The sequence below is a fragment of the Halomonas sp. G11 genome, from assembly GCF_001663515.1.
Taxonomy (GTDB): domain Bacteria; phylum Pseudomonadota; class Gammaproteobacteria; order Pseudomonadales; family Halomonadaceae; genus Vreelandella.
In genome coordinates, this window is the sequence record NZ_LYXG01000003.1 from 1 (window position 1) to 56962 (window position 56962).

Below are 56962 nucleotides of genomic sequence, written 5' to 3' on the forward strand. Positions count from 1 at the left end.
CTCATCGGCAAGCGCCCACATGAATTACCTGATCACATTATTAAAGAGCGTTTCGCTTTATAAAACTGGCCAACCGTTGAACTGCTTGGCCTCAGCGAGGAAGACGTATTCTACGTACTTCCTTGGGATTGTCAATGACTGATTGGCGAAAATCGAGGCGGCGTGACATGACACAGTAACCACGCTCGCTTGCCTAACCTGCTGACAAACCTGAGGTTTTACACCTCATCCACCGCTGGCAACGCTGGGCGTCCCCGGCAGCGGATGCGTACTTTACGGTGTTGCTGGCGGGTTGGCAAGAGGTTATGCGAAAAAGTTTTATGGCTAGACACTATCCGCCGTGAAAGCGCTTCGGCGACAGGCCAATTGGCGGTTACACTAGCGGCATTTACTTTATTGCCGAGGTCCGTGATGAGCCAGCGTCAGCATCTGTTAACTGTCGATTCATTAAATCGCGAACGCGTTGACCACTTACTGCGTGTCGCCACACGCATGGAGCCGATTGCCCAGCGTCGCCAGGTTACCCGTGTGTTGGAGGGGGCGGTTCTCGGCAACCTGTTTTTTGAGGCCAGTACGCGTACCCGCGTGAGCTTCAATGCCGCCTTTTGCCGGTTGGGCGGCAGCGTGTGCGACACCACCGGTTTCACCTTTTCATCGATGGCCAAGGGGGAGTCTTTATACGATACCAGCCGCGTAATGAGTGGTTACTGCGACGCCATTGTCATGCGCCACCCGGACCAGGGGTCTGTGGCAGAATTTGCTGCGGCAACAAATGTCCCTGTAATCAATGGCGGCGATGGCCCCGGTGAACACCCTAGCCAAGCGCTACTGGATATCTACACCATCGATAAAGAGTTTCAGCGCTTGGGTAAGTCTCTGGGCGGTGCTCACATTCTGCTCACCGGCGATTTAAAGTACGGCCGCACCGTGCACTCATTGATCAAGCTCTTGTCACTCTACGGACCGCTGCGCATTACCCTGGTATCGCCGCCGGGCCTTGAAATGCCTTCACAACTGGTAGACCTTGTTACCTCTCGTGGCCATCGTGTTGAACAGCGCAACTCGTTGGCCAGCGATTTCTCGGATTTGGATGTGGTGTACGCTACCCGGATTCAGAAGGAGCGCTTTACCGACGAGATGAACGAGAGTTTTCAGGGGCTTTCCAATGACTTTATGGTTAACCGCGACTTCCTGGATCAGCGCTGTAGCGACAACACCATCGTCATGCACCCGCTGCCCCGGGATAGCCGCCCGGGGGCAAATGACTTGAACGTGGATCTAAACGGCGACCCTCGGCTGGCCATCTTCCGCCAAACCGATAACGGCATTCCCATGCGCATGGCTATCTTCGCAACGCTGCTTGAGGTTGACGAACTGGTTGAAAAGGAAATGCGCCCCGTACGTTGGTTTGTCCCCGCCCAGACGGGAACGCTCGACCGTTAACCGCCGCTACCCTTAGTGGGATATGCGCCCACCGGGAAGCCCTTCCTGGTGGGCAAACCAGCCTTCCAGAATCAACACCGCGGCGATACCGTCGACACTCTCTTCACGGTAGTTGCCTCGGTGTCCCGCCGCACGGGCGATCTGTTTCGCTTCCTGGGTAGAGCCACGCTCGTCGACCATTTCGCAGGGTTTGCCGAAGCGGCCGTGAAGTCGGTTACCGAACTTGCGCGCGCGAAGACTCATGGCCGACTCGGTGCCATCCATATTGAGCGGCAAGCCCACCACAAACAGATCGGGTTGCCACTCCTCGACCAGGCGCGTCACCAGCTCCCAGTCGGGAATGCCGTCGCGGGCGGTGAGCGGCGCAAGCTCACGCGCACTGTTCAGAATCTCATTGCCGACAGCCACGCCGATGCGCCGGGTACCAAAATCAAACGCCAGCACAAGGCGCTGACCGCTTTCAGCCATTATGTTCAACCATCAGGCGTGACCTGCATCACGGGTCATCAGGTTAAGATCCACCCCGAGAATGCCTGCCGCCGCGGCGAGGCGTTCGGCGGGTGGCGTATCAAACAGTACCGATGCCTGGCCTTCCACCGTCAGCCAGGCGTTTTCTTTTAACTCTTCTTCAAGCTGCCCCACTTCCCAGCCGGCACACCCCAGGCAGACCAGAAACTGTTCAGGGCCTTCACCGTTCGCCAATGCCTGTAAGATATCCATCGACGTCGTGAGTGAAATGTTGTCCTCGACCTGAAGGCTGGAATCCCATGCCTGACTATCACCGGTATGGAGAATAAAGCCGCGGTCTTTATGCATCGGCCCGCCGTAATACACCGGCGAGTTGCGGTAGGGGCTTTGGTCGCCCCCTAGCTCCAATTGCTCGAAGAGCGCGTCGAGGGTGATCTCCAAGGGGCGGTTGGCAATCACACCCATGCAACCATTGTGATCATGATCGCACAGGTAGATAAGGCTTCCCGCAAAATTGGGATCGTCCTGGTGCGGCATCGCCATCAAAAAATGGTGCTTTAAACTTTGCATGCGTCTCCTGCGGCCCGCTGACAACATCAGCCAGCCTAAAAATCAGTAAATAGATCGCGACAGAGCGATAAAGAGCCGCTTACGCGGCAAGGCGGCGTTCTATGGCGTCCAGCAGCAATCCTGCGATATCCGTACCACGCTGATCGTCGATTTCGCGCACGCAGGTGGGGCTTGTCACGTTAATTTCGGTAATGTAATCGCCGATTACATCCAGGCCGACGAACATCAAGCCTTTTTCGCGGATCATGGGCTGTACTTGCTCAACAAGCCATTGGTCTCGCCGGGTCAGCTCACGACTCACGCCACGCCCACCGGCGGCCAGGTTGCCGCGCGTTTCCCCCGCTGAGGGAATGCGTGCCAGACCATAAGGTACCGGCTCGCCATCGACCAGCAAAATCCGCGTGTCGCCTTCCTTGATGGCGGGCAGATAGCGCTGTGCCATGATCTGGCGCTGGCCACGCAGGGTAAGCTGCTCGATCACGGCGCCGATATTGCGCCCTTCGGGACCAATGTGAAAGATACCGGTACCGCCCATGCCATCCAGCGGCTTGAAGATCACATCGCCATGCTCGGCGTGAAAGGCACGCAGCACATCGGCCCGGCTGGCCACCAGGGTCGGCGCGCAGCACTGCGGAAACTGCTGGGCAAACAGCTTTTCATTACACTGCAACAGGGCATCCGTTGGGTTGACAATCAACACGCCCTCTCGTTCAGCAAAGCCGAGCAGGTGAACCGCGTTGGTAAAATCCGCATCCACCGGCGGGTCTTTACGCATCAATACCGCGTCAAGCTCATTGAGCGGCCGGGCAGACGGTTCCCCCAGTTCATACCAATGCGCGGGGTCTCGATAAACCGTCAGCGGCCGCATGTGTGCGTATGCCTGCCCTGCATTCAAGAAAAGATCTTCCTGCTCCATGTAATGCAACGTATAGCCGCGGTCCTGGGCCGCCCATAGCATCGCCATGGTGGTGTCTTTCTTGTAAGCAATGTCGCTGATGGGATCCATCACGACACCAAGGTGCAATGTTGACTGACTCATCGGGGCACGATCCATCTATGAACATATAGGTGAGCAGTATGCCGCACTGCTTCTCAGGCTCCAACCGCGAGCCGTATTACTCGCTCAGCGCACCGGGCACCAGGCGTATGGCGTTAGGCTCAAGCGTAATCAGCTGTTGCTTGTAAAGTCGCCCAATCGCCTGCTTGTAAGCACTCTTGCTCACCCCCAGCCGCGCCTTGATATCATGAGCAGTACTTTTATCCCCCAGAGCCAGGTAGCCGCCGCTCTCGCGCAGCGCCTTGAGCACTTGGTCGCCTACTACATCCAAGCGGGCAGCGCCTGGCGGCAGCAGCGAAATATCCACGCGCCCGTCTTCTCGACGCTGCTTGACATACCCCGTTAACGACTGGCCACGCCTCAAAGGCTGGCTGATATCGTCCTGATAGATCAGCCCCCAGTAACGGTGATTGACGACGACTTTCATACCCAGATCGGTGCGGTCAGCTACTACAACATCTACTTGGTCACCGCTATCCAGCGCCCAGGCGTCGTCGGTTAAAAAACGATCCAAGCGCATGGTGGCCACGGGCCGCCCCTGGTCGTCGCTATACAGCATGACCAGCACGCGTTTGCCAGGGTCAGGACGAAAACGCTGCTCGCTGTAGGGCAGCAGCACATCCTTGGAGAGGCCCCAGCGCAAAAAAGCACCGGTATTGTTCACGGCGGTAACGGTTAAGTACGCCACTTCGCCCAGTTGAGCGGACGCATCGCTGGCGGGTCGGGGAGAAGAGTGAGGCTCACGAACCATGGGTGCCGTCCTTACAATAAATAGGCTTTCATTATGGGGGCTTGGTAACGTCAGGCAAAATGATAGGGATAAGGAGGGCTTACAAATCGCCGAAGTGATGCTGCAGAAGGGTTAACGCCACGAGCGGCGCCGTCTCCGTACGCAAAACCCGCGGGCCGAGTGTTAGCGGCGTAAAGGCAGCATTTTGGGCGGCATCAATATCACTCTCGCTCAAACCGCCTTCCGGGCCAATAAGCAGTGCAGCCGACGTGGGGCGGTCTTGGCGATCGAAGGCATGGCCAGTTGCAAGATGCAGCATTAAACGCAGCGGTTCCTGGCGCGCCTCAAGCCATACCTTTAGGGTGATGGGCGGATTGACCGGCGGCACGAACGCCCGCCCACTCTGCTCACAGGCGCTGGCCGCCACCGCCTGCCAATGAGCCAGCTTTTTGGCTTCCCGGTCGCCTTTAAGGCGCACGTCCCCGCGCTCGGTATACAGCGGAGTGATGGCCGATACACCAAGCTCGACGGCCTTCTGAATGGCATAATCCATCCGGTCGCCCTTGGAAATCGCCTGGCCCAGGTGCACGGCCAGCGGCGATTCGCCGTTACCCGGCCAGACAGCTTCAATACTCACCGTTGTCTGCTTGCGGCCTATATCGACAAGGCGCACACCCGCCTCCTCGCCATTGCCATCGAACAGCACCAGGGGCGAGCCTTCAACCAACCGCAGCACCCGTGTCACATGCCGCGCCGGGCCTTCCGGCAGCAGCACCTCATCGCCTGGGCGAAACACCCCGGGGACATAAAGGCGCGGCATTTTCCCATGCCGGGCGTACCAGTCGGCGGCCAACATCGCTTAGTGCGTGTTCGCTTCTGTCTGGTCAGCTTGCTGTTTCTCGCGTTGCTTACGCTGGGCGTACATCGCTTCGAAATTCACCGGCGCCAGCATCAGCGGCGGGAAGCCACCACGGTTGACCAGGTTATCCACGCATTCACGGGCATAGGGGAACAGCAGGTTCGGGCAGAAGGCGCCCAGGGTTTGATCCAGCTGGGCACCTTCGATGCCGGCAATACGGAACAGGCCAGCCTGCTCAACTTCCGCTAGAAAGGAGGTCGTGCCGGTTTCTTTATCATTAACCTGTGCCGTCACTTTAACGACCACTTCGTACTGGTCATCGGCAATCTTTGTGCTGCTGGTATTCAGGTCGAGATTGACCTTGGGCTTGAACGCGTCCTGAAACACCGACGGTGAATTGGGCGCTTCAAACGAAATATCTTTTACATAAATGCGTTGCAGCGAAAATTTGAGCTGCGGTTTGTCGTCGGCTTGCGCGCCAGCCTGCGGGGTGTTGTTATCTTCCGCCATGGGAGAACTCCTCGTTGTTGATGCAATAGTCAGTGCAATCGTTCATGCAATAAGTAACTGCGTACCTACGCTTACTTTTTAACCACTGGAAGGCCGTCAGCCTGCCACTGCGCCATGCCGCCTTTTAATTTAAAGGCGCGTTCAAAGCCTGCTTTGGCAAGCTTCGCCTGGGCTGCACCTGAGCCTTGCCCGTGTTTACACACCACAATGACCGGCTTGTCTTTCACTTTATTCAGCTCATTTATGCGGCTATCAAGGCTACTTTGGGGAATGTTGCGCGCACCCGCAATATGCCCCGTTTTGAAGTCTTTACTTTCCCGGATATCCACGACAACGGCGTCTTCACGGTTAATGAGCTGGGTTGCCTCGGTGGCCGTTAGCGCATTGGTTGACGCGCTGCGTGTTTCATACACAATCCACGCAATCAGCGCCAGCACAAACGCCCCCACCAATAGGGGATGATTCATTACAAATTCGAACAGCTGATCGATCATCGCGACACAGTCTCTTGGTCAATACGAAAAAAAGCGGCATTGCCACCGTTAAAACGCGACAAGTATACACGTCTGACGCCAGCGCGCGCAGGCCTGAGTCATGACGCTTAGCCACTGGCTGCGTTATGATGCCCCAAGCATGCGTTCGCCGCGACCCCGATTGGCTTTTCGTCGTCCGGTTTGCCACTCATCAGGAGAATTTTATGGACACTGCAAGCACTCCCCGCCCCGTCGCGTTAATTATTTTAGATGGCTACGGTCACAACCCCGACAGTGCGCACAATGCGGTGGCCGCCGCCAACACCCCGGTGATGGATAAACTCTGGGCCGACCGGCCGCATGCCTTTGTTCACACAGACGGGCGCCACGTGGGGCTACCTGATGGGCAAATGGGCAACTCCGAAGTGGGTCATATGAACCTGGGCGCCGGTCGCATTGTTTACCAGGACTTTACCCGTATCACCAAGGCGATTGAAGACGGCGCCCTGGACACCATTGACGTGCTGACCCGGCCCATCGACGAGGCAGTGGCCAATGGACGTCCCGTTCACCTGCTGGGGCTGCTCTCGCCCGGCGGCGTTCACAGTCACGAGGACCACTTTATCGCCATGGCCGAGTTGGCAGCGCGTCGCGGTGCCCAGCGTATCTATGTGCACGCCTTCCTGGACGGCCGGGACATGCCGCCGCAAAGCGCGCTAGGCTCCATAGAACGTGCCAACGCCCGCCTGGCTGAGTTGGTAGGGGCTGACAATGGCTTTGTTGCCTCGCTCATCGGTCGCTTTTACGCCATGGATCGCGACAACCGCTGGGAGCGTGTTGAGCAAGCCTACCGCCTGCTCACTGACGGCCACGCCGACTACCATGCCACCAGCGCCGAAACGGCCTTGCGTGATGCCTACGAGCGCGGTGAAACCGACGAATTTGTGGCGGCCAGCAGCATTCTGCTAAGCGATGGTTCCAACGACAAGGCGATCACGCTACAGGATGGCGACGCGGCGATTTTTCTTAACTTCCGCTCGGACCGCGCTCGCGAACTGACCCGCGCCTTTGTCGAGCCTGACTTCAACGGCTTCGAGCGACGTGTATGCCCCAAACTCGCCGGTGATGGGCTGGTCATGATGACCCAATATGCCGCCGATATACCCGCGCCAGCCGCCTTCCCACCCTCGGATTTAAACGACACCCTGGGGGAAGTGGTGGCCAAACGCGGCTTGAAACAGCTGCGCATTGCCGAAACTGAAAAATACCCCCACGTCACTTTCTTCTTTTCGGGCGGCAATGAGGCCGAATATGAAGGCGAAGAGCGCATTCTTGTCCCTTCACCGCGCGACGTGAAAACCTACGACGAAAAGCCCGAAATGAGCGCCGTCGAGATTACCGACAAGTTGGTTGAGGCCATTGATAGCGGCCGCTTTGACCTGATGGTATGCAACTACGCCAACGGCGACATGGTGGGCCACACCGGTGACTTTGACGCGGCGGTAAAAGCCATCGAAACCGTCGATACCTGTGCGGGACGCGTGGTGGAGGCCATTGAACGCGCGGGCGGGGCCTGCCTGATCACTGCCGACCACGGCAACGCCGAGCAGATGGTCCATCCCGAAACCGGGGCACCGCAAACCGCTCACACGACGTTTATGGTACCGCTGGTTTACGTTGGGGAACGCACAGGGACACTGGAGGATGGTCGGCTGTGTGACCTTGCCCCGACGCTTTTGCGCATGATGAATCAAGAGGTGCCTCAAGCGATGACCGGCCACCCATTGATCACCTTCGGTTAAGCCGCTTGATGCGACGACTTGTCAGTATAGCGGCTGGGGTAGCGCTGTTATACGCAACGCACAGCGCTGCCCAGCCCAGCGAAACCCAGGCGCGCCAGCAGTTGGATAACCTTGGCCAGGCGATCGAGGCGCTCTCCGAGCGCTTGAGCGAAACCGATGAAGCCCGCGAAGGGGCCAAACGCGAGCTGCGCGAGGTCGAAACCGCGCTTGCCGAGACCCACCAACGGCTTGATCAGTTGCAAAGCGAGCGCCGCCAGCTCAACGAGGAAACCGATCAGCTTCGCCAGCATCGCGACCGCCTCGAGGCTGACCGCGAAGCTCAGTCAGCCGCCCTCGGCCAACAGCTGGCAGCGCTTTATCGGCTGGGACCGACCCCCCAGCTCAAACTGCTGTTAAACCAGGGCGACCCAGCCGAACTTGACCGCATGCAGGCTTACTTGAATCGGCTGAGCGAGGCGCGTCAGCAGCGTATGGCCGAGATAGCCCGGCTGGATAGTGCGCTTGCCGACACCCAACAAGCCCTTGCCGAGCGCCAGGACCGACTGGCATCTCTGTCAGAAGAGCTGGAAGCCGAAAGCGCACGGCTCGCCGAACGCACCCAGGAACGTCGCGGCGTTGTGAACAACCTCGATGACCGCTATGGCAGTGAAGCCGCGCGTCTGGCCGAGCTGAATGAAGACCGCGAGCAGGCCGAACAGCGACTGCGCGAGATTCAGGCCGAACTGGCCCGCCTTGACGAGCCTACGCCGACGACCCATATTGCCCGTACCCAAGGGGATCTGCCCTGGCCGGTCCAGGGCGATATCACGGCGGCGTTTCAGCGCCGCGATGGGGTCCATTACAACGGCATTGTCATTCAGGCCACGGCAGGCACCTCGGTTAGCGCCGTGCACCCTGGTCGTGTGGTGTTTGCAGACTGGATGCGTGGGTTTGGCAATTTATTGATTATCGACCATGGTGATCAAATCATGACACTGTACGCCCACCTGCAGCAGTTCACCGCACGACCTGGCCAACGGATCGAGCGCGGCGACGAGATTGGCCGGGTTGGCAATAGCGGCGGTCAGCCACGCAGCGCGCTTTACTTTGAAGTTCGCAGCCGAGGGGAACCAATTAACCCGCAACGTTGGATTGCACGCCGCTGACGGGATAAGCTGGGTAATTCTTGTTGTCATTGGGGTAGCGGCGCGCGCTGCCCACCTATATCGTTTCGCGGAGTCTGCATGACGCTATCTGTTACCGAGAGATCGGCCCCTGCCAAACGCCTCTTGGCAACCCTGCTCCCTATCGCCTTACTTTCGGTCCCTTTGCCGCTGCTGGCTCAGCCCAGTAATGACAGCAACGGGACGGTTGATAGCGTCAGCGACGACCTGCCGCTTGAAGAAATTCAGACGTTCGCCGAGGTATTTGAACGCATCAAGCGCGCCTATGTGGAAGACGTCGAAGACCGCACCCTGCTGCGCAACGCCATGCGCGGCATGCTGAGCGAGCTGGACCCGCACTCTGCCTATCTGGATAAAGAAGAATATCAAAGCCTGCGCGAATCCACCGAAGGTGAATTCGGCGGCATCGGCATCGAAGTGGGTATGGAAAACGGTCAGCTCATGGTCATTACCCCGATCGACGACACCCCAGCCTCAGAGGCGGGGCTGATGTCCCGGGATATCATCATCAGTATCGATGGCACTCCCACCGAGGGCATGTCGCTGCAAGAGGCCGTGACCCTGATGCGTGGCGACCCCAATACGACGTTGGACATTTCCGTGCTGCGGGCAGGCGAAGAATCACCCCGTGAGTTCACCCTTACCCGCGAGATTATCCGCAGCGAAAGCGTCAAACACGAGTTGCTTGAAACCGGCTATGGCTATTTACGCATCAGCCAATTCCAGTCACGCACGCCGGAGCAGGCGAGGCAAGCCCTGGAGCGCATGTCACGTGAACAGCCGCTGGATGGCCTGGTGCTCGATTTACGTAATAACCCGGGCGGGGTTTTACAGGCCGCCGTTGGCGTGGCAGACCTGTTCCTGGATGAAGGGCTGATTGTCTACACCGAAGGCCGCATTCCCGACAACGAGCTATCATTCTCTGCCTCGGCTGATACACCAGCAGGGGATGTACCGCTTGTCGTGCTGATCAATGGCGGTAGCGCCTCCGCCGCGGAGATTGTCGCCGGTGCCCTTCAGGACCAGCGCCGTGGCGTGATCATGGGCACCGACAGTTTCGGCAAGGGGTCAGTGCAGCAGATCATGCCGCTGGGCAATGGTGAGGGGCTGAAGCTCACCACGGCGCTTTACTATACGCCGGAAGGCCGTTCCATTCAGGCCCAGGGCATCGAACCCGATGTTGATGTGGTTCGCGGGCGCCTGGAAGTCGCCGAAGGAAGGCGCGAAATCCGCGAAGCCGACCTGGAAGGCCATTTGCGCTCCCAACAGGCCCCGCGTGACCAGGAAGAAGTGTCACAGCGCCTGCGCGAGGATTACCAGTTGGGCGAAGCACTTAACCTGCTCAAAGCGCTGAACGTGGTCGACCGCCGCCGTCATTAACGGCACGACGTCGGCAGTCGGCCACGTTCACCGGTGGCTTGCCGCATCACGGCGCGCTTAAGCGGGGTGAGCCGGTGCAAGCCGCTCATGCCCAGGTTACGCACCAGCGTGAGCGCCGGATCATGGCTACCGAACAGGGTTTTAAAGCCTTTCATTAATGCCAGCATGGCGCGATTGTCACCGCGCCGACGGCGTGCATAGCGAGTCAAGGTGCTGAGCTCACCCCACGGCGCGCCCCGCCGCCAGGCCGAGGTGACCTCGTCGGCCAACACGGCGGCATCCATCAACCCAAGGTTGGCCCCCTGTCCTGCCAGGGGGTGAAGGCTATGGGCCGCATCGCCCACCAACGCAAAATGCGGCTGCACGTAATGCACTGCATGGCGTTGGACCAACGCAAATCGATGCGCCTGATCGCAGGCATTCACCGCCCCCATGCGCTCCCCCAGGGCGTTACCCAGGGCCTCACCCAAAGCCTCTCGGGAAAGCTGGCACAGCGCTTGGGCATGAGCAGGCGTGGTCGACCACACAATCGAGCAGTAGTGAGCGTCGCCCTCCACCGTCAGCGGCAAGAATGCCAACGGACATCCGTCGATAAACGCTTGCCGCGCGGTATCGCCATGGGGATGGTCGCAGCGCACCGTGGTGACCACGGCTTCCTGGCCCATCGCCTCGCTAACCACGTCGATGCCCGCCATATCGCGCAGGGCCGAACGCCCACCGTCCGCCGCGACGACCAACGGCGCATGCAGCGACTGGCCATTCGCCAGGCTCAGCCGACGTCCCGGCGTTGAAGCCTCCAGGGCGTCTACCGGCGTGCCGAAAAATGTGCTGACCCGGCCCTGGTCTTGAAGCTTTGCGTGCAGCGCCGATAACGTCACATCGTTCTCGACGATATGCCCCAATACGGACACGCCCGCCTCATCGGCGGAAAAGCGTATCTCGCCGCTACCCTCGGCGTCCCATACCTGCATATAGCGATAAGGGGTTACACGGGCATTCACCATTAATGGCCAGGCCCCGATATGGGTTAACAGGCGCTGCGAGACCGGAGTCAGGGCACTCACCCGGAGCGACGGCAGACGGCTCACCTCATACGACGGTGGCTGTGCCTGCGCTTCAACCAGTGCCACCCGCATTCCGGCGTCGGCCAATAGCCAGCTCAACGTCGAGCCCACCATGCCTGCGCCGACGACAATGGCGTCGAAGCCATTCTCCGCCGCTACACCTGACTCATTGGATGTCTGCATAACACGCCTCTTATTGGCCTTCTTTCCGTATAACCCTGGGTCCCTCAACGTTCCAGCCCCATCGCCCGGCGCGCCAGACCTTTACGTAATGGCCCGACGATATTGAGCCCCACCAGGCCGGCGGCTCTGGCATGGGGTAAAAAGGGTAAGTTCATGCCAAACAGGCGAATCAGCCCATCGCTGAACCGAATCACGTTGGTTCGGTCCTGCGCGCGTTGACGCTCGAACGCTTGAAGCGTGGCCATGTCACCCAATGGCCGCCTCGCCAACTCGCCTTGCTCAAGCGCCTCGACCAGGTCCATCACCCCACGCAGGGCCAGATTAAAGCCTTGACCGGCCACCGGGTGCAGCGCATGGGCCGCATTGCCCAGCACCGCCAGCCCAGGCCGAACCGGTTCTTCGGCAGTGATCAAGGCCAATGGATAGCTGTGGCGCTGGCCCACCTGAGTAAAGCGCCCGACCCTGTCGCCAAAGGCCGTTTGCAGCTGCGCCAGGAAGTCCCCGTCAGATAGATCCAGACGTGCTTGTTCATGCCCGGTGGTATGCGTCCAGATCAGCTCCATTGCCTGCCCTGGCAAGGGTAACAAAGCGATTGGACCGGCCTGGGTAAACCGCTCATAGGCCACGCCCCGGTGTGGCTGGCTGATGCCCACATGGGCAATCAACGCCGTTTGCTGATAGGCCTCACGACGACTGCCAATGCCAAGCTGTTCCTTTAAACCCGACCGCCCGCCGTCCGCCAGCACTGTCAGGGCAGCGTGGAGCCGACTGCCATCAGACAGCGTCAAGTCGTGCCCCTGGGGCGTCGGCGTGATGCTGTCGACCTTGGCGGGGCAGTGCCATTCAAGGGGTAGTGCATTCAGCCGCTGATGCAGCACCCTACCCATCCAGGCATTGGGAATCACGTGCCCCAGCGCATCGACACCAAGCTCATCGGCATTGAGCCGGGTTGCCCCCAGCCGTCCCCGTTCACTGATGTGAATGCGCTTGATGGGCGTTGCCTCGGATTGCATGGCCTCCCATACGCCCAGCTGACGGAAGCGCTGGGCCGAGCCTTCCGCAATGGCACTGGCACGGGCGTCGAAACTGGGCTGCCAGGCCTCATCGGGCGATTTGGGCGGTAACGGCGCCGCTTCGATAATGGCCACTTTCCAGCCGTAACGCTCGATCAGGGGGGCCAGAGCGCAGCCCAGACTGGCGCCGACTAATCCGCCCCCTACAATCACAATGTCATGGGTTACCGCTTGCCCAGACGCTTGCATTGACTCTCTCCCGCTGGTGACACAGGACCACGCTTATTGCGTAACGTAAATTACATAATGAACCGACACGACTTAATCAGACGCCATGAGTGCTTCAATATCGGCTACTCGTTTAGGGACCTGATCGGTCAGTACCTCATGCCCCTGGGCGGTGACCACCACATTATCCTCAATACGGATGCCGATACCCCGATACGCAGCCGGAATGTCAGCTTCATCGGGAATATAAAGCCCCGGCTCCACGGTCAGCACCATGCCGGACTCAAGTGGGCGCGGGGTTTCTGCGTCCAGGCGATAGGTGCCTACATCGTGCACATCCAGCCCCAGCCAATGCGACGTCGAGTGCAGATAAAACCGCCGATAGCGCTGCTCGTCGATGCAGGTTTGCAGGTCGCCTTCCAACAAGCCAAGTTCAATCAACCCAGTGGTCAGGTCAGACACAACGCCCTGATGGATCTCGGCGAGGGTAGTGCCAGGCTTGATAGCCGCAACGGCCCGTTCCTGGGCGTCAAGCACCACCTGGTAAAGCGCTCGCTGGGCATCGTTGAAACGCCCGGATACCGGGAACGTGCGGGTAATATCCCCAGCGTAAAGGGCAAACTCGGCACCGGCATCGATCAACACCAGTTCGCCGTCTGCAAGCGGCGCACTGTTTTCAATGTAGTGCAACACGCAGGCATTGGCACCGCCCCCGACAATCGTGCTGTAGGCGGGACCGCTGCCCCCCTGCCAGACAAATTCATGCTCCAGCTCAGCCTGTAGCTGGTACTCGCTCAACCCTGGGCGGGCCAGGTGCATGGCGCGCACATGCGCACGGGCAGAAATCGCTGCGGCATGCCGCAACAGGGCGATTTCTGCCTCGCTCTTGATCTGGCGCATGGCATGTATCAACGGACTAATATCCATCCAGCCTTTGAGCGCAGGGCGGCCGCGGCGTTGGCCCAACTTGGCCTGGGACAAAGCCTCTTCAGCAATGTCGAGGGCATCGCCATGATCAAGCGGTAAATAGAGCAGCTCCCGCCCCTCAAGCAAGTCTGGCAGGGTGGACTCGCGCTCAGCGTTTTCGAACGCCTGATCGACCCCATGCGCTGTCACGACCCCCTGAGCGCCCAACCGCCGCCCTGTCCAGGCCTCCATCGTAGGGTCGCGGTCCTGACAGAACACCACGCTTTGCCCCGCTTCGCGCCCGGGTAACAGCACCAGCAGGGCATCCGGCTCGCCAATACCGGTCAGGTAGTAGAAATCGCTGTTTTGCCGGAACGCATACTCACTGTCACGAGAACGCGTTACCAGGGATGCGCCGGGCACAATAGCGGCGGCATTCGATGGTAGCTGGGCCATGAGGGTCTCGCGCCGCTGGTGGTATTCCGCCAACGGGATGGCCGGAGGGCGAGGCAGTACATCAGGCAACATAGCGTTTTCCAAAACAGATTAATGAACAGGGGTATCGGTTTGCTCGACCTGCGGCTGACCGGGGTGTTGCTCGGTATACAGCAGCATGGCAGCCATCCGCGCATGCTCGGTCAGCGCAAAGAGGTCATTTTCATTTTCCGGGGAGTCATCAATATCCGCGTCGATCTGCCCAAGCCCGGCAAGGTCCTCTACCGCTTCACGCAGGGTTTGCGACCAATGCTTTCGCTGTGCATCGTCGGCCACTTCGTCGACCACTTCCATGAAGCCTAGCGTCCATTCCTTCAGGCCCTGAGCCTGCTCAGCCAGGCTGAACAGCTCATCGGGCAGCAGGGGCGCATAGTTCATGTCACTGGCGCTTAGCGCCTCCAGGGTTTGCCGTCGCCAGCCCAACAGTCGTTCAGCACTTGCCGGATCGCGTGGCTGATCCACACCCAGGCTTAAGCAGACCTCTTCCAGCCAGGTCTGGGCCTCTATATCGCGCAGCGCAAGCAATGCGCATAACCGACCGTCCAGAAAGGCGGGCGACTGCATGCTCCCGTGCAACAAAAAAACATCGGCGATATCCGAGAAATCCTGGCGTTCGTCTATTAGCGACATCATCTTCACTCGTTAATGGGTTTAAGGTCGCTCAGGCTTGCGCGTTGACCCCGCGCAAGCGGCTCTCTTATAGTGAGCGACATCGTCCTTCCTATGCAGTGATGTTAACGCATTGGGCATCCCTTTGACCCGTGCCGGAGCCTGTCATGAGTAACACTAAACGGCCTACTACCGAAATCAGCCTGTTAGGGCGTGATTACGTGATTGCCTGCGACCCCGGTGAAGAAGCCAAGCTGGAACGGGCCGCCCGCTACCTGGACCGCGCCATGCAAGGGATTCAAGCCCAAAGCAGCCTGTTGGGAAGCGAGCGAATCGCGATCATGGCGGCACTCAACATTACGAACGAACTGCTTGAAGCCATGGACGAACACCGCGCCGGCGAAGCCAGCCTGAACCGTCTTAACGAGCGGCTTGAGCACGCCTTGTCACAAACCCGCAAGCCGTAAAGACCGTTAAACACATGCCTTTGGCATTGGCCCCCGCTCTGTTAGGATAACGATGTTCTCTGGGGTGTGCGCCAGTCGTTACAGTCCCTCGAGCCTATGCGTAATACCTAGGGGGCCAAATGCTAGCCAGGCCCGTGTGCATGTCCGTGCGACGGAAAGCCTGACGGCTTGGCTGCGGCCACCCACCTGAACCAGTAGGTTCAGGGCCAGAACGACAGCGGCACTCTGGGGAACACTGATGATGCACAGCCTCCACAGCGCGGAAGAAAAACGCGCGTTGCGCCGTGAACTACGCAGGCGGCGTCAATCGCTCTCGCCACGTGAACAACGCGACGCGGCTCACCGCCTTTGCCACCAGCTTAAACGCCTTCCCGAAATTCGCCGCACAAGACGTATCAGTCTTTACCTACCCGTCATGGGTGAAATCGACCCGACCCTGCTGATCCCATGGCTACGTAAACGAGGGGTAGCGGTTTATTTACCCGTATTGCGCCCTTTAAGTCACAACTCGCTTTGGTTTGTCGCCTACCATGCCAACACGCCGATGGTTAAAAACCGCTTTGGCATCGCCGAGCCGGATACCCGTTTTGCGGCCAAACATCAGCGTCGATTACCCGCATGGGCGCTGGATACAGTCATCTTGCCACTGGTCGGATTTGACGCCCAGGCCAACCGCATGGGCATGGGCGGCGGTTTTTACGATCGCAGCCTTGCCTTTATGCGCCGTCCTGGCCCCAAGCCGACGCTGCTGGGCGTTGCCCACGCTTGCCAGCAAGTAGATGCCCTGCCCGTCGAGCCCTGGGACATACCATTAAATGCCGTGGTGAGTGACCAGCATATCGTTCGCCCAGGGTAGACTGCCTGACAAACAAAATGGGCTGGCCCGTAAGGCCAGCCCATTGAGCCGGTGACGCTTTAATACCCAGCGCGACGGCTTAACTTCCCGCAAGCGCCTGCGCGTAGCCGGTGGCCAATACCCCGAGCGCAAACACAATCATCAGTGTGAGTACCATATCGGGTTTCTTACGCCGCATAGTGCTTCTCCAGCCCCTTTTATGTTGTCAACTTTAAGGCGTCACCCTGGTTAACTGTCGTTGATGAGCAGCCTAATACTGCCCGGATGACGCCCTTCATTAATATCGCCTGTGACTATAGGGCCAATAGGCTACCGTTGACAACGGCTTGAACGGCAATATGGCATTAAAAAATAAACGCACACCGTTTCTTAACAAACTGATTCATGCTGGCCTGCACTGTGAGTAACCGCTCACCAATTTGGCAACGCAAAAATCAAGCCATGAACAACCGGTAGGCGGGGTTATCGCTTTCCCGCCAATAGCGGTAGCCAATCGCATCCAGATGCTCGGCAACGTGTGCGCGATCACCATTAGGTACCTGCATGCCCACCAGGACACGGCCATAAGCAGCACCATGGTTTCGATAATGAAACAGCGAGATATTCCAGTCATGGGGCAGTTGGGTCAGGAAGTTCATCAATGCCCCTGGCCGCTCGGGAAACTCAAAGCGATACAGCTCTTCTTCAAAGTGTTCGCTGGGACGACCGCCGCTCAAATGGCGAATATGCAACTTCGCAAGCTCGTTGTCGGTCAAGTCCTCGACCTGATAGCCCGCCTCCTGGAGTTTGTCGATGACCGACTGGCGATCCTCACCGCCGGGTTTGACCTGGACACCGACAAAAATATGCGCTTCGCTGCTATCTGCATAGCGGTAGCTGAACTCCGTGACCATGCGCTTGCCAAGGGTGCGGCAGAACTTTTTAAAGCTGCCTGGTTTTTCGGCGATCGTCACCGCCAGAATCGCCTCCCGCTGCTCGCCAAGCTCGGTCCGCTCGGCAATATGCTGAAGACGGTCAAAGTTGGTGTTGGCGCCGGAATTGATGCACAGCAGGGTTTCGCCTTCCGCGCCGGTTTGCTGGACATATTTTTTCAGCCCGGCCAGCGATAACGCACCCGAGGTTTCCGCGACGGCGCGGGTATCTTCGAAGATATCCTTGACGGCGGCGCACATTTCATCGGCGGTGACGGTAATCACATCATCGATGAGGTCTTTCACCAGCGAGAAGGGCACTTCGCCAACTTGCGCCACGGCAACACCTTCCGCAAAGACACCTACCTGATCCAGCACCACCCGCTCACCGGCCTCCAATGCTGCTTTCAGGCAGGCGCTGTCTTCGGATTCAACGCCAATCACCTTGATGTCCGGGCGCAGGTATTTAACGTAGGCCGCAATCCCGGCAATCAGGCCGCCGCCACCCACCGGTACGAAGATAGCGTCAAGACGCCCCGCCTGCTGGCGCAGGATTTCCACCGCGATAGTGCCCTGGCCGGCGATGATGTCAATGTCATCAAAGGGCGGAATATAGGTGTAGCCGTGCTCCTTGATAAGCTCCTGGGCATGCTCGGCGGCGGCAGCAAAGGCGTCCCCCTTGAGGACAACCTTGGCCCCCCGGGCGCGGACCGCCTGCACTTTAATCTCGGGGGTAATCCGTGGCATCACGATCACCGCTTTGACGCCCATCAATTTGGCGGCCATGGCAAGCCCCTGGGCATGGTTGCCCGCCGACGCGGCAATCACGCCTTTGGCTTTCTGCTCTTCGCTGAGCTGGGCCATTTTGTTGTAGGCCCCACGAATCTTGAACGAGAAAACCGGCTGCAGGTCTTCGCGCTTGATCAAAATCTGGTTATTGAAACGACGCGACAAAAAGGGAGCAGGTGAAATGGGCGTTTCACAGGCGGCTTCGTAAACGTGGGCCTGGAGAATCTTTTTGACGGTAGCTTCAAGCATACGGAAAATTCCAAGAAAGAACGTAACCCTGACGGGTGCGGGGAAAGCCTCTATTGGTAGCAGATTACGCCGTTCGCCGTCCAGCAGCGTTTTGGTCGGCAGGCCGCTCTTTCGCCGTTATAATGAATGGCAAGTCCAACCTTACCAGCGAAAAGGCACACCATGACCCAAGATGAACTCAAGGCCGCCGTCGCCGATAAAGCGATCAGCGAAATTGAACCCTGGCTGGAAAAAGACACCGTGCTGGGAATCGGCACCGGCTCGACGGCCAACCTGTTTATCGACCGCTTAAAACCGCTACGCGATCAGTTCAAAGGGGCAGTGGCAAGTTCTGAGGCCAGTGCCAAGCGCTTGGAAGCATTGGGCATCGAGGTGTTCGAGCTGAATAGCGTTGGAACCCTGCCTTTTTACATCGACGGCGCTGACGAAGTAAATGCTCACTTACAAATGATCAAAGGCGGCGGGGCGGCACTCACCCGGGAAAAAATCGTGGCTGCCTGCGCCGAGCGTTTCATCTGCATCGCCGACCAATCCAAGTACGTCAGCCAGTTGGGAAATTTCCCGTTACCGATTGAAGTCATCCCCATGGCTCGCTCCTATGTTGCCCGTCAGCTCGTCGGCCTGGGCGCCGAGCCTGTCTATCGGCAAGGCGTGGTTACCGACAACGCCAACCAGATTATCGACTGCTATGAGTTCATGATCGACGATCCGGTCGCCATGGAAGCGACGCTTAACGCCATCGTGGGTGTCGTCACCAACGGCCTATTTGCCGCCCGGGGAGCCGATATCCTGCTACTGGGCAACCCGGAGGGCGTTGAGCGGATAGCGCTACGCTAGCAGCCGATTTCGTTAAATAGCGCGCTATTCGCCTCAATCGATCGATAAATTTGGCTCAAAATCCGTGATTCTCGCGACGATCGGTCAAGCCCGACAGGCTGCTAGTGACGGAGGCACGAACTTGCCTAGCCCGTCCAGCGTCCGCTTGAGGGCGCCCTGCTGGGCATTGATGACCGCCAGGCCAGCCTGGCCTTTTTGTTGCGCCTCAAAGGGATGGTCAAAATACCCCGTCAGCGCCTCGGCGAGGGCGTCGGGGCTATTCACCAGGGCGAGGGCACCGGCGGCTAACAGCGGCTCGGCCACGTCACTAAAATTTTCGATGGAGGGCCCGCTCAGCACGGGTCTGCCCAGGGCAGCGGGTTCCAGCATGTTTTGGCCGCCCAGGGGTACCAAACTGCCCCCCACGTAAGCCACACTGCCCGCCGCATAGAGCACCGCCAGTTCTCCCAACGTATCCGCCAGGTAGACCTGCGTCTGCTCCGTTACGGGCTGTTTCTCGCTGCGACGGCTGAATGACCAGCCCTCGTCGCGACACAGGCAGGCAACTTCATCAAACCGCTGGGGATGGCGCGGCGCCAGTACCAAAAGCGCGTTTGGATGGTGTCTACGCAACTGAGCATGCGCCTGGAGTAATAGTGATTCTTCCCCATCACGGGTGGAACCCGCCACCCATACCGGGCGCTTCCCCCACTGACGATGTAAGTACTCACCCTCTCTGAGGGCCTCATCTTGTGAGGGGATTTCAAATTTTAGCGATCCCACCACGCTGATTACCTCAGCGCGGCATCCCAGCGCCTTAAAGCGCTCGGCATCTTCGCATGACTTGGCCGCCAGCCAGCTAATGTTAGCCAGGGCATTGGCCATCAAGGGTTGCCAACGCCGATAACGTTGATAGGCGCGGGGGGATAAACGGCCGTTGACCACCGCGACGGGGACTCCCTGTCGACGGCAGGCTTTTAACAGGTTGGGCCACAGTTCGGTTTCAAACAGTAGCGCCATCGCGGGTTTTACCCGACCGATAAAACGCCTGGCCGCACCTGGGTAGTCGAGCGGCAGAAAGCGGTGGACAAGCCGTCTCTGGTCGCTTTCAGATTGGTCATGGATGAGTGCCTGGGCCTGCTCGGCGCCCGTTGCCGTCATGGTAGTGAGTAGCAGACTGTGCCGGGGATAGCGGGTCAGCAAGCCTTCTATCAGCGGGCGGGCGGCGCGCACCTCACCTACCGAGGCACAGTGCAGCCAAAGGCGTGGCGCGGGCGGCAGCGTGCCAAGGCGCATACCTAAGCGCTGAATGCGGGAGTAAGTGGGTACTTGCTCTCGCCAGATGCGCCACGTGATCAACGGCGATAGGGCATACAGAACCGCGGAGTAAGCAAGCCGAGACCAGGAAATGGGTGCCGCCATTAGCGCTCGCGATCCAGAATCGAGCTGATCATCGCCGTGGTGGAGACACCATCTTCAAAGCCCAGTACTTTCACCTCACCGCCGTTGGCAATCACCGCTTTACCGCCGACAATATCCTCTGGCCGATAATCGCCGCCTTTGACGAGAATATCCGGCGGTACGGCTTCGATGAGTGCTTGTGGGGTGTCATCGCTAAAGGGAACAACCCAATCCACCGCCCCTAACCCGGCCAACACCTGCATACGGCGATGGAGTGGATTGATCGGCCGCGTCGGGCCTTTCAGGCGACCGATGGAGGCATCATCATTGACGGCCACAACCAACCGATCTCCCAACCGTTTTGCCTGTTCAAGATAGGCCACGTGACCCGCATGCAAAATATCGAAACAACCATTGGTCATGACCACACGCTCACCCCGCACTTGGGCAGCACGCACGGCCTCAACCAGTTGGGTTGGTTCAATCACCCCGAATTCCGCAAGCTTATCGCCGTGCAGGGCGGTATATAGCTCGGCGATCGACAACGTGGCTGTACCCGGCTTGGCCACTACCAATCCTGCCCCCAGATTGGCCAGCATCATGGCCTCGGGCAACTCATGATTTGCCGCTATTGCCAGCCCCATCAGGCCAATTACGGTATCGCCAGCGCCCGTCACATCAAAGACTTCCTGGGCACGAGTAGGCAAATGCAGCGGTTCATGCCCTTCCCGAATCAGCGTCATGCCTTTTTCGCTACGCGTGATCAATAGCGCTTCAAGCTCAAGTTCAACGCGCAGCGCCTCGCCACGCTGAGAGAGCTCCGCATCCGTCCTGCATGGGCCGACGATTGCTTCAAACTCGGTCAGGTTCGGCGTTATCAGGCTGGCGCCACGGTATTTGCTGAAATCGCTGCCTTTGGGATCAATCAGCACCCTTTTACCCTGGGCTCGCGCCGAGGCAATCAGCTGTCCCACCTGGTTCAACGTGCCCTTGCCGTAGTCGGACAGAATCATCACGTCGCAATCGGGCAGCGCCTGCTCCACTTGAGCCAGCAAGTCTGTGGTATCGACACCTTCCAGACGCTCCTCGAAGTCCAGACGCAGCAACTGTTGGTTGCGACTCATGACTCGAAGCTTGGTAATCGTGGGTATCTCTGCACTATGCTGAAAGTGAGTGCTTACATTGGCAGCAATTAATTGACGCGAAAGCAACTCAGCATTTTCATCTTCGCCCACCAGTCCTGCCAGGCCGACCTGTGCCCCTAATGCCGCGATATTCAACGCAACGTTCGCTGCCCCGCCGGGACGATCATCCGCATCCTCGACGCGCACCACCGGTACAGGCGCTTCCGGCGAAATGCGCGAGGTGCCACCGTGCCAATAGCGGTCAAGCATTACATCGCCCACTACAAGAACGCGGGCATGCTCCAAGGCGTTTAAATCAACTTTCATCCGTGGTTCCTGTTGTTGGGCGCGCCGCCGTATGTGTCAGCAGTGCCTCTAACTTGGCGATCACGTCATCGGTTTTGATGAGCCCCATGGCGTCAGCGTGGCGAACGCGCTGCCCCCAGCTTACCTCTTCCACCAATTTTTGCTGGTAAGTGTAAAGCGCCTCCGGGTAGGCATTGACGGCAAAATCTCGCCATAGATAGGGCGCCGCACGTTGAGGATTGGTCGTCGCGTATAGCCCGAGTGTCGGCGTCCCCATGGCGTTGGACATATGCGCAGGACCGGTATCCGGCGAAACCACCGCGCGCGCGCCATCAACCAACGCTAAAAGGCCTTTTAACGACGTCTGGCCAATGGTATTGATCACGCTGTCTGGCTGGCAGAGCGCTTCAATTTGCTCTCCAACCTCCCGCTCAAGGGAGCTGCCTCCTCCGGTCAACACGCTTTTCAGGCCGTGTTGTACCCACGCATATTCAATGACGCTTGCGTACCCTTCCACCGACCAGTTACGAAAATTGCGAAGCCGCACGTTACTGCATGGATTGATCACCAGATAAGGCGCTTCACCGCTGATCAAGCGCGCTTCATCATAAGCGGCAGAGGGTACCGGCAAATTCCACTCCAGGGGTCCTTCTTCGACACCCATCAAACGCGCGAAATCCATGAAGGATTCCAGCACATGAGGGTTGGTCCTGGGCGCAATATGTAGCTGGGTAAACCGGTGCTGGGCATCTTTGGCCCGCGCCTTGTCATAGCCCACACGCACATTGGCCTTCAGCCCCAGCGATAAAATACTCGCCCGAATGGCTTGCTGCATGTGCAAGAGCACGTCAAAACGCGTATCCGCAAGCTCGCGCCATAGGGCGCGCATTCCCTTGAGCCCCGTCGATTTGTCGTACACAACAAACTCGACCCCGGACAGGCCGGCCAGTAAACTGTATTCCCCTTTGCCGATGATCCAGGTAATGCGCGCTTGTGGCCACTGGCGCTGCAACGCTCGCACGGTGGGCACAAGGTTGCAGACGTCTCCTAACGCCGAGAGACGCAGAATCGCAATATGGTTAGGTTGAGCAGGCAGAGAGGGCTTCATGCGCTTAGCGGCACTCCGGCAAGGAAATAGTCTGATTTTACATGATGCAGACAGTTTATGTGACGCTGCCATGTCACACCAACCCGATCCCGCTCTGTTCAGCGCTGAATACTGGCGATCCCGCGATTTAGTGGTCGGTGAAGCCCCTGGCCGGGGCAGCAGCCTTTTTTTACAGGCCAACCCTTCAGAGCAATGGGTTTTGCGCCCTTACCGGCGAGGCGGTCTAGTCGCCAAGCTAAGCCAGAAACGCTACTTCTGGGTAGGTGCTGAGCGCACCCGCGGCTTTCGCGAAATGCGCCTCACGGCCAACCTGTTCGAACAGGGTTTACCTGTTCCACGCCCTATCGCCACCTGCGTGGCTCGTCATGGACTCAGTTACGAAGCCGCCTTGATCACTCAGCGCATTACCGGCGGAAAAGCGCTCGCCGAGTTGATCGTCAGCCATCTGGCGGATGAGGCACTCTTGCAACGCGTAGGCGCCATGATTCGACGCTTTCACCGAGCAAAGCTTGACCATGTCGATCTGAACGCCCGCAATATTCTGGTCGATGCCAGCGGCGCGCCATGGCTGATTGATCTGGACCGCTGTCGGTTGCGCCAACCAGGGAAGTGGCAGAACGCCAACCTTGAGAGGCTTGAGAGGTCCATTCACAAGTTTGATTCCACCCTATCGACCTCCCCTATTCTGCAAGGATATCGCGCTACTGGTTGATCAAACGCGGCCGTATTGATCCTCGAAGCGGACAATATCGTCTTCACCCAAGTAGCTGCCGGACTGTACTTCAATCAATTCGAGAGGCAGCGTGCCGGGGTTTTTCAGTGCGTGAATCCGGCCAATGGGGATGTAGGTCGACTCGTTTTCACACACAAGGTAGGTCGCCTCTCCGTTGGTCACTTCTGCTGTGCCGGACACTACTATCCAGTGCTCTGCCCGGTGATGATGCATCTGTACCGAGAGCTTGGCACCCGGGTTTACCGTTATGCGTTTAACCTGGTAACGCTGGCCCCTATCCACCGATTCGTACCGCCCCCAGGGACGATAGACAACGCGATGATTGTTGAACTCGTCGCGACCTTCAGCCTTGAGTCGCTCGACGATTTTTTTAACGTCTTGCGTCTTGTGCCTGTCAGCGACCAATACAGCATCCTTGGTTTCGATAATGACGAGGTCTTCCAGGCCGATTGCAGCCACCAGGCGACTCTCGGAACGCAGCATGGTATTGCGGGTATCTGTCTGGATAACGTCACCGTGATAGCTGTTACCCGCCTCACACTTATCGCTTAGCTCCCATATTGACGACCAGGCACCCAGGTCACTCCAGCGCGCCGTCAAGGGCACGACGGCGGCGTGCTGCGTTTTCTCCATCACGGCATAATCGACCGAGATATCCTCGCATTGGGCGAAAGCATCCTTACCGATACGCGTAAAATCCAGGTCATACTCCATCTTTGCCATCGCCCGATGGCAGGCATGCAGCATATCGGGGTGGAAGCGCTCAAGTTCCTGCAGGTATCGGCTTGCTCGAAACAGGAACATGCCGCTATTCCATAGATAGTCACCACTTTCCAAGTAAATCGTCGCCGTGGCAGCATCCGGCTTTTCGACAAAGCGCCGGACACCAAAGCCGGGCCCCAGTGAAGGCCCCTGTTGTATATAGCCATAGCCAGTTTCTGGGCAAGTTGGCACAACGCCGAAGGTAACCAGATAACCGAGATCTGCAAGCGACTGCGCTTTCTTGATACTGTCATGGAACTGCGCGGTATCCTGAACCTGATGGTCAGCCGCCAACACAAGCAGTAAAGGGTCATCATCGTCTTGCGTCGCGGCAATGGCTGCCAGTGCAATCGCAGGTGCCGTATTGCGTCCAAACGGTTCCAGCAGTATATGTCGGTTATCCGACGCGATCTGGCGTAGCTGTTCTGCCACCAGAAACCGGTGTTCCTCATTGCATATGACAATGGGTGCTTGCGTATCAAGCCCGTCAAGACGCCCTAGCGTCTGTTGTAGCATGGTGAGCCCGCCATCCAGTGACAGGAATTGTTTAGGATGCAATTGCCGTGATAATGGCCATAGTCTCGACCCAACACCACCCGCCAGGACAACAGGCAATAATGACATATCAGAATGTTCCTAGGGTTATGAGAGCGTTACAATGTTGATTGCCGGGTCTTGAAAAGGTTCGGGATATCAAGGGTCTTTCTCTTCATGTCAGGCTCAGCCCTGCAGAAGGAGCATACCAAGGATGGGCTGCCTCGATATCAGCCTGATCACTTGTTTATGTCTTGGTAACTGTTTTCAAGGATATCTTTCACAGCTGTACTGCTATATCCGAGACACAAACTGTACTGATCGAAAACCGGCACCGTGGCCAGCCGCTCCGAATACAGCTCTGTTATGCAACTTCCGCTATACCAAAAGGATTCACCTTCATGAAGGTATTAATTGTCGTTCGTACGTTAAAAATTGGTGGTATGGAGCGAGTAGCGGTCAACCTTGCAGACAGCTTTGCAGAACAGGGGCATGAGAGTCACTTGATGTATTTCAAGTCGCGCCCACCCCAGTTGGAACCGAGCAATGACCACGTCAATGTTCATCATTTCGAGCTTTCACGTGCCATGTGGACATCAGGGATAGGCGGTATCGTCGAGATCGCCGCACGTCTGCTCAATAGCGTGTTACGCAAAAGCTATTTTTTATTAGCTGGCTGGTGGGGCGGAAAACTGTTTCAGCGCGAAATAAGCCGCCTGGAGCGCCAACATGGCTCTTTCGACCGGATTATCTTTCGCGGTATTGGTACCTTCGAAGCGGTTTGGTCTTTCAAGGACACCCGCGCCTGTTACGTTCTGGAAAATATCGTCAAGCCTACATTAGGCCACGATGCCTGGCTGGAACGACTTAAAGCACGCTGCCTGTTTCATAATAAACATCTAATTACCGTTTCTCACGGGGTCGAAAAACAAATAGCGACGGCAATGCAGGCGCTAAAGGTAGAGCCTTTATCATTGAAAACCATCACAAATCCCTGCCCTGTAGCCGCCATCCAGCAGGCCATGAAAGATGACTTCCCGGAGCGACCCAATTTCCCTTATTTACTCAACGTGGCCCGCTTAGTACCGCAAAAGAACCATGACCTCCTGCTGAGGGCGTATGCCAAAATGAAAACGCCCCTCCCGCTTGTGATTGTCGGCGAGGGGCCATTACGCAAAGAACTGGAGGCGCTTGCCATTGAGCTTGGAATTGCTGAGAAGGTTATTTTTGCGGGCCGCCAATTAAACCCTTACCCATGGATGCATCATGCCCGTTTATTTATCCTGAGTTCGGCACATGAAGGTCTTGGTATCGTACTGCTCGAAGCACTGGCCTGCCAAACCCCCGTTGTCTCGGTCGATTGTCCAGGTGGGGTACGTGATATCATGACAGGAGAGTTGGAAGCTTACCTTTGTGAAATGACGCCGGAGGCGTTAGCAGCCCGTGTTGATGGCATTATTGAAGCTGACGGCTACGCTATTGATGAACGGTGGCTGGAACGTTTTTCTCCAGCCCATATTACTTCTGCCTTTTTGCAAGAGATGCCTGTTTCATGATATCGGCTAATATTATTGCCTTTAACGAAGAAGCCAATATTGCGGACTGTATTGCTTCCGCTCGCCAGGTTTGTGATGACGTTGTCGTGGTGGATTCAGGCAGCCAAGATAAAACGGTGTCGATTGCGTCAGAACTGGGTGCCAGAGTGGTACACCAGGCATACTTGGGCGACGGCATTCAGAAAAATATCGCACTTGAACATGTCAAGTATGACTGGGTTCTGAGTCTGGACGCTGATGAACGCCTTACCCCAGAGATGGTCACAGCGATTCGTCAGCTCGACCTTGCGGCAACCGAACACGACGCCTTTGCCTTTCGCCGACGCAACATGATTGGTTCACGCTGGATCCGGGTCTGCGGCTGGTATCCAGATTACTGTATTCGACTCTACAACCATCACCATGCGCGCTTTGCGGATGTCAAACAGCACGCAAAAGTCATCGCCTCCAATCCAAGGCGACTTGACGCCGATATGATACATCACTCATTTGATAACCTGGGGCAGCTATTTGCCAAACCAGGGCGGAATTTCAGCGGTCGCGCGGCCAAAATCATGTTCCAGAAAGGCAAACGGGCGAACGCTTTCTCACCCTTTGCACATGGCCTGAATGCATTTGTGCGTAAATATGTATTCCAGCGCGGCTTTTTGGGCGGGGTTGATGGCATGACCGTTGCAATCAGTGCAGGGCTCAATAGCTATTTGAAGTATGCCAAGCTACTCGAATATCAACGCGACCCCAAGGTGCTTGAAGCGGAAGATTTTAATAAGGTTTGGTGAGCAATGCACATTACTCATGTCAATTTGGCGCGCGGATTTCGTGGCGGCGAACGCCAAACTGAGATATTGATCAAGACCTTGGCAGAACAGTCATCCAACGATCTTTCACAAACACTTGTTTGCCGTCACGACTCTCCCATGCGTCAACACCTGCATGGTGTTGAGAAACTCAAGTTTCAGACAGCCGATCATCAGTTGGCAGGACACTTTCATCTCGGCGACACTCAGCTGGTACATGCCCACGACGCAAAAGGCGTTCATTGGGCCTATTTACACTATCGTTTAAAAGGCACACCCTATTTAATTACTCGTCGTGTTGATGCGCCTGTTAAGCGAAAGTGGCTTAACCAGCAAAGTTACTCACATGCATCCGCCAGAGTCGCCCTTTCCCAGGTTATAAAATGCCATCTGGAAGACAGCCAATGGGGCAACGTAACGTTGATACCGAGTGCCTATTCCCGCTTGTCGCCTACTCTTGAGGCCGCCAATCGCTTTCGTGAGGATTTTACGAATAAATTTTTGGTAGGCCACGCAGGCGCCGTGGTTGATCGTCATAAAGGTCAGCGAGTGTTACTGAAAGCTGCGCAGATGCTTGAACATCAAGCGCCGGATATACACTTTATTTTCTTAGGTGATGGTCAAGATGTTGAAGCATTGAAAACAGAGTCGTCATCACTTGGCAATGTCTCCTGGCTGGGATTTAAACGCAATATTGCTGATTATCTGGCTGGCCTGGATGTATTTGCATTTCCGTCACGTAATGAGGGTTTGGGCTCTGTTATTCTGGATGTCATGCAGCTAGGCGTCCCCGTCATCGCCACTGATGTGGGCGGCATACCCGATATCGTCAAGCATGAGCAGACCGGGTTACTGATCCCCTCCGGTGATGCCGACTCGCTGGCTAGAGGTATTATTCGGTTACGGGATGACCCTGCTCTTCGTCAACAGTTAGTTCATGGAGCCACTGAGCATTTGGATCAATACAGCCCCCAGTCAATGGCCGCATCTTACTGCCGCCTCTATCAATCAATAGTGAATTAAGATTATGTTTGCGACTGCGAAAGCACATAAAAATCTTCACAAGCTACGCTTTTACGCCCAACATACCTTTCACCGCCTGATTCCCGGGGCTTTTCTTCAGCGTCAACGAAAAACCCTACTTCGTGAGCTGAAGCGCTTTCCAGACGATGAGCAACAAACAATACTTTACCGTGTTAATTACTGCAACCAACTCGACAGTAGCGTTGAGCTTCCCGAGCAGGCCATAAGTTTATCCAGTTTCAAGCGCGAGAAAAGTGGCACTTATTACTTGGATTTACTCAGCGTATTGCGTTATTTCCCGCCTGAACTACGCTTCTGCCATCGCTTTGGTGATGTAACCACCGTACCCGACGTGCCTACTCTGGTGAAAAGCCGCCCTATTAATGACCATAACCAAAATTCTGTTTTACTCAAGTTAAATCGTGTTCGTCATTACTACACAGTGAAAGACCCTCACCGCTATGATGAAAAGCTTGATCTTGTAGTATGGCGTGGCTCTTGTCATCAAGAGCATCGGCGTCAGTTCATTCGAGACTTTTACGATCATCCACTATGTAATGTGGGTGACATTCACAAAAATGCTCTTGGCCAGCCTTGGCATAAACATTTCATGTCGGTCCCGGAACAACTGAAGTATAAATTTGTACTGAGTATAGAAGGCAAGGATGTTGCAACAAATTTAAAGTGGATAATGGCCTCTAACTCACTATGTTTCATGAGACGACCACGCTTTGAAACATGGTTTATGGAAGGTGCGTTACAGCCTGGTTATCACTATGTGCTACTCAAGGATGATTATTCAGACCTTGAAGATAAGATCAACTACTACCGGGAAAACCCCTGCGAGGCAAAAGAGATTATTAGCAATGCCAACCGTTATGTAGATCAATTTATGAATGCAGAAAAAGAACGCTTGATTGGGCTATTGATTATGCAAAAATATTTTGAGCGCACCCATCAATTTTTCTCTGATTAACGCTATTATTAACGTCAATCGATCTTGCTTGAGTTTGTTTCTCACTATTTGTATCAGGTAAATATCATCATTCATCATCGCTTTTTCACTAAACTGAATAACGCTAGGTTAGCCGTCATTGCCATCACTCTGATCGGCCTCACCCTTGGCTATGCGATCACCGTGCTGACCCGCCTGCCCTGGTGGGCACTGTTCCTGTTTGCCGTTGCCTGGGTAGGTATCGGCATAAAGTTACGCTGGGGGCGGCCTCTCAATGCCCGTTACCGCAAAGTATGGCCCTGGTCACTTGCGCCGTTAAGCCTATGGGGTGTTTATATCTACCTGGCAGACAGCTTCGGTAATGTCGACTTGGGGGCTGTTTTTTTCCATCTCCAGGCAGGCATGGCTGAACACGGCGGTGCAGGCAAGATGATTACCGCGGTTGTTTATACACTGAGCATGCTTGCCGTATTGGCTTCTGTCACCTGGTTGTCCCGCCATGATCAACGTTGGCGATTAATAGAGCGCTTCCTGGCGATTGGGTTGCTTGCCAGTAACCCTTTACTTTTCGGCCTGGGTCAGCGCAGCGCAGCGGTGGTGGCCGATAACGCTGATTGGCTGGACCAGCGCTATGTAGCGCCCCCCACATCGGATCAGGAAGCAGCCCCTAACTTGCTTGTACTTTATTTGGAAAGCATCGAGCGTACCTATGATGCCACCCAGTTTGGCGATGCTTACGATGACCTTAACCGCCTCGGTGAACGGGGCGTTGTCTTTGAAGGTATCCAACAGATGGAGAATACGGGCTGGACCATGGCCGGCATGATCGCCAGTCAATGCGGCGTTCCCTTGATGCCAGCCGGACTTCTCCACGACAGCCAGTTCGAACCATTGAAGAGTGTCGTTCCCGGTATTGACTGCCTGGGCGATATTCTAGCTGCCCAAGGATACCGACTCAGCTACCTGGGTGGGGCCAGCACGGAGTTTGCCGGCAAAGGTTTGTTCTACCGCGGCCATCAGTTTCAAAGCGTTCAAGGTAAGGAAGAGCTCGTACAGCGGCTCGATGACCCGGACTACGTCAACAGTTGGGGCATCTACGATGACAGCCTTTATGACATGACGGTTGATGAAATTCGCCGCCTTGACGAGGCAGATGATGGACCCTGGGGGGTTGTGACCCTGAGCATTTCAGGCCATGCCCCCAACGGATTTCCTGCCCAGCGCTGCCGGGAACGCCAAGGGCCTTTTGATGAGCAAGACATCCTTTACTCAGTTAAGTGTTCGGCCTGGCTGGCACGCGATCTGATTGATCGCCTCGACAATGAAGGGTTACTGGATGACACCGTCGTGGCGATCATGAGTGATCATCTCACCATGCGCGTATCGGTATGGGACGAGCTGACCACGATGGACCGTGAAAACACCTTTATTCTACTGGGTGATGATCTGCCGCCCCAGCGAATTCAGCGAGACGCCACCATGCTGGATGCCTTCCCCACGATTCTTGAGGCTCTCGACTTCACATTGGATAGGCACCGTGCGGGGCTGGGTGTCTCGCTGCTGAGCGATCAGGAAACCCTGGTGGAACGTCACGGCCTGGACACCTTGAACGAGCACTTACGAGAGGAAACCGCCCTGCAGCACCGTCTGTGGGAGGGACTTGCACCCCAGCGTCAGGAACCCAGCCCCTCTTCACAGGAGCAGGTGATTGAAACGCCGGCCGACCGAACCGATGAAGTCGATATCATGCGTTGACGATCACTTTTTCACGCTGCCGGTCGGCCAAAATGGCCTGGTAGACAGATGCTACGTGTAACTTATTCAAGCAGTTAGTATGGCCCAATGGACAGGTACGCTCAAAACACGGTGAGCAGGAAAGGCCAAGATAATGAATCACCGCATTGTCGGTAAGCGGTGGTGTGTAATCCGGCGAAGAAGAACCATAAAGCGCATGTATCCGCACACCCACCGCGGCCGCCACGTGCATAAGACCCGAATCATTGGTCACGACCTGGCGACAGTCGGCCAGCAGATCCACCGCGTCCGCCAGGGCCGTTTTACCACATAGATTGTGGGCCTGAGGGAGCCCCTTCACAATGGTGTCAGCGCCCTCATGGTCTTTGGGGCCGCCGAAAACACGTATCTCATAGCCATCGGCAATGAGCTTTTGGGCTAATTGACGAAAATAGTCGAGTGGCCACTGTTTCGCCGGTCCATATTCAGCCCCCGGCATCATGCCTATCGCCGGGCGGGATGAAAGCATATTGGCCAGGCGCAAATTGACCAGATTGTCCCGGTCAATGCTCAGGCGCGGCTTGGGGATCGCAAAATCCCCTGTTGCCGCCTCATCAAGCGGCAAGCCTAACGAGACAAACCGCTTCACGGTTTGATCCAGTACTTGCTTATCCAGCTTGCGGCGCTCTTTCAAGAGACCATAGCGATGCTCTCCAAGAAAGCCGATACGCTCGGGAATACGTGCCATAAAGGGCACCAATGCAGCTTTCCAGGACCGGGGCAGCACAATCGCCCGATCAAAACGTCCTTTCAGACGATGGGCAAGTTCGCGGCGACTGGCAAGACCAAATTCGCCGTGGCCTACCGCGAGGGGCAGCACCTCATCCACTTCAGGCATTCGCTCCAGAATGGGCTGTGACCATGCCGGTGCGACCACGCCAATGGTGGCATTGGGATAACGTGCTTTTAAGGTCATGAACAGGCTCTGGGCCATCACCATATCGCCCACCCAGGAAGGCCCGATGACCAGCAGCCGCATCGCGGAATTAGCCATTTAGCCACTCCAGATAGGCCTTGACCCCCTGAGCAACCGTTTTGAACTCGATGTCACAACCGGCTTCCCGCAAATTGCTTATATCGGCGCGGGTATAGCTTTGGTAACGCCCTTTCAGCTCTTCGGGGAAATCGATGTAATCGATTTGTCCTTTGGCGTAGAAATCGATGACCGCTTCACCAATCGCCTTAAACGGCTCCGCACGGCCAGTACCCAGGTTGAAAATACCCGAGGCACCTGGGTTATCCAGGAACCACAAATTCACATCCACTACATCGCCCACGTACACAAAGTCGCGGCTTTGCATCCCCGCCTCATAGCCATCATAGGCACCAAACAGTTTCAGGGTTTCACCATTGCGGATTTGCAGATGGTGATGATAGGCCACACTGGCCATCTTGCCTTTATGCTGCTCTCTGGGGCCGTACACATTGAAGTAGCGAAACCCCACAACCTGCGTCGTCAGCTCATCCCAGCGAGCACGCACGTGTTGGTCAAACAGCAGTTTGGAGTAACCATAGACGTTAAGCGGTTTTTCACACTCGGGCACCTCTTTGAATACCTCGCTGCCGCCATAGGTGGCAGCTGAAGAGGCGTACAAGAAAGGGATTCCCTGCTGCTCGCAGTAATTCAGCAGCACTTTGGAGTACTCGAAGTTATTTTCCATCATGTAGTGACCGTCCCACTCCGTCGTATCGGAGCAGGCACCCTCGTGGAAAATAGCATCGATCTTGGGTAGATCGACACTCTCGCCCCGCAATGCTGCTTTTACCCTGGCGAGGAAATCGTCCTTATCGAGATAATCCGCCAGCGTGCAGTCAGCCAAATTGACAAATTTGGTACCGTCACGCAGATCATCAACCACCATCACATCGTTTCGACCGCGGGCGTTCAGTGCTTTGACCAAGTTGGCCCCGATAAAACCGGCACCGCCTGTTACGACAATCATTTCATTCTCCTTACCAAAAGCGGCTCTGTTGGCTTACGCGCCTATAACCTATCTGCTTGGGATTGTATACTTGACGGCTTATGAATTCATGGCCAACGGTGCTTTCCGCGATGAGTGTCTCGACAAACCAATCGACACCTGATGTGTCGACCTTTCAAGGCTTGATCCTTGCGCTGCAACAGTATTGGGCAGAACAAGGCTGTGTCATTCTCCAGCCGCTCGATATGGAGGTAGGTGCAGGCACTTTTCACCCCGCCACCTTCCTGCGCGCCATTGGGCCGGAGACCTGGAATGCTGCCTATGTCCAGCCGTCTCGCCGCCCTACAGATGGCCGCTACGGCGAAAACCCCAACCGCCTGCAGCATTACTACCAATTTCAGGTGGTCATGAAACCATCGCCCAGCAACCTCCAGGATCTGTACCTTGGCTCATTGAAACGCCTCGGGCTGGATCCGCTGATCCATGACGTGCGCTTCGTTGAGGACAACTGGGAATCCCCCACCCTCGGCGCCTGGGGTCTAGGCTGGGAGGTATGGCTAAATGGCATGGAAGTTACCCAGTTTACCTATTTCCAGCAGGCCGGCGGTATTGAATGTTACCCGGTCACCGGCGAGTTGACCTACGGGCTTGAGCGCATCGCCATGTACCTGCAAAACGTCGACAGCGTCTATGACCTGGTTTGGGCCATTGCCCCTGACGGCAGCGAAGTCAGCTACGGCGACGTTTACCTGCAGAATGAACGCGAGCAATCCGCCTATAACTTCGAACACGCTGACGTTGACCAGTTGTTTGCTAACTTTGACCACCAGGAAAAAGAGTGCAGCAAACTACTGGCAGCCAGGCTCCCTCTGCCCGCTTATGAACAGGTGCTGAAGGCGTCGCATACGTTCAACTTGTTAGACGCGCGTCACGCCATTTCGGTCACCGAGCGCCAACGCTTCATTCTACGCGTTCGGACGATGGCACGGGACGTCGCCACTGCCTATTTTGAGTCGCGCAAGGCGGAAGGTTTCCCCATGGCCCCGGAATCACTGCGCAACGAACTACTCGCCGATCAGGGAGACGCATAATGGCTGTTGACACGCTTCTACTGGAACTGGGCGCTGAAGAGCTTCCGCCGACCGCCCTGGATGCGCTTTCAGATGCCTTCGCGGCTGGGGTAGAAAAAGGTCTGCAGGAAGCCGATATTCCCTTTGAGGGCGTTACGGCTTATGCGACCCCCCGCCGTCTCGCGGTACAGGTCAAAAACCTCGCCGACAAGCAGCCTGACCGTGAAGTCGAGCGCCGTGGCCCCGCCCTGGCAGCCGCCTTCAAAGAAGGTGCGCCCACCAAGGCGGCAGAAGGCTTTGCACGCTCCTGTGGTGTCAGCGTTGATGAGCTGATTCACCTGGAAACCGACAAGGGCACCTGGCTTGGCTTTCGCGAACACCAGCCGGGTGAAAGCGTGCAGGCGCTACTGCCCGATATTCTGCGCAAAGCGATCAGTGCGCTGCCGGTGCCCAAGAACATGCGCTGGGGCACCTCGCGGATTGAGTTCTCGCGCCCGGTTCATTGGCTTGTGGCCCTTTACGGCAGCGATGTCATCGCCGCCGAGGCACTTGGCTTGCAAGCCAGCCGCACCACCTATGGCCATCGCTTCCACGCACCGGATGCTATCCAGCTCGAGCATGCCGATGCTTACCTTGGTGCACTGGAAAACGCCTTTGTGCTCGCCGACCGTCAACAACGCCGGGAGCGCATCCGCGAGCAGGTGCTGGCAGAGGCCGAAGTACAGGAAGCCCAGGCAGTGATCGACGAAGACCTGTTGGTCGAAGTCAGCGGTCTGGTTGAGTGGCCCGTGGCACTGACCGGCAGCTTTGACGAACGCTTCCTGGAAGTGCCCGCCGAATGTCTGGTCTCCTCCATGAAGGCCAACCAGAAGTACTTCCATCTTCTGGATGATCAGGGCAAGCTCAAGCCACTTTTCATTACCATCTCCAACATCGACAGCGCTGATCCTCAGCAGGTGATTTCAGGTAATGAAAAGGTCATTCGCCCGCGCCTGGCCGATGCGGCCTTTTTCTACGACACCGACCGTAAGCGTACTCTGGCTTCGCGCATCCCCCAGTTGGAAAGCGTGGTCTTCCAGCAGCAGCTAGGCACCCTGGCCGACAAGGCACGCCGCAGCAGCGCTATCGCCAGCTATATCGCCGAAACGATCGGCGGTGACGTCACCCATGCCCAACGCGCCGTTGCACTTGCCAAGTGCGATCTAGTAACCGAAATGGTACTGGAATTCCCTGAACTCCAGGGCATCATGGGGCGTTACTATGCCGAGCAGGATGGCGAACCTGCCGACGTCGCCCAGGCACTGGAAGAGCAGTACCTGCCCCGCTTTGCGACCGATGCCATTCCCCACAGTGCGACAGGTAAGGCGCTTGCCCTGGCTGATCGTCTCGACACCCTGGTCGGGATTTTCGGTATTGGCCAGCGCCCGACGGGGGCCAAAGACCCCTTTGCATTGCGTCGCGCCTCTATCGGTGTGCTGAACATCCTGGTGAAAGGCGAGCTCAACCTCGATCTTCGGGAGTTGCTTGGCGTGGCCGCTGAACAGTACCAGGACCTCCCCAAGGCAGAAGGGTTAGTCGATGATGTCCTGACCTACATGCTGGATCGTTTCCGCGCCTGGGGCCAGGAAGAGGGCATCAGCGCCGAAATGTACCTGGCTGTTCGCGCCCGCCCGGTGACCAAGCCGCTCGATTTCGCTCGGCGCCTGCGTGCCGTCAAAGCTTTCGCCCAGCGTGAGGAGGCGGCTGCCCTGGCCGCAGCCAATAAGCGTGTCTCCAATATTCTCAGCAAGCAGGAACATGATGGTAGTACCCAGGTCGATCAAAGCCTGCTGCAAGAGCCGGCGGAACAAGCGCTGTTCAAGGCGGTAACCAGCAGCCAGCAGCAGGTCACGCCGCTGTTTGCCGCTGGCGATTACCAGCAGGCGCTTGATGCGTTGGCCACGTTGCGCGAGCCGGTGGATAATTTCTTCGATCAGGTGATGGTGATGGCCGATGAAGAATCAACTCGCCGCAATCGTCTTGCGCTGCTTGCCAGTCTTCAGGCACTTTTCCTTGAAGTGGCAGACATTGCCCAATTACCTCAATAACGCCAACCCGGTAACTGATACGGCTTGAAACACGGAAAGCCCGGCACCCAAGTTGCCGGGTTTTTTTATACCCACAGCACTGTTTCACGTGAAACATTCGCGCTTTTATTGATCAGCTTTTAATCTAAGGCTAAAGCGCAAGCACCACCATCATCCAAGGATACCTATGCAGAGTGCTCACCAGTTGGTCATTCTCGATCGCGACGGGGTTATCAACCATGACTCTGACGCCTACATCAAATCATTGAGCGAATGGGTGCCCTTACCCGGCGCTATCGAGGCTATCGCCAAGCTATCACGCGCGGGTTTCACGATTGCGATTGCCACTAACCAATCGGGTATCGCCCGAGGTTTTTACGATGAAACGACACTACAGGCTATGCACGACCATCTTAATAGCCTGGTAACTGCAAAAGGCGGCAAGGTTGCCCATATCGCCTACTGCCCACACGGCCCTGACGATCACTGCGATTGCCGCAAACCGCTACCCGGTCTGCTTGTCGAGATACAAAAAAAGCTAGCGTTTGAAAGCCTGAAGGATAGCTGGATGGTCGGTGATAGCCTGAGAGATCTTCAGGCAGGTGAAGCGGTTGGCAGTCGCCCGGTACTGGTCAGGACAGGCAAAGGGGAAAAAACGCTTAGCAACAATGTAGGCCTGGAGAAGGCCATAATCTATCGTGACCTGGCCGAGTTTGCTGATTGGCTATGCACCAACAAGAAATAATTCCTCGGCCATAAAAAAACGCTGCTCCCGACAAGGAGCAGCGTTTTTCATCAAGCCAGCAATAACTGTTTCACGTGAAACACAGGCTAGATATCAATATTAGCCGTCAGCGCATTGGATTCAATAAAGTCACGCCGCGGCTCAACTTCATCGCCCATCAGGGTATTGAACATCATGTCAGCCGCCACCGCGTCTTCAATGGTGACCCGCAGCATGCGACGACTATCAGGATCCATCGTGGTATCCCAGAGTTGTTCCGGGTTCATCTCACCAAGGCCCTTGTAACGCTGCACAGAAAGGCCACGCTGACCCTCCTGCATTAACCAGGCCAGCACTTCAGAGAAGTGGGCAACCGGCTTCTGGCGCTCGCCACGAGCGATATAAGCACCTTCCTCAAGAAGACCGTTGATGGTGCCACCCAGCGCGGCAATGGCGCGGTAATCTGCACTCTCAAAGAAATCCAGACCCCACACATACTCTGTCGTAACGCCATGCGCAATGAGGGATACGGCGGGCAGGTGAAGATCACGCTCAGTATCTTCATGGAGATAAAATTGATAACGCGGACCGCCTTCGTAGGCCACCATGTCATCCATGGCCTTTTGCAACTCGGCAATCCAGTTTTCCATGGTAACGCGATCTTTAAGGCTTGCTTCGCCCTCAAGTGCGGTGGCGTGAACAGCCTGCTTGAGCACTTCGATGGGGTATACCCGTGCAAGACGGTCAATGCGCTTCATCACATTGCGGTACTGGTTAACCAGCGATTCAAGCTGCGACCCGGCAATACCCGGCGCATCGGCATTGACATAAAGCCCGGCACCGTCCAGAGCCGTGGTCGTCAGATAATCCACCATCGCCTGCTCATCTTTGAGGTAAAGCTCCTGCTTGCCACGCTTGATCTTGTAAAGCGGCGGCTGGGCGATAAACACATGACCACGCTCGATCAGCTCGGGCATCTGACGGAAAAAGAATGTCAGCAGCAGCGTTCGAATGTGCGAGCCATCGACATCCGCGTCGGTCATGATGATGATGGAGTGGTAACGCAGCTTGTCGGGATTAAACTCTTCCCGACCAATACCGCAGCCCAGCGCGGTTATCAGGGTGCCAACTTCAGCTGACGAGAGCATCTTGTCGAAGCGCGCCTTCTCGACGTTCAGTATCTTGCCTTTAAGCGGCAGAATCGCCTGTGTACGGCGATCGCGACCCTGCTTGGCGCTGCCGCCTGCTGAATCACCCTCCACCAGATACAGCTCTGACTGACTGGGGTCTTTCTCCTGGCAGTCGGCGAGCTTGCCAGGCAACCCGGCAATATCCAGCGCCCCTTTGCGGCGCGTCATATCCCGCGCCTTACGAGCCGCTTCACGCGCCCGCGCTGCGTCGAGCATCTTGTTGACGATCGCCTTGGCTTCGTTGGGTTTCTCGATCAAGTAGTCAGAAAACAGACGGCCCATTTCCTGTTCTACTGCCGTTTTCACTTCCGAAGAAACCAACTTGTCCTTGGTTTGTGAAGAGAACTTCGGGTCAGGTACTTTTACTGAAATAATGGCAGTCAGGCCTTCCCGCGCATCGTCACCCGAGGTATTGACCTTGGCTTTCTTGAGCAGACCTTCAGCCTCGATGTAATGATTGAGCGTTCGCGTCAACGAGGCGCGAAAACCCGCCAGGTGCGCCCCGCCATCGCGTTGGGGAATATTGTTGGTGTAGCAGAAGATACTCTCTGTAAAGGTATCGTTCCACTGCATCGCCACTTCCACTTCGATACCGTCTTCACGAACCGCGTTGAAGTGAAAAACCGGGTTAAGCACGGCTTTATTCTGGTTGAGGTGGTCGACAAAGGCTTTCAAACCACCTTCGTAGTGGAATAGCTCTTCCTTTCCACTGCGCTCATCCATCAAGCGGATGGCAACCCCTGAGTTCAGGAAGGACAGCTCTCTTAGTCGTTTTGCCAGAATATCGTAGTGGAACTCGATGCTTGTGAACGTCTCCGGCGAAGGCCGGAAATGCACTCGTGTGCCACTCTTTTCGGTGGTACCCACAACGGCGAGGGGCGCCTGAGGAACACCGTGATGATAGACCTGCTCAAAAACGTCGCCCTGGCGCCAGATGGTTAGCCGAAGCTCTTCGGACAAGGCGTTGACCACGGAAACGCCCACGCCATGGAGTCCACCGGAAACCTTATACGAATTATCGTCAAACTTACCGCCCGCGTGTAGCACGGTCATGATAACTTCTGCGGCCGATACGCCCTCACCTTCGTGAATTTCGGTGGGCACACCACGTCCGTTATCGCTGACCGTTACGGATTCATCAGGGTGAATAACCACACGAATTTCGCTGCAGTGGCCAGCCAGGGCTTCATCGATGGAGTTATCCACCAACTCGAAGACCATGTGGTGCAGCCCGGTGCCGTCGTCAGTATCGCCGATGTACATGCCTGGACGCTTGCGTACCGCATCCAGCCCCTTGAGCACCTTGATGCTTGATGAATCGTAAGCCTGCTCGCTCATTGACCACTCCGTCGTGAAGTCTGTCTCAATCCGTGTCGCCTACCCTTCAGGCATTAACTGACTCAGTCCATTACCAGTATGTTTCACGTGAAACATACTGACGCGGGTTTGAGTCTGCCATGTGTGCCGTAAAGCCTCAGGTTCGACGCTGGTAATAAATACTTGGCATTGCATATCTTCGAGTAACTGACAAAACCTTAACCGGTGCTGTTGGTCGAGCTCGGCCGGCAAATCGTCGATTAAATAGATGCAATGCCGCTGTGACGCTCTTTCCAGAAGCCGACCCTGCGCTAGCTTGAGCGCACTGACGACCAGTTTCTGTTGGCCTCGGGAAAGTACTTCAATCGCAGGCTGCTTATTAAGCTTGATGCGCAAGTCAGCACGCTGAGGACCCTGCTGAGTAAAGCCCATTTGTTGATCGGTCGTCCGACCAGCCTGCAGAACATCAGCCAGCGACCTTTTTTTATCCCAGCCTCTCGCATAGTGAAGCGTTAAGCCGGGTAGTGGCAGCATCCGCTCGAGGGTTTCTTCAAATACCGGTAGAAACTCAGCGAACCAGGCGCGCCTTAGCGAATCTATTTGCTCACCCCAGTTAGCAAACTCTTGCTCCCAGATAGCAAATTCCTGAGGATCCATTCTACCATGCCTCAACAAGGCATTCCGATGTTTCAACGCTCGGCGCGTTCGCTTCCATATTTCGAGAAAGCCATGTTTCACGTGAAACACACCCCAGTCCAGAAATTCACGGCGTCCTGAGGGAGAACCTTCCAGTAGACGAAAGGCATCGGGGTTGATGAGTTGAAGAGGCATGGCCTCAACCAGATCCGCCAGACGGGCATTCTTATCCCCCTTGACACGCAATTCCAGCTCACTGGAGGCGCGTAAACGGCGTACCCCTAGTGCGACATCAGGGTCCCCCGACAAACGACCATAAAGCGTTACGTGGGGCGCGTCGGTCTGAATCGCATGTTTAAGCTGACGCGTTCTAAATGATCTGCCCATGCCGAGGATATGAATGCCTTCCAGCAAGCTCGTCTTACCGCTTCCGTTGACGCCATTAATCACGTTGATACCGGGCGACGGTGCCATGTCCACAGGCTGCAAGTTGCGAAGACCATCGAAATTAAGCTGAAGAAGACCCATTCACCCGTCACTTGTTTTGTGCGCCCTGAAACGTAGCGACGGCGCTCATATGCGCCGTCGCCCGGTAGATTATCGCCAGTCGCTGACTTATAGACGCATCGGCATGACAACGTAGAGCGCGTCACCGCCGCCAGGCTCTTCCAGAAGCGCACTGCTATTGGGGTCAGCAAGGGTGATTTGTACGCGGTCCTCATCCAACACACCCATTACGTCGACCAGGTAACCAACGTTAAAGCCAACTTCCATGGCCGAACCCGTATATTCAACAGCAATATTCTCTTCTGCTTCTTCCTGCTCAGGGTTATTGGCCATTACCTTGAGATTATTTTCTTCAAGATAAAGACGCACACCACGGTACTTCTCATTGGACAGGATAGCGGTGCGAGAAAGCACCTGGCGGAGTTCGGCGCGCTCAGCAATCAACACCTTGTCGCCGTTGCGCGGCACCACGCGCTCATAATCGGGGAACTTTCCATCAATCAGCTTGGACGTGAACGTAAAATCGCCTGTATGAGCCCTCACGTGGGTCGACCCTAGCGTCAGGCTCACCGGCTCATCGCTATCGTCAAGTAACCGCGACAGTTCGAGAATCCCTTTACGTGGCACAATAAGCTTCTGTGACTGATCAACCGTCACATCCACCGGGCGCGAGCACATTGCCAGGCGGTGTCCATCGGTGGCCACGGTGCGCAGGAGGTTGCTCTGAATCTCGAGTAGCATACCGTTCAGATAATAGCGGACGTCCTGCTGCGCCATGGCAAAGGATGTCGCTTCGATAAGGTGTTTGAGCGTACCCCGCGGGACACTCAATTCCTGGCTCCCTTCCGCATCTTCAATAGATGGAAACTCAGCGGCGGGAAGCGTTGACAGCGTGAAGCGAGACCGCCCGCTACGCAGGACAGCGCGCCCCTCTTCAACCGCTAGCTGGATATCAGACTGATCAGGCAGCGACTTGCAGATGTCCATCAGCTTGCGCGCCGGCACGGTTGCCGAGCCTTCCTGATCCACCTGACTGGCGACAGTGCGGCCGACCAATTCGACTTCCAGGTCGGTGCCCGTCAGGGCCACCTGGTCACCGTCTACCTGGATCAGCACATTCGATAAAACTGGCAATGTCTGGCGACGCTCTACCACCCCTGCTACCAAGGTAAGCGGACGTAGCAGCGCCTCTCGGGAAATCGAAAATTTCATCAATACTCCGTTGTCTATCCTGAAAGACCTGCTGAAACAGGTCCGTCCTGGTTGATTAACTGGTCAGTAGGCGTAACAGGTTCTTGTAGTCTTCGCGAATATCGGCGTTTTCTTCCTGCAGCGCTTTCACCTTGCGGCAGGCATGCAATACCGTCGTGTGATCACGTCCGCCAAACGAATCGCCAATCTCAGGCAGACTGTGATTGGTCAATTCCTTGGCAAGCGCCATGGCGACTTGACGGGGACGGGCAACAGACCGAGAACGCCGCTTGGATAATAAATCGGCAACCTTGATTTTGTAATATTCCGCTACCGTACGCTGAATATTGTCGACGCCCACCTGCTTGTCTTGCAGGGCCAGCAGGTCTTTAAGCGACTCGCGTATAAAGTCCTGGGTAATGGTCTTGCCCATGAAGTGCGAGTCAGCAATCACTTTTTTGAGGGCGCCTTCAAGCTCGCGTACGTTCGAACGAATCTTCTGGGCGATAAAGAACGCCGCATCATGGGGCAAGTCGACTTTGGCCTGATCAGCTTTCTTCATCAAGATAGCCACACGGGTTTCCAGCTCAGGCGGCTCGATGGCAACCGTAAGGCCCCACCCAAAGCGGGATTTCAGACGTTCTTCAACCCCACTGATTTCCTTGGGATAGCGATCCGACGTCAGAATCATTTGCTGACCGCCTTCCAATAACGCATTAAACGTATGGAAGAACTCTTCCTGCGAGCGTTCTTTTCCGGCAAAAAATTGAATATCATCAATAAGTAACGCATCAACACTACGGTAAAAGCGCTTGAAGTCATTGATGGCATTAAGCTGTAGCGCCTTCACCATATCGGCCACGAAACGCTCGGAGTGGAGATAAACCACACGGGCATTTTCACGGCGCAACGCCAGACCATTACCCACCGCATGCATCAAGTGGGTTTTACCCAGCCCGACGCCGCCATACAGGAATAGCGGGTTATAGGCCCCCCCGGGGTTTTCGGAAACCTGGCGAGAAGCCGCGCGCGCAAGCTGGTTGGATTTACCTTCCACAAAGGTGTCAAAAGTAAAATTAGGGTTTAGCCCGCTGGTATGCTTGAGACCACCCTCGACCTGAACCTGGCGCTCGTTCGTCCGTCGGTCTGAACCACTTCCCTCCTCGCGTAGCTGATCGATTTCACGCTCGTCAGCAATATCACCACGTGGCGGCGTATGAACAGCCGCCGATGCGCGCGGGGGTGCCGGCGAGGCTGAGACCGGATTCCCCAGATCACGGGGCTGGGGAGCAGGAGAGGCCGACCGACGGCTACCTACCGTGAGGCTAACCTTGGGAGGTTTCGAAGGGGCGAGCTCGCGCATCAGCTCGTTAATCCGCTTGGCATACTTATCACTCACCCAATCGCGCACAAAGCGATTAGGTGCCAACAAGCGCAGCTCGTTAGCCTCACTATCTTCAGCCTGCAGTGGACGTATCCACGTGTTGAACTGCTGCGAACTCAGCTCGTCCTGCAGGTAATCCAAGCACTGTTGCCAAAGCGCGAGTGACACACATCTCACCATCAGTTGAAAAAGGCCGACCATTGTAGCGTCCAACGGCGTGGTTATCCACACAGGACTAGGCCGTTTTAATAAGCTGTGGAAAACTTTCAGAAGGATAAAAAGTCACCCTTCGCCCAAGGGCTGAACAACCGCTAGTGTTCATTATTACCGGACATTAATTCACAGCTAATCAACCACTTATCATCGCCTTTTCCGCAACTTATACACAACCTCACATAGCTTTTATATGGTTGAATTTAAACAAAAATATAAGGTTGTTAACAAAATGTATCCCCACTATTAGCCACAAGGCAGCAGAAAACCCATTGCTGGAGACTGATACACTTCCCGGCAGGCGCATGAAGTGGCCCGAGAGAGACACCTGCTTGCGCAGAACGTATTTTTTACAAGGAAAAAATTGCACGCAACCCGGGAAGCCTCTACAATTTCCGGTCTTGAATTGAATCTCCCGGCTAGTTCCTCACTGGACCGGGTCTTTTGGAATTTATTTTCCGTCCTAACCACGTGGGAATAACGAGTTATGAAACGCACTTTTCAACCTAGCGTTCTCAAGCGCAAGCGCGCGCATGGCTTCCGTGCTCGTATGGCAACCAAAAATGGCCGCGCCATCATTTCGCGTCGCCGCGCCAAAGGCCGTAAGCGTCTGAGCGCCTGATCTCGGATTGCGTGTGCCACATCAAGGGTTTCCCCGGTGTTGTCGGTTACTTAACGCCGGGGACTACCGCTACGTTTTTGAGCAAGCAGACCTAAAGGTACATGGTAAAGGGATAATGGCGTTAGCACGCCGGAATACCCTGGGGCATCCCCGCCTTGGCCTGGTGGTCAGCAAAAAAAATGTGAAGCTCGCTGTTGATCGAAATCGTTTCAAAAGACTCGTCCGAGAGTCAGTTCGGCTACGCCAAGACCAGCTTCCTGCAGTGGATATTGTGGTACTTGCTCGGCGTGGCGTTCAGGACATGGACAATGACGTTTTATATCGTCAGCTCCATGGCATGTGGAAACGGCTTCGACGCGACAGTCAGGCAGCCAACGCGCTACCTGCAAGCTCAAAGCACACTACTTGATGGGCACCTCATCGCTCGACCTCGGCCTGCCGCCTGGCAGGCTTTCGTGTGTCATGGGTCGAGCAATTGATACTGCGCCATTAGCATGTTCACCACCCAGCGGGCAGAACCCTCATGGACGTAAAACGACTTATATTACTGATTCCACTTGCTATTCTAGCCTATCTACTGGTTGTACAGTGGAATCAGGATTACGGACAGACGTCTTATCAATCGTCATCCGAACAATCGCAACGTCAAAGCAGCGATAGCAACGCAACGTCGGAAGGTGGCGGTGCGTCTGGCAATAACGACGCAGATAACCTGTCGGTTCCCGGTGATGACGCTGCCGCTTCGCAGGACGCGCTAAACAGCGACGAGAGTGACACTGACAGCCGTGATTTCATCGCGGTTACCACCGACGTGCTCGATGTTCGCATTGATCCACACGGTGGCGATATCGTGTATGCCGCCTTACCTCAGCATAAACAGGCGCTCGAGTCGGATCGCAGCTATGTTCTGCTCTCCGACAATCAAACCCGCAGTTACGTGGCCCGCTCGGGCCTGCAGCTTAACGGGGAAGCCAATCGTATTGCCTTCACCCCCGACAACAGCGAATACCTGCTGGGTGATGACGAAGAACAGCTTGAGGTCAACCTCACCGCCGAAGTAAACGGCATCGACGTCATCAAGCGACTTACCTTCGAACGCGGCAATTACGCCGTTGACGTCAATTACTACTTGGCCAATAACACCGATGAGCCTGTCAGCGCTCGCTTTATCGGCCAACTTGCCCGGGATAACAGCCCTGATCCGTCAAGCGGCGTCAGCATGGGCATGAATTCCTATCTGGGTGCGGCGTATTCGACGCCTGAAGAAACCTACGGAAAGATTGATTTTGACGATATACAAAGCGGCAACTTCAATAATCGAGAGGCACAAGGCGGCTGGATTGCCATCATCCAGCACTACTTTGTCTCGGCCTGGGCACCCTCTCAGGATCAGCAGAACCTCTACTACGTCTCCACGGATTCGCGGGACCGTAATGTCGTCGCCTTTGCTGGGCCCACCAGCGAGCTAGCACCGGAAGAAGAAACCTCCTTGGGTGCCACCCTCTATATGGGACCCAAGGTTCAGGATCACCTTGAGGAAGTAGCCCCTAACCTTCGTCTGACGGTCGACTATGGCTGGCTATGGTTCCTGGCTAACCCGCTCTTCTGGCTGCTGGACAAGATTCACGACATTGTCGGCAACTGGGGCTGGTCAATCGTCCTGTTGACGGTATTGGTGAAAACCATTCTGTTCCCGCTTTCTGCCAAGGCTTACAAGTCGATGGCACGGATGCGCAAGCTTGGCCCCGAGATGCAGCGTCTCAAGGAGATGTACGGCGATGACCGCCAGAAAATGTCTCAAGAGATGATGAAGTTCTACCAGAAGGAGAAGATCAATCCTCTGGGTGGCTGCTTGCCGATTCTGGTGCAGATGCCCGTCTTTATCGCCTTGTACTGGATGTTGCTGGAATCCGTTGAACTGAGACACGCTCCCTTCATCTTCTGGGTGCAGGATCTGTCGGTGAAAGACCCGTACTTCATTCTGCCGATTCTGATGGGGCTTTCGATGTTCGTACAGCAACAGCTTAATCCCACGCCGCCTGATCCCATGCAGGCGAAGATCATGAAGATGCTCCCCATCATCTTTACGTTCTTCTTCCTGTGGTTCCCGGCGGGCCTGGTGATCTACTGGGTGGTCAACAACATTATCTCGGTGGCGCAGCAGTACTTTATTACGCGCAAAATCGAGCAGGACCCAAGTATCGGCAAAGGCATGAAAACCAAAAAATAAAGCCGATACCTTGAACACCCAGACCCCCGCCTTTGCGGGGGTCTGGTGTTTCAGGGGGCAAAAACTCACACTACGCACACTTGCCACCTGCACCTACAAAGAGAAACGCCATGGCAGACCGACTCTATACCCAAGACACCATCGCCGCCCTGGCCACGCCTCCCGGTCGTGGTGGCGTCGGTATTATTCGTGTTTCTGGCCCAGCCTGCCGCGACATTGCCGTCGCCATGCTAGGCCACTGCCCAGCCCCCCGCTATGCACACTATGGCGCTTTCATGGGCGCAGAAGGCAGTATCGATGAGGGGATCGCGCTACTGTTTCCGGATCCTCACTCATTCACCGGTGAAGATGTGCTCGAACTGCAAGGCCATGGCGGGCCGGTGATCATGGATATGCTGCTCGAACGCTGCGTCCAGCTCGGGGCTCGGCTGGCAAGGCCGGGGGAGTTTTCGGAGCGCGCTTTCCTGAATGACAAGCTTGACCTGGCCCAGGCCGAAGCCATTGCCGACCTGATAGATGCCACCTCCCGTTCGGCCGCCGAAAACGCGGTGCGTTCGCTTCAGGGCGAGTTTTCCAACCGGGTCGCCGGACTGGTACAGCGGCTTATCGAATTGCGTGTCTATGTCGAGGCAGCAATTGATTTCCCCGAGGAAGAAATCGACTTTCTGGCTGATGGCCACGTGGCCAGCCTGCTGGACGATGTACACAATGAGCTTATCGACGTTCGGTCAGCCGCTGGACAGGGTGCCCTGATGCGCGAAGGCATGAGCGTTGTTATTGCCGGGCGTCCCAATGCGGGTAAGTCAAGCTTGCTCAACGCGCTGACCGAGCAGGACACCGCCATCGTCACCGACATTGCCGGTACCACGCGGGATGTACTGCGCGAGCATATCCACATCGATGGGATGCCGCTGCATGTGATTGACACCGCAGGGCTACGCGATACGCCTGACGCGGTGGAACAGATCGGCGTTGCCCGGGCCTGGGCAGAAATCGAAGGCGCCGACCGCGTACTGCTGCTGGTCGATGCGTCAACGACCGATGAAACCGACCCCATGGCAATCTGGCCTGAATTTGTCGCCCGGCTGCCGGACCAGCAGCGCCTGACGCTGGTACGAAATAAAATCGACACCAGCGCCGAGCAAGCGGGCATAGACTTATCCACAACGCCACCTACGGTACGTCTTTCAGCGAAAACGGGAGCCGGTGTGGATAACTTGAAAGCCCACCTTAAGGATATCATGGGCTTCTCAGCGACCACCGAAGGACGCTTTTCGGCCCGCCGCCGCCACCTGGATGCGCTTGACCGGGCAATGAACGCCCTTGAAACCGGCCGCCGACAGCTCGAGGGCAATGGCGCCGGTGAATTGCTGGCGGAAGATCTACGCGATGCGCAGCAGGCGCTGGGCGAAATCACCGGTGAATTCAGCGCCGACGATTTGCTGGGGGAAATTTTTGGCAGCTTCTGCATCGGTAAATGAGCTTGCCTAAACGGGCGCTACTCCCCGACCAACCAAGACGCCCGATAGCGGCTTTGTGTGCCCAAAAGCGGGGTCAACTGGGTCATCGCGCCCGCCAGGCGCTCGTCCAGTCCCCAGGGCGGGTTGACCACCAACATTCCGCTTCCGTACATGCCGCGCTCATGGGTCTGCGCGGCTCGCAGGCACAACTCGCTACGCCAGATTTTGCGGATGCCGCTGCGCTCAAGCGCTTCCAACAGCACCTTGTGGTTATTGGCAGGCAGCAATGGGTACCAGATCAACACCACCGCGTGACGCGCTTTCGCAAGCGCCACACTAAGGGTATCCGCCACCACCTGATACTCGTCTTTACGCTCGTAGCTTGGGTCAATCAGCACACAGACACGCGGCGTTGCAACAGGCAGGCGCTGGCATAATCCCTGCAAACCATCACCATGAATTCGCACGACGCCTTGTGCCAGCGCCTGGTCATCCAAATGCTGGTGTTCACCAGGGTGCAATTCAAACCCGTACAACCGCTCCTTGGCGCGTAGCGCCTGGCTTATCCACCAGGGGGAGCCGGGGTAATGAGTTAAGGCATCGGGATGACGCTGCGCACGTGCCAGGGCATCCAGCCAACTGCACAGCAGCGGATCGGACACCGATTGAGCCGCTTCCCAGAGAGGCCAGACACCGTCCCGGTACTCCTTCAAGCGCTGGGTTTCTTCATTCGACAACGGGTAAAATCCCCGCCCCGCGTGGGTATCGATATACGTCACCGGTGAAGCTTTGCGCAGCAGGTACTCGATGGTTGCAAATAACGTTAAATGCTTATGCACATCGGCAAAATTACCCGCATGATACGCGTGTTGATATGACAACATGATAATTCGACAACTCATAAAAAAGCCCGCTACTCAGCATAGCGGGCATTGAAATGGCTTCGCAGCGGTATCGCCTAGCTGCCTTGGTTTTGAGCTTCTGCCGTCGGCGTCAAGGTAATTTCGACGCGACGGTTCTGGCTGCGTCCTTCTTCAGTATCGTTGCTGGCCACCGGCTGGGATTCGCCATAGCCTCGGGTACTTAGACGCATTGAGGACACGCCATTCTGGTTCAAGTAACTACCTACTGCCTGGGCGCGACGCTCAGACAAACGCTGGTTATAGGCTTCGTCACCGGTGCTGTCGGTATGGCCCGCAATGTTGATCCGGGTGTCAGCGTATTCGCTGACCACATTGGCCACTTCGTTTAACGAGCTACGGGCCTGGCTGGTCAATTCAGCGGAATCAAAGCCAAAGGTCACGCTGCTTGGCATGTTCAGCACGATATCGTCGCCGCGACGATCAATTTCGATGCGCGAGCCTTCGAGGTTTTGGCGCAGTTGTTGCTCCTGGCGGTCCATATAAGCCCCTATGCCAGCACCCGCTGCGGCACCTACCGCGGCGCCGATCAGCGCCCGATCTCGGCGGCTGGTGCTACCATCCCCGGACAGCGCACCGGCAGCCGCGCCTACCACGGCACCAATACCTGTGCCAGTGGCCGTCGATGAGCGCTGAGTTTGACCGCCGCCGTAAGGGTCCGAGGTTGCACAACCGGCAACCAGCACAGCGGCCGCTAACGGGGTCAGTAGTCGAGAAATACGCATCGCTCACTCCTTAATATTGTCATCTATCTATGAAGTTACTCGTCGCTTATCAAAGCCAGCAACTCGTTCAAGAATAATAGACCTTGAGGCGATGCCTGCAGTCTTTTTGGCATTTCCATCAAAAGTCCTTTTTTTTCGGCATTGTGTAAGCGCGCCAACAGCACATCAACCGGCAACCCCGTATGCGCTGACCATATCGAAACAGGAACCCCCTGGGTCAGACGCAGTGCATTCATCGAGAACTCCAGCGGCAGTTCGTTTTCATCAATGGACTGCTTGCCCGCGATAAAGCCGCGTGGGTCATTCACCCGCCTTAGATAGGCATCTGGCTGACGCGTTTTCCAATGCCGCTCAATATGCCACTGCCCCTGGGCATCCATATGGCTCAGCTTACCGTGAGCACCCGCCCCGATGCCCAGATAGTCGCCAAACTGCCAATAATTGAGATTGTGCAGACTCTGTCGATCAGGGCGCGCATAAGCGGAAATTTCGTAACGTGCCAGTCCCGCCTGCTGTAAACGTAAATGGCCCTGATCCTGAATATCCCAAAGGGTTTCTTCATGAGGCAAAGTGGGTGGATGGGCATAAAACGCCGTGTTGGGCTCCAGCGTCAGCTGGTACCAGGACAAGTGTTCAGGGGATAACGCCAGCGCTTGCTCGATATCTGCCATCGCCAGTTGCGGCGTCTGCTGCGGCAGGCCGTGCATCAGGTCAATATTGAGGTTATCGAAGCCCGCCTGACGCGCCTGGTTGACGGCGCTGACCGCCTCTTCACCGCTGTGAATTCGACCCAATGCGGCCAGCTGGTCCGGATGGAAACTTTGTACCCCGAGCGAAAGCCGGTTGATACCGGCATCTCGGTAGCCGGTAAAGCGGCTTTGCTCGGTGGTACCCGGGTTGGCCTCAAGGGTGATTTCAATTGTCTCTGCAAATGGTAAGCGAGCACTTACTTCGCTTAAAAGGCTTTTATAGAAAGCTGGGGAAAGCAGACTGGGCGTTCCACCGCCGATAAATATGCTATGGATGGTTCGCCCCGCCGCCAGTTCAAGATCGCCATCGATGTCCTGTAACAGCGCCTTAAGGTAAGCGGTTTCCGGTAATTCATTGCCCTGGGGCTCGTGGGAATTAAAGTCGCAATAAGGGCATTTGCGCACGCACCAAGGCGTATGGATATACAGCGATAACGGCGGCAACGGCTCAGCCATGGGCCACCTTCAACACGTCGACTAACCCGCTAAGGGCACGCCCACGATGACTCAGCCGATTTTTTGTCTCGCTGGGTAATTCCGCCACGCTCGTGCTCTGATCGGGCAGCCAGAATAGCGGGTCATAGCCAAAGCCGCCCTCACCGCGCGGGTGCGCCAGGACTTCGCCTTCCCAGCTACGCTGCACAATAACGGGCACCGGGTCCTCAGGGTGGCGCAGGTAAACCAGAACACACCAATAACGTGCCGTTCGCTGCCCTTCCGGGCAATCCTGCAAGGCCTCAAGCAACTTGGCGTTATTGCGCTGGTCGCTTTTGGGTTCGCCTGCATAACGGGCGGAATAGATGCCCGGTGCGCCCTGTAACGCATCGACCTCTAGACCTGAGTCATCAGCCAGGGCCGGTAATCCACTTTGGCGGCTCGCTTCACGAGCTTTAATAAGCGCGTTTTCCACAAAGGTCACGCCTGTCTCTGCCACGTCGTGAACGCCAAAGTCTGCTTGAGGCCGGACATCAAAACCAAGAGGCGCTAATAATTCATTGAATTCTTTCAATTTACCAGCGTTTCCGCTGGCAAGCACAAGCGTTTGGGTACTGGTCATGCGGCGACCTCCTTGAGTGAACGATCAGTTTACGCATGCCAGAGGCTCGACTGAAGAGCTCTAAATGTAACACGATGTAGCTTACATCAAGCATCCTCAAGGTATTAGAAAAATAATAAACCTTATATTTCATATATATATATTATAAAAGCGATTCTTCCTCATCTTATTTAATGCTTTTTTAGTAACAAATATTTACATTTTGCGATTAATAGACAACACTTAAAAGACCATCCGCTCATTCGTTGTTTCTACGAGGGTTTTCCAATGTCGCAGGCGAAGGCGATTGATACGGTATTTATCGTTACCGAAAAAAGCCCACAATCAAAATTATTTGCGGAGTACCTGGGGACTCACACCGAGTGCCAAGTGCAACTGCAGTCTCCTAATGAACGCGTTACGGCACCGGCGTCGGGTAATGCCCTGATGTTGATAGACAGCGATCACATCAGCGTTGATACCCTGCCAGACTGGCAGCATCAGCTCCCTGAGACGCTCCATAACTCGCCATTAGCCGCCTTTAATATCCGCGATATGGATCATGCACTTGAAGCGCTTTCCTGTGCGCAGTTGAAAGGGGTGTTCTATCGCCATGAGAGCCTGGATGTCATTTGCAAGGGCATTCATGCACTGCTCGAGGACGAATTATGGATGTCCCGGGAACTGATGACGCGGTTGATCCTGTTCTACCGCAAATATCAAAACAACGCTTTCAGGCCCGCCTGCGGTCTCACCAACCGGGAAATGGAAATTATCTCGCTGCTGAGTGCCGGGGCCTCCAATCACCAGATTGCCGAAAAACTGTTCCTCAGCGAACACACCGTCAAGTCTCACCTTTACAATATCTTCCGCAAAATCAACGTACACAACCGCATTCAGGCACTGAACTGGATTCATCAGAACCTGGGGCCCATCCTGCCCAACATCGAAACCGCACGAAGCTTGCAGCGTCGCCATTAGCCAACAACTGAACGAAGGGGCATGGTAAATGCCTCCGTTTTTCTCGGTAAGTTGGCAATGCTGACGCGCTTCCTTCAGCCCAAAGTGCTAAGGCAATTTTATGCATGCTGAGAGAGTTTGCTAAATGGTGAAACCACCATCGTGAACCTTCCCTGCGCCAGCTGGACGCAGGGAAGGTTCATATTGGTTAGATCTGGAAAGGCATACGGAAGTTGAGCGTGAAGTCTGGCGCATCGTCGGTCAAGCCGACACCCAGACTGGTGACGATCGAAGTGGAATCCGACAAACCGTAGGTAGCCCCGAAATTGAACGAGGCGGCGTTGGCGCTACTACCGATGACCGACTGCTCAGCCCCTCCCTCGACGGTAACGTTTGTCTCCAGGGAATGCTGATGTGTAAACGACATGGAAAGACTAAATCGCTCATTCAGGGCGAAGGCAGTCCCGAACCCCAGGCGAATACTATCGCCCAGATTGATTTCGCCGGGTACTGTCTGATCGCTTGAGTTGATATCGTCAAAGTCCCGGGCGATGTTATGGGTGTAGCCAACATTGGCAAAGATGATGGCCGGGTCAACCGTCTTGAGAAACGAGAGCCCTGTGCTAACCCCCCAGACGCCATTCCCGGTTGGAAGCTCGGTTGGCACCGTTAAGTTTTCAGTTCCACCTTCCTCAACGTCCACGATTCTGGTGTTAGTCCTGATATCGTAAGGATGCCTACCCGTCGGTGCCCGAACGGAAAAATTCCATACCACATCGGGACGGGACGGGGTTTCAGCAAAGACACGATAGTAAAGGCCAGCGCTGATATCCCCCAAATCACCTTGACTGACGGTTTCTTCGACTAACCCACCTGTTGCACCACCGGCACCGATGGTTTCGTAGTGGCTACTACGGTAGACATAAGGGACCACCAGCTCCAGTTCTAGCCGGTCCGTTACCCCGTAACGGGTACTCACATCAAAAGTGGTCGTGTGGCTCTCCACCGTATCGACGCTGATATTACCCAGGAAGATGGCATCCAGCGCCAGAAACCCGCTTAGCGCCAATTCACTGCTGTTAGAGTAGGAGTAGCTGATGCCTGGCTCAATGGTCAAACGGTCTGAAAAAAGCGCGTGTTCCTCGCGTAGCACGTTCTGGACGCTCTGGCTGGGCTGGGCCTCTCGAACGACCTCTCCATTGGTGCCCTGGGCCATTGCCGCCGACGACAGGCTCCCCGCCGTGCAAAGACATAGCGGGAGCAAAAACCGGTGACCCGCAGACTGCAACTTGCTTGTCGAATTATTATACTGCATTGACGATCCCCTTAAATATGAGCTCGGTAAGAGCCTTTCGCCTCCACTCCTTCGATCGCGAAGGAAGACCCAACTTCTTGATACCCTCAGTCAGCCTAAGAGGCAATAGACATAGTCATATAAGCATGAAAAAGGCCGAAGATGATCGGCCTATTACGTATGAAGAAGATTGAAACAGTTCTTGATTACAGGCGCTCCAATGAGCTAACCGATTTCAATAAACTTTTGAAATCGCGATTAATACCCGCATCCGAGACTTTTCCCAACTGTACATTCAAGCGTGTCATGTTACTAATTTGCTGATGGTCACTGATAAGCCGGATGGATTGATGCAGACCACGGCCCGGGCTTATATCCTGACTTGCCACCCCCGCGCCAGGAACCGTCATCGTCATCCCTATCCCGCCTGCCTGTCTGCCAACCTTCACAAGGGCACCTCCCTGAGCCAGCTCTGTTTCACCATTAGCAGGTTGAGTGCTGTTACGCCCTGCACCTTGCCCTACATCAACCCAGAAGGCGTTATTGGCCGTATTGAAATCGCCACCGGCCTGGACCAGCTGTACCACACCTCTGCCATTGGACAAACCAGTTCCAGGCAGGGAAGTATTGTTCATAGCCTGCTGATACGCAGCGTACTCTTCAGGAGTGGTCGAGGTAATGTGGGAAGAAAACGTTGGTGAAGGTCGTCCACCCGCCATATCGATACCCAGATTCGCCCGCGCATGAATGTCCTCGCCCAGCGATGTTTTCCAGTTCATTGACATTTCCACACCGAAAAACAGCACCTCGCGGTTATTGACGGCCTTGCCACGCAGTTGAGTCAGTTCATGGTCTGTCAGTTGCCTACCCTGCTGATAAGTGGGGTCATTAAAATCCGTCGACACGGTTGCCGCCTGCACCACCGGTATGGTGGCTAGCATCATAGAGACGCCGATTAGCGGCACGGCCATTGCCTCACCCCACCGCCGAATGCTTTTATGACCGTTCATGCTCAAATCCTCATGATCACTACGCCAGGCCTCTAGAACACCTCAGCATGGCGAAACCCGAAGTCCAGCAGTTGCTGCCTGGGAACCGGGGAGAAGACATCCGTCAGCCGACGCGCTGTAAGCGGCTGAGACGGGTCCAGTAATACCGTGTGAGTATCAAAATTATCGCCAATAACCGCAAAGATGACCTCGTTCCACGCCTCGACAAACTCTGAGCGCTCCATCACTTTGTTACCCAACGCAGGATCACCAATATAAACACGGTCGCCGACGACCTTTTTCAGCACCACGAAATGCTGATAACCATCCAGATCCAGCAACACGATGACCGGAATTGACACGGCATCCAGCGATGCTTCCTCAATCTCGTAGCCACGGGCGCGTAGGCCAATCGACTCTACATAGTTGCGCAAGTCGAGTAGTGAAAACCCCATACGCTGCGCCACTTCCTCGTCAGCCACCTTGAACATACCCGCCAGCACGTCTGCTTCGGTCACGCCAGTCCGCCCATAGGCGTACTTTAGAATGGTTGCCAACGAAGCTGCTCCGCAGGAGAAGTCTGTTTCCTGAGCGATGAGATTTTCGAAGCGACGCTCGCGAATTGACTGCACGTCCTTGGTGACTGTCGTACCGGGCACCACATTGCCCAGCCGTATTGTTGCTGCCTCAGCAGGGTTACCCCCCACGAACGAAGCAAAAGCCGACGTCACTACCAGTAAGGAAACCGCCAAGGTCTTCATACTCGCCTCCGGCGCGGCTTGAAAAATTCGAAATCCCGGCCCGCAGAACGGGCCGGGATGAATCACCCGCGTTTGATCACTGGCTGCGAGCGATCGACAGGGTGTTGCTTTGCATATTGCCGTTGCCTGAGGCGATGTTGGCACCGATATTACCGGTAGCCCCAGCCAACGCACCGCCACTCAGCTGAGCATTGTTTTCGTTGTTCTGAACCCAAACGGTATGCCCACGAAACTCGACTTCATAAAGGTCGTTATCAGACATGTTGTCGTAGGACATCTGCACACCGCCGCTGGTGGCATCCGCAGAGCTGTTGCTACCCACGGCCAAGGCCAAACCGTTGCTCTGAGAGTTGCCAGCACCAGCAGCCACGTTCACACCGATATTACCGGAAGCACCTTGCAGCGAGTTATCCAGCGTCGCATTGTTTTCGGTGCCGTCGTTGTAGTAGCGATTTTCAGAAGACGACTGCAACGAGAAAGTAGCGGCCTTGGCAAAAACCATGGCAGCGTCGCTATCGTGACCGCCATCGTGACCTCCATCGTGATCGCCACCCCGTCGACTACCCATCGCGGTTTCAACCGTTAGTTCTTCACCATTAGATGAATCGCTTTCGGTACCCTTGGCGATGGAAGTATCGTTGGCTTGCTTGTTGAGATCCCCAGCCGACACGTTGATACCAATATTACCGCTGGCACCGTTACCCGAGTCGCCATTCACGATTGCATCATTGTTGCTCTTATCAGCCTTTACCGTATTATCATTACTCAGTTGTTTACGATCGACGGTAGCGGCCGCATAGTTGTTGGGGTCCTTGATACCAAATTCGTCCTTGACCTCGATATCAGCCTCGAATTCGATCTCATGCTCAATCTCGACGTCGATTTCGTTATTCCAATAGGAGTTAACATAGCTGTCGGTATCGAAGGTGTTGTTGCTACCACTATCAGATGCCAGCGCATAGGAAGATGCGAACAGGGCAGCAATAGCCATGGCGAGCGGTGCTTTTGCGAATGTTTTCATGGTCTTTCTCCTGAATGAACTTGCAAGTAACGCTTTTGGTTTTATCAAGGCGCAGCTACCGTTTTTAGCGAACACCGGATGTCATGCGGACACCAACATGGTTCCCGGTAACGTTGCCCATTCCCGCCGACTGATTCACCTGGATGACACCCCGCGACCCTGCAAACGCCGAATCTTCAATGGCGACTCGCCGTTCTGACGTAGCATCATCTGACTCATCTGTCGGATCTTGCGTACGGGACTGCACCTGACCCAGCGACTCGCTGTTGAGGGTGCTGCCCCTTATGCCCAGCGCCACACTCAAGGTGTTGCTCTGCACATTTTCCTGCCCCGCTGCCTGGTTGACGGAAATCCAGCCAACTGCCTGGCTCAACGCCTCATCTTTGATGACGGCGGTCGCCTGTTCCGGTGCGAGGCGATTATTCGATGAAACAACCTGAACCACGATGTTGTTGGCCAGGGCATAATCACCCATGGCAATCACACCGGAGTTGCTCTGTAGATTGGTGTTACCGGCGGCTATATTGACGTTGATGGCTCCCTGAACATTGCTGAGAGAGTTACCGTCAATCAGTGAGGCCGCACGGTAAGTGGTAGTGAAAACCCGATGGAAGCTATCGTCCTGGAGACGCTCCTGCCCCCAGGCACTTGCGATGAAGCCAGCCATGACAAGCGTCGATAATCCCTTTATCAGCATGGGCGCCGCCTCAAGCCCTTTCTCATGTTGTGCCATCATCGTCTCAACCTTCGACCGTGGGTGGGTCATCGCTAACAGATACACAGAGATACAAAAAGTTATTTACTGAAATATTGATTTACATAGTAGGAGAGGATGGAAAGA

At 55.9% G+C, this 56962-nt stretch carries 52 protein-coding genes and 1 other RNA gene; 22 read left to right on the forward strand and 31 right to left on the reverse strand.

What is annotated here, in order from left to right; all coding sequences use genetic code 11:
* Positions 1 to 366 precede the first annotated feature (366 nt).
* Positions 367 to 1443, forward strand: a complete 1077-nt coding sequence (locus tag ADS46_RS01790) for an aspartate carbamoyltransferase (RefSeq protein ID WP_082925932.1) — start codon at positions 367 to 369, stop codon at positions 1441 to 1443.
* 12 nt (positions 1444 to 1455) lie between these two features.
* On the opposite strand, the gene ruvX is transcribed toward ADS46_RS01790, so the two are convergent.
* The 7 genes from ruvX to ADS46_RS01825 form a co-directional block, all read right to left on the reverse strand.
* On the reverse strand, positions 1456 to 1911 hold the full coding sequence (gene ruvX / locus ADS46_RS01795) for a Holliday junction resolvase RuvX (protein WP_066315499.1): 456 nt from the start codon (positions 1909 to 1911) through the stop codon (positions 1456 to 1458).
* A gap of 12 nt (positions 1912 to 1923) precedes the next feature.
* A complete protein-coding gene (locus tag ADS46_RS01800; RefSeq protein WP_066315501.1) occupies positions 1924 to 2481 on the reverse strand; it encodes a YqgE/AlgH family protein in 558 nt (185 codons plus the stop codon).
* A 79-nt stretch (positions 2482 to 2560) separates the two neighbouring features.
* Positions 2561 to 3520, reverse strand: coding sequence for a glutathione synthase (gshB, locus tag ADS46_RS01805; RefSeq protein ID WP_066315507.1), 960 nt, complete (start codon positions 3518 to 3520; stop codon positions 2561 to 2563).
* A gap of 76 nt (positions 3521 to 3596) precedes the next feature.
* Complete coding sequence (locus ADS46_RS01810; RefSeq protein WP_066315510.1) at positions 3597 to 4289, reverse strand: S1 RNA-binding domain-containing protein; 693 nt, start codon at positions 4287 to 4289, stop codon at positions 3597 to 3599.
* Positions 4290 to 4368: 79 nt separating this feature from the next.
* Complete coding sequence (locus tag ADS46_RS01815) at positions 4369 to 5124, reverse strand: 16S rRNA (uracil(1498)-N(3))-methyltransferase (protein WP_082925933.1); 756 nt, start codon at positions 5122 to 5124, stop codon at positions 4369 to 4371.
* A 3-nt stretch (positions 5125 to 5127) separates the two neighbouring features.
* Entirely contained in the window at positions 5128 to 5637 is a 510-nt protein-coding gene (secB, locus tag ADS46_RS01820; RefSeq protein WP_066315512.1) for a protein-export chaperone SecB, read from the reverse strand.
* A gap of 71 nt (positions 5638 to 5708) precedes the next feature.
* A complete protein-coding gene (locus ADS46_RS01825) occupies positions 5709 to 6131 on the reverse strand; it encodes a rhodanese-like domain-containing protein (protein WP_066315514.1) in 423 nt (140 codons plus the stop codon).
* Positions 6132 to 6334: 203 nt separating this feature from the next.
* Between ADS46_RS01825 and gpmI the strand changes: the two genes are divergently transcribed.
* The 3 genes from gpmI (at position 6335) to ADS46_RS01840 (ending at position 10455) form a co-directional block, all read left to right on the forward strand.
* A complete protein-coding gene (gene gpmI / locus ADS46_RS01830; RefSeq protein WP_066315516.1) occupies positions 6335 to 7912 on the forward strand; it encodes a 2,3-bisphosphoglycerate-independent phosphoglycerate mutase in 1578 nt (525 codons plus the stop codon).
* Positions 7913 to 7920: 8 nt separating this feature from the next.
* Positions 7921 to 9057 (forward strand): murein hydrolase activator EnvC family protein, encoded by a 1137-nt coding sequence (locus ADS46_RS01835; RefSeq protein ID WP_066315517.1) that lies wholly within the window; start codon positions 7921 to 7923, stop codon positions 9055 to 9057.
* A gap of 78 nt (positions 9058 to 9135) precedes the next feature.
* Complete coding sequence (locus tag ADS46_RS01840; protein ID WP_066315520.1) at positions 9136 to 10455, forward strand: S41 family peptidase; 1320 nt, start codon at positions 9136 to 9138, stop codon at positions 10453 to 10455.
* Here the strand turns inward: ADS46_RS01840 and ADS46_RS01845 are convergent.
* The 4 genes from ADS46_RS01845 to ADS46_RS01860 all read right to left on the reverse strand — a co-directional run bounded on the left by ADS46_RS01845 (position 10452) and on the right by ADS46_RS01860 (position 14974).
* A complete protein-coding gene (locus ADS46_RS01845) occupies positions 10452 to 11702 on the reverse strand; it encodes a UbiH/UbiF/VisC/COQ6 family ubiquinone biosynthesis hydroxylase (protein WP_066315522.1) in 1251 nt (416 codons plus the stop codon). The genes ADS46_RS01840 and ADS46_RS01845 overlap by 4 nt on opposite strands.
* 44 nt (positions 11703 to 11746) lie before the next feature.
* Positions 11747 to 12964, reverse strand: coding sequence for a 2-octaprenyl-6-methoxyphenyl hydroxylase (ubiH, locus tag ADS46_RS01850; protein WP_066315525.1), 1218 nt, complete (start codon positions 12962 to 12964; stop codon positions 11747 to 11749).
* 72 nt (positions 12965 to 13036) lie between these two features.
* Positions 13037 to 14377: a Xaa-Pro aminopeptidase gene (pepP, locus tag ADS46_RS01855; RefSeq protein WP_066315528.1), complete on the reverse strand. Its 1341-nt coding sequence runs from the start codon at positions 14375 to 14377 to the stop codon at positions 13037 to 13039.
* An 18-nt stretch (positions 14378 to 14395) separates the two neighbouring features.
* A complete protein-coding gene (locus ADS46_RS01860) occupies positions 14396 to 14974 on the reverse strand; it encodes a UPF0149 family protein (RefSeq protein ID WP_066315825.1) in 579 nt (192 codons plus the stop codon).
* 146 nt (positions 14975 to 15120) lie between these two features.
* Between ADS46_RS01860 and ADS46_RS01865 the strand changes: the two genes are divergently transcribed.
* The 3 genes from ADS46_RS01865 (at position 15121) to ADS46_RS01875 (ending at position 16276) form a co-directional block, all read left to right on the forward strand.
* The gene (locus ADS46_RS01865; protein WP_066315532.1) at positions 15121 to 15420 is read left to right on the forward strand and encodes a cell division protein ZapA; all 300 of its coding nucleotides are present in this window, start codon (positions 15121 to 15123) and stop codon (positions 15418 to 15420) included.
* Between the two features lie 53 nt (positions 15421 to 15473).
* Positions 15474 to 15656: non-coding RNA, 6S RNA (ssrS, locus tag ADS46_RS01870), on the forward strand.
* 5 nt (positions 15657 to 15661) lie between these two features.
* On the forward strand, positions 15662 to 16276 hold the full coding sequence (locus ADS46_RS01875; protein WP_066315828.1) for a 5-formyltetrahydrofolate cyclo-ligase: 615 nt from the start codon (positions 15662 to 15664) through the stop codon (positions 16274 to 16276).
* A gap of 434 nt (positions 16277 to 16710) precedes the next feature.
* Here ADS46_RS01875 and ilvA read toward each other — a convergent pair whose 3' ends face one another.
* Positions 16711 to 18225, reverse strand: a complete 1515-nt coding sequence (ilvA, locus tag ADS46_RS01880) for a threonine ammonia-lyase, biosynthetic (protein WP_066315541.1) — start codon at positions 18223 to 18225, stop codon at positions 16711 to 16713.
* Between the two features lie 162 nt (positions 18226 to 18387).
* Here ilvA and rpiA point away from each other — a divergent pair, with 162 nt between their 5' ends.
* Positions 18388 to 19062 carry a ribose-5-phosphate isomerase RpiA gene (gene rpiA, locus ADS46_RS01885; protein WP_066315543.1) on the forward strand — a complete coding sequence of 225 codons (675 nt, stop codon included), beginning with the start codon at positions 18388 to 18390 and terminating at the stop codon, positions 19060 to 19062.
* An 84-nt stretch (positions 19063 to 19146) separates the two neighbouring features.
* Here rpiA and waaA read toward each other — a convergent pair whose 3' ends face one another.
* The 3 genes from waaA to ADS46_RS01900 are packed head-to-tail and all read right to left on the reverse strand — an operon-like array spanning position 19147 to position 22980.
* Positions 19147 to 20463 carry a lipid IV(A) 3-deoxy-D-manno-octulosonic acid transferase gene (gene waaA / locus ADS46_RS01890; RefSeq protein WP_066315545.1) on the reverse strand — a complete coding sequence of 439 codons (1317 nt, stop codon included), beginning with the start codon at positions 20461 to 20463 and terminating at the stop codon, positions 19147 to 19149.
* Complete coding sequence (hldE, locus tag ADS46_RS01895) at positions 20463 to 21893, reverse strand: bifunctional D-glycero-beta-D-manno-heptose-7-phosphate kinase/D-glycero-beta-D-manno-heptose 1-phosphate adenylyltransferase HldE (RefSeq protein ID WP_066315546.1); 1431 nt, start codon at positions 21891 to 21893, stop codon at positions 20463 to 20465. The genes waaA and hldE overlap by 1 nt, the downstream gene beginning before the upstream one ends.
* A complete protein-coding gene (locus tag ADS46_RS01900) occupies positions 21883 to 22980 on the reverse strand; it encodes a glycosyltransferase family 9 protein (RefSeq protein WP_066315548.1) in 1098 nt (365 codons plus the stop codon). Before ADS46_RS01900 ends, hldE begins: the two co-directional genes overlap by 11 nt.
* Between ADS46_RS01900 and ADS46_RS01905 the strand changes: the two genes are divergently transcribed.
* On the forward strand, positions 22979 to 23692 hold the full coding sequence (locus ADS46_RS01905; RefSeq protein WP_066315551.1) for a 3-deoxy-D-manno-octulosonic acid kinase: 714 nt from the start codon (positions 22979 to 22981) through the stop codon (positions 23690 to 23692). The two genes, ADS46_RS01900 and ADS46_RS01905, sit on opposite strands and share 2 nt — an antisense overlap.
* Here the strand turns inward: ADS46_RS01905 and ADS46_RS01910 are convergent, their stop codons facing one another.
* A complete protein-coding gene (locus ADS46_RS01910) occupies positions 23693 to 25099 on the reverse strand; it encodes a mannose-1-phosphate guanylyltransferase/mannose-6-phosphate isomerase (protein WP_066315553.1) in 1407 nt (468 codons plus the stop codon).
* A 311-nt stretch (positions 25100 to 25410) separates the two neighbouring features.
* Between ADS46_RS01910 and ADS46_RS01915 the strand changes: the two genes are divergently transcribed.
* The 5 genes from ADS46_RS01915 (at position 25411) to ADS46_RS01935 (ending at position 31095) form a co-directional block, all read left to right on the forward strand.
* Entirely contained in the window at positions 25411 to 26565 is a 1155-nt protein-coding gene (locus ADS46_RS01915) for a glycosyltransferase (RefSeq protein WP_066315556.1), read from the forward strand.
* Positions 26499 to 27344 carry a glycosyltransferase family 2 protein gene (locus tag ADS46_RS01920; RefSeq protein ID WP_234346744.1) on the forward strand — a complete coding sequence of 282 codons (846 nt, stop codon included), beginning with the start codon at positions 26499 to 26501 and terminating at the stop codon, positions 27342 to 27344. The genes ADS46_RS01915 and ADS46_RS01920 overlap by 67 nt, the downstream gene beginning before the upstream one ends.
* Before the next feature lie 3 nt (positions 27345 to 27347).
* Entirely contained in the window at positions 27348 to 28385 is a 1038-nt protein-coding gene (locus ADS46_RS01925) for a glycosyltransferase family 4 protein (protein WP_066315561.1), read from the forward strand.
* A gap of 4 nt (positions 28386 to 28389) precedes the next feature.
* Positions 28390 to 29361, forward strand: coding sequence for a glycosyl transferase family 90 (locus ADS46_RS01930; protein WP_066315564.1), 972 nt, complete (start codon positions 28390 to 28392; stop codon positions 29359 to 29361).
* A gap of 123 nt (positions 29362 to 29484) precedes the next feature.
* Positions 29485 to 31095 (forward strand): sulfatase-like hydrolase/transferase, encoded by a 1611-nt coding sequence (locus tag ADS46_RS01935; protein ID WP_066315830.1) that lies wholly within the window; start codon positions 29485 to 29487, stop codon positions 31093 to 31095.
* Here ADS46_RS01935 and waaF read toward each other — a convergent pair.
* Complete coding sequence (gene waaF, locus ADS46_RS01940) at positions 31085 to 32128, reverse strand: lipopolysaccharide heptosyltransferase II (protein ID WP_066315566.1); 1044 nt, start codon at positions 32126 to 32128, stop codon at positions 31085 to 31087. The genes ADS46_RS01935 and waaF overlap by 11 nt on opposite strands.
* Complete coding sequence (rfaD, locus tag ADS46_RS01945) at positions 32121 to 33077, reverse strand: ADP-glyceromanno-heptose 6-epimerase (protein WP_066315569.1); 957 nt, start codon at positions 33075 to 33077, stop codon at positions 32121 to 32123. The genes waaF and rfaD overlap by 8 nt, the downstream gene beginning before the upstream one ends.
* A gap of 110 nt (positions 33078 to 33187) precedes the next feature.
* Between rfaD and glyQ the strand changes: the two genes are divergently transcribed.
* The 3 genes from glyQ to gmhB all read left to right on the forward strand — a co-directional run bounded on the left by glyQ (position 33188) and on the right by gmhB (position 36937).
* Positions 33188 to 34147 carry a glycine--tRNA ligase subunit alpha gene (gene glyQ / locus ADS46_RS01950; protein WP_066315572.1) on the forward strand — a complete coding sequence of 320 codons (960 nt, stop codon included), beginning with the start codon at positions 33188 to 33190 and terminating at the stop codon, positions 34145 to 34147.
* Positions 34147 to 36213, forward strand: coding sequence for a glycine--tRNA ligase subunit beta (gene glyS / locus ADS46_RS01955; RefSeq protein ID WP_066315575.1), 2067 nt, complete (start codon positions 34147 to 34149; stop codon positions 36211 to 36213). The genes glyQ and glyS overlap by 1 nt, the downstream gene beginning before the upstream one ends.
* A 166-nt stretch (positions 36214 to 36379) precedes the next feature.
* Complete coding sequence (gmhB, locus tag ADS46_RS01960) at positions 36380 to 36937, forward strand: D-glycero-beta-D-manno-heptose 1,7-bisphosphate 7-phosphatase (protein ID WP_066315577.1); 558 nt, start codon at positions 36380 to 36382, stop codon at positions 36935 to 36937.
* Positions 36938 to 37023: 86 nt separating this feature from the next.
* Here the strand turns inward: gmhB and gyrB are convergent, their stop codons facing one another.
* From gyrB to dnaA, 4 genes are all read right to left on the reverse strand, one after another.
* Positions 37024 to 39444 (reverse strand): DNA topoisomerase (ATP-hydrolyzing) subunit B, encoded by a 2421-nt coding sequence (gyrB, locus tag ADS46_RS01965; protein ID WP_066315579.1) that lies wholly within the window; start codon positions 39442 to 39444, stop codon positions 37024 to 37026.
* Between the two features lie 39 nt (positions 39445 to 39483).
* Positions 39484 to 40587: a DNA replication/repair protein RecF gene (recF, locus tag ADS46_RS01970; RefSeq protein ID WP_066315581.1), complete on the reverse strand. Its 1104-nt coding sequence runs from the start codon at positions 40585 to 40587 to the stop codon at positions 39484 to 39486.
* An 87-nt stretch (positions 40588 to 40674) separates the two neighbouring features.
* Positions 40675 to 41778 carry a DNA polymerase III subunit beta gene (dnaN, locus tag ADS46_RS01975; protein WP_066315588.1) on the reverse strand — a complete coding sequence of 368 codons (1104 nt, stop codon included), beginning with the start codon at positions 41776 to 41778 and terminating at the stop codon, positions 40675 to 40677.
* A 55-nt stretch (positions 41779 to 41833) separates the two neighbouring features.
* On the reverse strand, positions 41834 to 43309 hold the full coding sequence (dnaA, locus tag ADS46_RS01980) for a chromosomal replication initiator protein DnaA (RefSeq protein ID WP_066315837.1): 1476 nt from the start codon (positions 43307 to 43309) through the stop codon (positions 41834 to 41836).
* 532 nt (positions 43310 to 43841) lie between these two features.
* Between dnaA and rpmH the strand changes: the two genes are divergently transcribed.
* The 4 genes from rpmH to mnmE all read left to right on the forward strand — a co-directional run bounded on the left by rpmH (position 43842) and on the right by mnmE (position 47687).
* The gene (gene rpmH / locus ADS46_RS01985) at positions 43842 to 43976 is read left to right on the forward strand and encodes a 50S ribosomal protein L34 (protein ID WP_066315595.1); all 135 of its coding nucleotides are present in this window, start codon (positions 43842 to 43844) and stop codon (positions 43974 to 43976) included.
* 13 nt (positions 43977 to 43989) lie between these two features.
* Positions 43990 to 44385 carry a ribonuclease P protein component gene (gene rnpA / locus ADS46_RS18350; protein ID WP_082925935.1) on the forward strand — a complete coding sequence of 132 codons (396 nt, stop codon included), beginning with the start codon at positions 43990 to 43992 and terminating at the stop codon, positions 44383 to 44385.
* 114 nt (positions 44386 to 44499) lie between these two features.
* Entirely contained in the window at positions 44500 to 46206 is a 1707-nt protein-coding gene (gene yidC, locus ADS46_RS01995) for a membrane protein insertase YidC (RefSeq protein ID WP_066315600.1), read from the forward strand.
* Positions 46207 to 46316: 110 nt separating this feature from the next.
* Positions 46317 to 47687, forward strand: coding sequence for a tRNA uridine-5-carboxymethylaminomethyl(34) synthesis GTPase MnmE (gene mnmE, locus ADS46_RS02000; RefSeq protein WP_066315603.1), 1371 nt, complete (start codon positions 46317 to 46319; stop codon positions 47685 to 47687).
* A 17-nt stretch (positions 47688 to 47704) separates the two neighbouring features.
* Here the strand turns inward: mnmE and ADS46_RS02005 are convergent, their stop codons facing one another.
* The 4 genes from ADS46_RS02005 to rdgB all read right to left on the reverse strand — a co-directional run bounded on the left by ADS46_RS02005 (position 47705) and on the right by rdgB (position 51117).
* Positions 47705 to 48550: a 23S rRNA (adenine(2030)-N(6))-methyltransferase RlmJ gene (locus tag ADS46_RS02005; RefSeq protein ID WP_066315605.1), complete on the reverse strand. Its 846-nt coding sequence runs from the start codon at positions 48548 to 48550 to the stop codon at positions 47705 to 47707.
* A gap of 74 nt (positions 48551 to 48624) precedes the next feature.
* Complete coding sequence (locus ADS46_RS02010) at positions 48625 to 49311, reverse strand: OmpA family protein (protein WP_066315606.1); 687 nt, start codon at positions 49309 to 49311, stop codon at positions 48625 to 48627.
* Positions 49312 to 49346: 35 nt separating this feature from the next.
* Positions 49347 to 50516, reverse strand: a complete 1170-nt coding sequence (gene hemW, locus ADS46_RS02015) for a radical SAM family heme chaperone HemW (protein WP_066315608.1) — start codon at positions 50514 to 50516, stop codon at positions 49347 to 49349.
* Positions 50509 to 51117, reverse strand: coding sequence for an RdgB/HAM1 family non-canonical purine NTP pyrophosphatase (gene rdgB, locus ADS46_RS02020; protein WP_066315609.1), 609 nt, complete (start codon positions 51115 to 51117; stop codon positions 50509 to 50511). Before rdgB ends, hemW begins: the two co-directional genes overlap by 8 nt.
* A gap of 267 nt (positions 51118 to 51384) precedes the next feature.
* Here rdgB and ADS46_RS02025 point away from each other — a divergent pair, with 267 nt between their 5' ends.
* The gene (locus ADS46_RS02025; protein ID WP_066315611.1) at positions 51385 to 52077 is read left to right on the forward strand and encodes a LuxR C-terminal-related transcriptional regulator; all 693 of its coding nucleotides are present in this window, start codon (positions 51385 to 51387) and stop codon (positions 52075 to 52077) included.
* Between the two features lie 187 nt (positions 52078 to 52264).
* Here the strand turns inward: ADS46_RS02025 and ADS46_RS02030 are convergent, their stop codons facing one another.
* From ADS46_RS02030 to ADS46_RS02050, 5 genes are all read right to left on the reverse strand, one after another.
* Positions 52265 to 53371 carry a hypothetical protein gene (locus tag ADS46_RS02030; protein ID WP_234346745.1) on the reverse strand — a complete coding sequence of 369 codons (1107 nt, stop codon included), beginning with the start codon at positions 53369 to 53371 and terminating at the stop codon, positions 52265 to 52267.
* Between the two features lie 185 nt (positions 53372 to 53556).
* Positions 53557 to 54360, reverse strand: coding sequence for a hypothetical protein (locus ADS46_RS02035; protein WP_066315613.1), 804 nt, complete (start codon positions 54358 to 54360; stop codon positions 53557 to 53559).
* Between the two features lie 32 nt (positions 54361 to 54392).
* Entirely contained in the window at positions 54393 to 55100 is a 708-nt protein-coding gene (locus ADS46_RS02040) for a C39 family peptidase (RefSeq protein ID WP_066315615.1), read from the reverse strand.
* A gap of 76 nt (positions 55101 to 55176) precedes the next feature.
* Positions 55177 to 56121, reverse strand: a complete 945-nt coding sequence (locus ADS46_RS02045; protein WP_066315618.1) for a hypothetical protein — start codon at positions 56119 to 56121, stop codon at positions 55177 to 55179.
* Between the two features lie 64 nt (positions 56122 to 56185).
* On the reverse strand, positions 56186 to 56857 hold the full coding sequence (locus tag ADS46_RS02050; protein WP_066315621.1) for a hypothetical protein: 672 nt from the start codon (positions 56855 to 56857) through the stop codon (positions 56186 to 56188).
* Positions 56858 to 56962: the final 105 nt, after the last annotated feature.

What these genes read in the sequence shown, in the direction of transcription:
- ADS46_RS02010 (WP_066315606.1), bottom strand. Translation starts at nt 49,311, where the DNA reads ATGCGTATTTCTCGACTACTGACCCCGTTAGCGGCCGCTGTGCTGGTT.
- ADS46_RS02040 (WP_066315615.1), bottom strand. Translation starts at nt 55,100, where the DNA reads ATGAAGACCTTGGCGGTTTCCTTACTGGTAGTGACGTCGGCTTTTGCT.
- gshB (WP_066315507.1), bottom strand. Translation starts at nt 3,520, where the DNA reads ATGAGTCAGTCAACATTGCACCTTGGTGTCGTGATGGATCCCATCAGC.
- waaA (WP_066315545.1), bottom strand. Translation starts at nt 20,463, where the DNA reads ATGGCGGCACCCATTTCCTGGTCTCGGCTTGCTTACTCCGCGGTTCTG.
- rpmH (WP_066315595.1), top strand. Translation starts at nt 43,842, where the DNA reads ATGAAACGCACTTTTCAACCTAGCGTTCTCAAGCGCAAGCGCGCGCAT.
- ADS46_RS02050 (WP_066315621.1), bottom strand. Translation starts at nt 56,857, where the DNA reads ATGATGGCACAACATGAGAAAGGGCTTGAGGCGGCGCCCATGCTGATA.
- ilvA (WP_066315541.1), bottom strand. Translation starts at nt 18,225, where the DNA reads ATGCTTGAAGCTACCGTCAAAAAGATTCTCCAGGCCCACGTTTACGAA.
- ADS46_RS01825 (WP_066315514.1), bottom strand. Translation starts at nt 6,131, where the DNA reads ATGATCGATCAGCTGTTCGAATTTGTAATGAATCATCCCCTATTGGTG.
- secB (WP_066315512.1), bottom strand. Translation starts at nt 5,637, where the DNA reads ATGGCGGAAGATAACAACACCCCGCAGGCTGGCGCGCAAGCCGACGAC.
- hemW (WP_066315608.1), bottom strand. Translation starts at nt 50,516, where the DNA reads ATGGCTGAGCCGTTGCCGCCGTTATCGCTGTATATCCATACGCCTTGG.
- ADS46_RS02005 (WP_066315605.1), bottom strand. Translation starts at nt 48,550, where the DNA reads ATGTTGTCATATCAACACGCGTATCATGCGGGTAATTTTGCCGATGTG.
- ADS46_RS01800 (WP_066315501.1), bottom strand. Translation starts at nt 2,481, where the DNA reads ATGCAAAGTTTAAAGCACCATTTTTTGATGGCGATGCCGCACCAGGAC.
- ADS46_RS01860 (WP_066315825.1), bottom strand. Translation starts at nt 14,974, where the DNA reads ATGTCGCTAATAGACGAACGCCAGGATTTCTCGGATATCGCCGATGTT.
- rdgB (WP_066315609.1), bottom strand. Translation starts at nt 51,117, where the DNA reads ATGACCAGTACCCAAACGCTTGTGCTTGCCAGCGGAAACGCTGGTAAA.
- ADS46_RS02045 (WP_066315618.1), bottom strand. Translation starts at nt 56,121, where the DNA reads ATGAAAACATTCGCAAAAGCACCGCTCGCCATGGCTATTGCTGCCCTG.
- ADS46_RS01900 (WP_066315548.1), bottom strand. Translation starts at nt 22,980, where the DNA reads ATGAAGCCCTCTCTGCCTGCTCAACCTAACCATATTGCGATTCTGCGT.
- yidC (WP_066315600.1), top strand. Translation starts at nt 44,500, where the DNA reads ATGGACGTAAAACGACTTATATTACTGATTCCACTTGCTATTCTAGCC.
- ADS46_RS01835 (WP_066315517.1), top strand. Translation starts at nt 7,921, where the DNA reads ATGCGACGACTTGTCAGTATAGCGGCTGGGGTAGCGCTGTTATACGCA.
- mnmE (WP_066315603.1), top strand. Translation starts at nt 46,317, where the DNA reads ATGGCAGACCGACTCTATACCCAAGACACCATCGCCGCCCTGGCCACG.
- ADS46_RS01875 (WP_066315828.1), top strand. Translation starts at nt 15,662, where the DNA reads ATGCACAGCCTCCACAGCGCGGAAGAAAAACGCGCGTTGCGCCGTGAA.
- ruvX (WP_066315499.1), bottom strand. Translation starts at nt 1,911, where the DNA reads ATGGCTGAAAGCGGTCAGCGCCTTGTGCTGGCGTTTGATTTTGGTACC.
- glyQ (WP_066315572.1), top strand. Translation starts at nt 33,188, where the DNA reads ATGAGTGTCTCGACAAACCAATCGACACCTGATGTGTCGACCTTTCAA.
- gyrB (WP_066315579.1), bottom strand. Translation starts at nt 39,444, where the DNA reads ATGAGCGAGCAGGCTTACGATTCATCAAGCATCAAGGTGCTCAAGGGG.
- rpiA (WP_066315543.1), top strand. Translation starts at nt 18,388, where the DNA reads ATGACCCAAGATGAACTCAAGGCCGCCGTCGCCGATAAAGCGATCAGC.
- ADS46_RS01910 (WP_066315553.1), bottom strand. Translation starts at nt 25,099, where the DNA reads ATGTCATTATTGCCTGTTGTCCTGGCGGGTGGTGTTGGGTCGAGACTA.
- waaF (WP_066315566.1), bottom strand. Translation starts at nt 32,128, where the DNA reads ATGGCTAATTCCGCGATGCGGCTGCTGGTCATCGGGCCTTCCTGGGTG.
- gmhB (WP_066315577.1), top strand. Translation starts at nt 36,380, where the DNA reads ATGCAGAGTGCTCACCAGTTGGTCATTCTCGATCGCGACGGGGTTATC.
- gpmI (WP_066315516.1), top strand. Translation starts at nt 6,335, where the DNA reads ATGGACACTGCAAGCACTCCCCGCCCCGTCGCGTTAATTATTTTAGAT.
- ADS46_RS01930 (WP_066315564.1), top strand. Translation starts at nt 28,390, where the DNA reads ATGTTTGCGACTGCGAAAGCACATAAAAATCTTCACAAGCTACGCTTT.
- ADS46_RS01905 (WP_066315551.1), top strand. Translation starts at nt 22,979, where the DNA reads ATGCGCTTAGCGGCACTCCGGCAAGGAAATAGTCTGATTTTACATGAT.
- ADS46_RS01840 (WP_066315520.1), top strand. Translation starts at nt 9,136, where the DNA reads ATGACGCTATCTGTTACCGAGAGATCGGCCCCTGCCAAACGCCTCTTG.
- pepP (WP_066315528.1), bottom strand. Translation starts at nt 14,377, where the DNA reads ATGTTGCCTGATGTACTGCCTCGCCCTCCGGCCATCCCGTTGGCGGAA.
- recF (WP_066315581.1), bottom strand. Translation starts at nt 40,587, where the DNA reads ATGGGTCTTCTTCAGCTTAATTTCGATGGTCTTCGCAACTTGCAGCCT.
- ADS46_RS01925 (WP_066315561.1), top strand. Translation starts at nt 27,348, where the DNA reads ATGCACATTACTCATGTCAATTTGGCGCGCGGATTTCGTGGCGGCGAA.
- rfaD (WP_066315569.1), bottom strand. Translation starts at nt 33,077, where the DNA reads ATGATTGTCGTAACAGGCGGTGCCGGTTTTATCGGGGCCAACTTGGTC.
- ADS46_RS02025 (WP_066315611.1), top strand. Translation starts at nt 51,385, where the DNA reads ATGTCGCAGGCGAAGGCGATTGATACGGTATTTATCGTTACCGAAAAA.
- hldE (WP_066315546.1), bottom strand. Translation starts at nt 21,893, where the DNA reads ATGAAAGTTGATTTAAACGCCTTGGAGCATGCCCGCGTTCTTGTAGTG.
- ADS46_RS02030 (WP_234346745.1), bottom strand. Translation starts at nt 53,371, where the DNA reads ATGCAGTATAATAATTCGACAAGCAAGTTGCAGTCTGCGGGTCACCGG.
- ADS46_RS01845 (WP_066315522.1), bottom strand. Translation starts at nt 11,702, where the DNA reads ATGCAGACATCCAATGAGTCAGGTGTAGCGGCGGAGAATGGCTTCGAC.
- ADS46_RS02035 (WP_066315613.1), bottom strand. Translation starts at nt 54,360, where the DNA reads ATGAACGGTCATAAAAGCATTCGGCGGTGGGGTGAGGCAATGGCCGTG.
- ADS46_RS01915 (WP_066315556.1), top strand. Translation starts at nt 25,411, where the DNA reads ATGAAGGTATTAATTGTCGTTCGTACGTTAAAAATTGGTGGTATGGAG.
- ADS46_RS01810 (WP_066315510.1), bottom strand. Translation starts at nt 4,289, where the DNA reads ATGGTTCGTGAGCCTCACTCTTCTCCCCGACCCGCCAGCGATGCGTCC.
- dnaN (WP_066315588.1), bottom strand. Translation starts at nt 41,778, where the DNA reads ATGAAATTTTCGATTTCCCGAGAGGCGCTGCTACGTCCGCTTACCTTG.
- ADS46_RS01865 (WP_066315532.1), top strand. Translation starts at nt 15,121, where the DNA reads ATGAGTAACACTAAACGGCCTACTACCGAAATCAGCCTGTTAGGGCGT.
- ubiH (WP_066315525.1), bottom strand. Translation starts at nt 12,964, where the DNA reads ATGCAAGCGTCTGGGCAAGCGGTAACCCATGACATTGTGATTGTAGGG.
- ADS46_RS01815 (WP_082925933.1), bottom strand. Translation starts at nt 5,124, where the DNA reads ATGTTGGCCGCCGACTGGTACGCCCGGCATGGGAAAATGCCGCGCCTT.
- glyS (WP_066315575.1), top strand. Translation starts at nt 34,147, where the DNA reads ATGGCTGTTGACACGCTTCTACTGGAACTGGGCGCTGAAGAGCTTCCG.